This is a genomic window from Waltera sp., assembly GCF_046969025.1.
Classification (GTDB): Bacteria; Bacillota; Clostridia; order Lachnospirales; family Lachnospiraceae; genus Acetatifactor; species Acetatifactor acetigignens.
The window spans coordinates 28,501-86,171 of record NZ_JBKVQF010000016.1; the positions used below are offsets into that span (position 1 = coordinate 28,501).

General features: G+C 47.9%; 52 protein-coding genes and 2 pseudogenes (1 of these 54 running past the window's edge). 39 read left to right on the forward strand and 15 right to left on the reverse strand.

Features of this window, described 5'->3' with window-relative positions:
- Positions 1-135: 135 nt before the first annotated feature.
- The 3 genes from ACLTOH_RS09935 to ACLTOH_RS09945 form a co-directional block, all read right to left on the reverse strand.
- Positions 136-2,184, reverse strand: a complete 2,049-nt coding sequence (locus ACLTOH_RS09935; RefSeq protein WP_412201285.1) for a glycosyl hydrolase 53 family protein — start codon at positions 2,182-2,184, stop codon at positions 136-138.
- Between the two features lie 412 nt (positions 2,185-2,596).
- The gene (locus ACLTOH_RS09940; protein WP_022153690.1) at positions 2,597-2,896 is read right to left on the reverse strand and encodes an AzlD domain-containing protein; all 300 of its coding nucleotides are present in this window, start codon (positions 2,894-2,896) and stop codon (positions 2,597-2,599) included.
- Positions 2,889-3,662, reverse strand: a complete 774-nt coding sequence (locus ACLTOH_RS09945) for an AzlC family ABC transporter permease (RefSeq protein WP_337545003.1) — start codon at positions 3,660-3,662, stop codon at positions 2,889-2,891. Before ACLTOH_RS09945 ends, ACLTOH_RS09940 begins: the two co-directional genes overlap by 8 nt.
- Positions 3,663-3,836: 174 nt before the next feature.
- Between ACLTOH_RS09945 and ACLTOH_RS09950 the strand changes: the two genes are divergently transcribed.
- Positions 3,837-4,262 (forward strand): protease complex subunit PrcB family protein, encoded by a 426-nt coding sequence (locus tag ACLTOH_RS09950; RefSeq protein WP_118540018.1) that lies wholly within the window; start codon positions 3,837-3,839, stop codon positions 4,260-4,262.
- Between the two features lie 151 nt (positions 4,263-4,413).
- On the opposite strand, the gene ACLTOH_RS09955 is transcribed toward ACLTOH_RS09950, so the two are convergent.
- Positions 4,414-5,355, reverse strand: a complete 942-nt coding sequence (locus tag ACLTOH_RS09955; RefSeq protein ID WP_118540017.1) for a LysR family transcriptional regulator — start codon at positions 5,353-5,355, stop codon at positions 4,414-4,416.
- A 101-nt stretch (positions 5,356-5,456) separates the two neighbouring features.
- On the opposite strand from ACLTOH_RS09955, the gene pyrB reads away from it, so the two are divergent.
- The 3 genes from pyrB to ACLTOH_RS09970 are packed head-to-tail and all read left to right on the forward strand — an operon-like array spanning position 5,457 to position 7,668.
- A complete protein-coding gene (gene pyrB / locus ACLTOH_RS09960; RefSeq protein ID WP_117466442.1) occupies positions 5,457-6,404 on the forward strand; it encodes an aspartate carbamoyltransferase in 948 nt (315 codons plus the stop codon).
- Positions 6,398-6,823: an aspartate carbamoyltransferase regulatory subunit gene (locus tag ACLTOH_RS09965; protein ID WP_022312708.1), complete on the forward strand. Its 426-nt coding sequence runs from the start codon at positions 6,398-6,400 to the stop codon at positions 6,821-6,823. Before pyrB ends, ACLTOH_RS09965 begins: the two co-directional genes overlap by 7 nt.
- Before the next feature lie 53 nt (positions 6,824-6,876).
- The gene (locus ACLTOH_RS09970; protein WP_337545006.1) at positions 6,877-7,668 is read left to right on the forward strand and encodes a YoaK family protein; all 792 of its coding nucleotides are present in this window, start codon (positions 6,877-6,879) and stop codon (positions 7,666-7,668) included.
- A 287-nt stretch (positions 7,669-7,955) separates the two neighbouring features.
- Here ACLTOH_RS09970 and ACLTOH_RS09975 read toward each other — a convergent pair.
- Positions 7,956-8,177 (reverse strand): annotated as a pseudogene (locus ACLTOH_RS09975) (MGMT family protein); the annotation flags it as partial.
- Positions 8,178-8,185: 8 nt separating this feature from the next.
- Positions 8,186-8,734 (reverse strand): annotated as a pseudogene (locus tag ACLTOH_RS09980) (methylated-DNA--[protein]-cysteine S-methyltransferase); the annotation flags it as partial.
- Positions 8,735-8,852: 118 nt separating this feature from the next.
- Here ACLTOH_RS09980 and ACLTOH_RS09985 point away from each other — a divergent pair.
- From ACLTOH_RS09985 to ACLTOH_RS10000, 4 genes are all read left to right on the forward strand, one after another.
- Positions 8,853-10,118: a dihydroorotase gene (locus tag ACLTOH_RS09985; protein ID WP_337631503.1), complete on the forward strand. Its 1,266-nt coding sequence runs from the start codon at positions 8,853-8,855 to the stop codon at positions 10,116-10,118.
- Between the two features lie 67 nt (positions 10,119-10,185).
- Positions 10,186-10,962 carry a dihydroorotate dehydrogenase electron transfer subunit gene (locus ACLTOH_RS09990; protein ID WP_337631501.1) on the forward strand — a complete coding sequence of 259 codons (777 nt, stop codon included), beginning with the start codon at positions 10,186-10,188 and terminating at the stop codon, positions 10,960-10,962.
- A complete protein-coding gene (locus ACLTOH_RS09995; protein WP_337631500.1) occupies positions 10,962-11,867 on the forward strand; it encodes a dihydroorotate dehydrogenase in 906 nt (301 codons plus the stop codon). The genes ACLTOH_RS09990 and ACLTOH_RS09995 overlap by 1 nt, the downstream gene beginning before the upstream one ends.
- 82 nt (positions 11,868-11,949) lie before the next feature.
- The gene (locus tag ACLTOH_RS10000) at positions 11,950-13,530 is read left to right on the forward strand and encodes a DUF3794 and LysM peptidoglycan-binding domain-containing protein (protein WP_412224058.1); all 1,581 of its coding nucleotides are present in this window, start codon (positions 11,950-11,952) and stop codon (positions 13,528-13,530) included.
- Between the two features lie 98 nt (positions 13,531-13,628).
- Here the strand turns inward: ACLTOH_RS10000 and ACLTOH_RS10005 are convergent, their stop codons facing one another.
- Positions 13,629-14,246: a hypothetical protein gene (locus ACLTOH_RS10005; protein WP_337417149.1), complete on the reverse strand. Its 618-nt coding sequence runs from the start codon at positions 14,244-14,246 to the stop codon at positions 13,629-13,631.
- 281 nt (positions 14,247-14,527) lie between these two features.
- On the opposite strand from ACLTOH_RS10005, the gene ispE reads away from it, so the two are divergent.
- From ispE to ACLTOH_RS10030, 5 genes are all read left to right on the forward strand, one after another.
- Entirely contained in the window at positions 14,528-15,388 is an 861-nt protein-coding gene (gene ispE, locus ACLTOH_RS10010; RefSeq protein ID WP_117466438.1) for a 4-(cytidine 5'-diphospho)-2-C-methyl-D-erythritol kinase, read from the forward strand.
- Between the two features lie 15 nt (positions 15,389-15,403).
- The gene (locus ACLTOH_RS10015; RefSeq protein ID WP_022312700.1) at positions 15,404-16,090 is read left to right on the forward strand and encodes a GntR family transcriptional regulator; all 687 of its coding nucleotides are present in this window, start codon (positions 15,404-15,406) and stop codon (positions 16,088-16,090) included.
- 81 nt (positions 16,091-16,171) lie between these two features.
- Positions 16,172-16,501, forward strand: coding sequence for a hypothetical protein (locus ACLTOH_RS10020; protein WP_022312699.1), 330 nt, complete (start codon positions 16,172-16,174; stop codon positions 16,499-16,501).
- 13 nt (positions 16,502-16,514) lie between these two features.
- Positions 16,515-17,357: a glutamate racemase gene (gene murI, locus ACLTOH_RS10025; protein ID WP_022312698.1), complete on the forward strand. Its 843-nt coding sequence runs from the start codon at positions 16,515-16,517 to the stop codon at positions 17,355-17,357.
- Between the two features lie 14 nt (positions 17,358-17,371).
- Positions 17,372-17,797, forward strand: coding sequence for a DUF1934 domain-containing protein (locus ACLTOH_RS10030; protein WP_022312697.1), 426 nt, complete (start codon positions 17,372-17,374; stop codon positions 17,795-17,797).
- A 111-nt stretch (positions 17,798-17,908) separates the two neighbouring features.
- On the opposite strand, the gene ACLTOH_RS10035 is transcribed toward ACLTOH_RS10030, so the two are convergent.
- On the reverse strand, positions 17,909-18,385 hold the full coding sequence (locus ACLTOH_RS10035; RefSeq protein ID WP_117466435.1) for a hypothetical protein: 477 nt from the start codon (positions 18,383-18,385) through the stop codon (positions 17,909-17,911).
- Between the two features lie 237 nt (positions 18,386-18,622).
- Between ACLTOH_RS10035 and ACLTOH_RS10040 the strand changes: the two genes are divergently transcribed.
- The 15 genes from ACLTOH_RS10040 (at position 18,623) to ACLTOH_RS10110 (ending at position 36,484) form a co-directional block, all read left to right on the forward strand.
- Entirely contained in the window at positions 18,623-19,372 is a 750-nt protein-coding gene (locus tag ACLTOH_RS10040; RefSeq protein WP_022312695.1) for a metallophosphoesterase family protein, read from the forward strand.
- 43 nt (positions 19,373-19,415) lie between these two features.
- Positions 19,416-20,111 carry a tyrosine-protein phosphatase gene (locus ACLTOH_RS10045; RefSeq protein WP_262593723.1) on the forward strand — a complete coding sequence of 232 codons (696 nt, stop codon included), beginning with the start codon at positions 19,416-19,418 and terminating at the stop codon, positions 20,109-20,111.
- Positions 20,112-20,223: 112 nt separating this feature from the next.
- Positions 20,224-21,582 carry an extracellular solute-binding protein gene (locus ACLTOH_RS10050; RefSeq protein WP_117466432.1) on the forward strand — a complete coding sequence of 453 codons (1,359 nt, stop codon included), beginning with the start codon at positions 20,224-20,226 and terminating at the stop codon, positions 21,580-21,582.
- A 69-nt stretch (positions 21,583-21,651) separates the two neighbouring features.
- Entirely contained in the window at positions 21,652-22,554 is a 903-nt protein-coding gene (locus ACLTOH_RS10055; protein ID WP_022312692.1) for a carbohydrate ABC transporter permease, read from the forward strand.
- Between the two features lie 3 nt (positions 22,555-22,557).
- Positions 22,558-23,412 carry a carbohydrate ABC transporter permease gene (locus tag ACLTOH_RS10060; RefSeq protein ID WP_117466431.1) on the forward strand — a complete coding sequence of 285 codons (855 nt, stop codon included), beginning with the start codon at positions 22,558-22,560 and terminating at the stop codon, positions 23,410-23,412.
- A gap of 4 nt (positions 23,413-23,416) precedes the next feature.
- The gene (locus ACLTOH_RS10065; protein ID WP_227732678.1) at positions 23,417-24,250 is read left to right on the forward strand and encodes an MBL fold metallo-hydrolase; all 834 of its coding nucleotides are present in this window, start codon (positions 23,417-23,419) and stop codon (positions 24,248-24,250) included.
- A 30-nt stretch (positions 24,251-24,280) separates the two neighbouring features.
- Positions 24,281-25,261 (forward strand): LacI family DNA-binding transcriptional regulator, encoded by a 981-nt coding sequence (locus tag ACLTOH_RS10070; protein ID WP_118505356.1) that lies wholly within the window; start codon positions 24,281-24,283, stop codon positions 25,259-25,261.
- Between the two features lie 45 nt (positions 25,262-25,306).
- On the forward strand, positions 25,307-26,194 hold the full coding sequence (locus ACLTOH_RS10075; protein WP_337763519.1) for an ATP-binding protein: 888 nt from the start codon (positions 25,307-25,309) through the stop codon (positions 26,192-26,194).
- Between the two features lie 14 nt (positions 26,195-26,208).
- Complete coding sequence (locus ACLTOH_RS10080) at positions 26,209-27,921, forward strand: glycosidase (protein ID WP_412224060.1); 1,713 nt, start codon at positions 26,209-26,211, stop codon at positions 27,919-27,921.
- Between the two features lie 158 nt (positions 27,922-28,079).
- Complete coding sequence (cls, locus tag ACLTOH_RS10085) at positions 28,080-29,552, forward strand: cardiolipin synthase (protein WP_337770362.1); 1,473 nt, start codon at positions 28,080-28,082, stop codon at positions 29,550-29,552.
- 82 nt (positions 29,553-29,634) lie between these two features.
- Positions 29,635-30,738, forward strand: a complete 1,104-nt coding sequence (gene tig, locus ACLTOH_RS10090; protein ID WP_337631397.1) for a trigger factor — start codon at positions 29,635-29,637, stop codon at positions 30,736-30,738.
- An 83-nt stretch (positions 30,739-30,821) separates the two neighbouring features.
- Complete coding sequence (gene asnS, locus ACLTOH_RS10095; RefSeq protein ID WP_117466426.1) at positions 30,822-32,213, forward strand: asparagine--tRNA ligase; 1,392 nt, start codon at positions 30,822-30,824, stop codon at positions 32,211-32,213.
- 21 nt (positions 32,214-32,234) lie between these two features.
- Positions 32,235-33,488 (forward strand): NlpC/P60 family protein, encoded by a 1,254-nt coding sequence (locus ACLTOH_RS10100; RefSeq protein ID WP_337631637.1) that lies wholly within the window; start codon positions 32,235-32,237, stop codon positions 33,486-33,488.
- A gap of 317 nt (positions 33,489-33,805) precedes the next feature.
- A complete protein-coding gene (locus ACLTOH_RS10105; RefSeq protein ID WP_337770363.1) occupies positions 33,806-34,804 on the forward strand; it encodes a DUF5688 family protein in 999 nt (332 codons plus the stop codon).
- Between the two features lie 216 nt (positions 34,805-35,020).
- Positions 35,021-36,484 carry an IS1182 family transposase gene (locus ACLTOH_RS10110; RefSeq protein WP_412222068.1) on the forward strand — a complete coding sequence of 488 codons (1,464 nt, stop codon included), beginning with the start codon at positions 35,021-35,023 and terminating at the stop codon, positions 36,482-36,484.
- An 82-nt stretch (positions 36,485-36,566) separates the two neighbouring features.
- Here ACLTOH_RS10110 and ACLTOH_RS10115 read toward each other — a convergent pair whose 3' ends face one another.
- Together ACLTOH_RS10115 and ACLTOH_RS10120 are read right to left on the reverse strand one after the other, a co-directional pair.
- Entirely contained in the window at positions 36,567-36,809 is a 243-nt protein-coding gene (locus ACLTOH_RS10115) for a polya polymerase (protein WP_117466423.1), read from the reverse strand.
- 110 nt (positions 36,810-36,919) lie between these two features.
- Complete coding sequence (locus tag ACLTOH_RS10120; protein ID WP_412224062.1) at positions 36,920-38,563, reverse strand: sulfatase-like hydrolase/transferase; 1,644 nt, start codon at positions 38,561-38,563, stop codon at positions 36,920-36,922.
- A 156-nt stretch (positions 38,564-38,719) separates the two neighbouring features.
- Here ACLTOH_RS10120 and spoIIID point away from each other — a divergent pair, with 156 nt between their 5' ends.
- Together spoIIID and ACLTOH_RS10130 are read left to right on the forward strand one after the other, a co-directional pair.
- Positions 38,720-38,971 (forward strand): sporulation transcriptional regulator SpoIIID, encoded by a 252-nt coding sequence (spoIIID, locus tag ACLTOH_RS10125; RefSeq protein ID WP_118501909.1) that lies wholly within the window; start codon positions 38,720-38,722, stop codon positions 38,969-38,971.
- A 168-nt stretch (positions 38,972-39,139) separates the two neighbouring features.
- Entirely contained in the window at positions 39,140-40,909 is a 1,770-nt protein-coding gene (locus ACLTOH_RS10130) for a hypothetical protein (RefSeq protein WP_412224064.1), read from the forward strand.
- Between the two features lie 85 nt (positions 40,910-40,994).
- Here the strand turns inward: ACLTOH_RS10130 and ACLTOH_RS10135 are convergent, their stop codons facing one another.
- On the reverse strand, positions 40,995-41,138 hold the full coding sequence (locus tag ACLTOH_RS10135; protein ID WP_412224065.1) for a hypothetical protein: 144 nt from the start codon (positions 41,136-41,138) through the stop codon (positions 40,995-40,997).
- A gap of 309 nt (positions 41,139-41,447) precedes the next feature.
- On the opposite strand from ACLTOH_RS10135, the gene ACLTOH_RS10140 reads away from it, so the two are divergent.
- Together ACLTOH_RS10140 and galE are read left to right on the forward strand one after the other, a co-directional pair.
- Positions 41,448-42,674: a UTP--glucose-1-phosphate uridylyltransferase gene (locus ACLTOH_RS10140; protein WP_412224076.1), complete on the forward strand. Its 1,227-nt coding sequence runs from the start codon at positions 41,448-41,450 to the stop codon at positions 42,672-42,674.
- Positions 42,675-42,849: 175 nt separating this feature from the next.
- Positions 42,850-43,866, forward strand: a complete 1,017-nt coding sequence (gene galE / locus ACLTOH_RS10145; protein ID WP_022153306.1) for a UDP-glucose 4-epimerase GalE — start codon at positions 42,850-42,852, stop codon at positions 43,864-43,866.
- 60 nt (positions 43,867-43,926) lie between these two features.
- On the opposite strand, the gene ACLTOH_RS10150 is transcribed toward galE, so the two are convergent.
- On the reverse strand, positions 43,927-45,069 hold the full coding sequence (locus ACLTOH_RS10150) for a glycerate kinase (protein WP_412224067.1): 1,143 nt from the start codon (positions 45,067-45,069) through the stop codon (positions 43,927-43,929).
- A gap of 266 nt (positions 45,070-45,335) precedes the next feature.
- Between ACLTOH_RS10150 and ACLTOH_RS10155 the strand changes: the two genes are divergently transcribed.
- The 6 genes from ACLTOH_RS10155 to ACLTOH_RS10180 all read left to right on the forward strand — a co-directional run bounded on the left by ACLTOH_RS10155 (position 45,336) and on the right by ACLTOH_RS10180 (position 53,458).
- The gene (locus tag ACLTOH_RS10155) at positions 45,336-47,627 is read left to right on the forward strand and encodes a hydratase (RefSeq protein WP_337415183.1); all 2,292 of its coding nucleotides are present in this window, start codon (positions 45,336-45,338) and stop codon (positions 47,625-47,627) included.
- A gap of 86 nt (positions 47,628-47,713) precedes the next feature.
- Positions 47,714-48,238 carry an SseB family protein gene (locus ACLTOH_RS10160; RefSeq protein WP_412224069.1) on the forward strand — a complete coding sequence of 175 codons (525 nt, stop codon included), beginning with the start codon at positions 47,714-47,716 and terminating at the stop codon, positions 48,236-48,238.
- Between the two features lie 404 nt (positions 48,239-48,642).
- Positions 48,643-49,857 (forward strand): hypothetical protein, encoded by a 1,215-nt coding sequence (locus ACLTOH_RS10165; RefSeq protein WP_262593744.1) that lies wholly within the window; start codon positions 48,643-48,645, stop codon positions 49,855-49,857.
- A gap of 241 nt (positions 49,858-50,098) precedes the next feature.
- Entirely contained in the window at positions 50,099-50,998 is a 900-nt protein-coding gene (locus ACLTOH_RS10170; protein ID WP_262593745.1) for a M23 family metallopeptidase, read from the forward strand.
- Positions 50,998-52,173, forward strand: coding sequence for an amidohydrolase (locus ACLTOH_RS10175; RefSeq protein ID WP_337769885.1), 1,176 nt, complete (start codon positions 50,998-51,000; stop codon positions 52,171-52,173). The genes ACLTOH_RS10170 and ACLTOH_RS10175 overlap by 1 nt, the downstream gene beginning before the upstream one ends.
- Positions 52,174-52,186: 13 nt before the next feature.
- Positions 52,187-53,458 carry a cellulase N-terminal Ig-like domain-containing protein gene (locus ACLTOH_RS10180; RefSeq protein ID WP_022312193.1) on the forward strand — a complete coding sequence of 424 codons (1,272 nt, stop codon included), beginning with the start codon at positions 52,187-52,189 and terminating at the stop codon, positions 53,456-53,458.
- Positions 53,459-53,463: 5 nt separating this feature from the next.
- Here the strand turns inward: ACLTOH_RS10180 and ACLTOH_RS10185 are convergent, their stop codons facing one another.
- The 3 genes from ACLTOH_RS10185 to ACLTOH_RS10195 all read right to left on the reverse strand — a co-directional run bounded on the left by ACLTOH_RS10185 (position 53,464) and on the right by ACLTOH_RS10195 (position 56,568).
- Positions 53,464-54,198, reverse strand: a complete 735-nt coding sequence (locus tag ACLTOH_RS10185) for a lysophospholipid acyltransferase family protein (protein ID WP_262593747.1) — start codon at positions 54,196-54,198, stop codon at positions 53,464-53,466.
- A 114-nt stretch (positions 54,199-54,312) separates the two neighbouring features.
- The gene (locus ACLTOH_RS10190; RefSeq protein ID WP_412224071.1) at positions 54,313-55,170 is read right to left on the reverse strand and encodes a DegV family protein; all 858 of its coding nucleotides are present in this window, start codon (positions 55,168-55,170) and stop codon (positions 54,313-54,315) included.
- Positions 55,171-55,197: 27 nt separating this feature from the next.
- On the reverse strand, positions 55,198-56,568 hold the full coding sequence (locus ACLTOH_RS10195; RefSeq protein WP_227063646.1) for an NAD(P)/FAD-dependent oxidoreductase: 1,371 nt from the start codon (positions 56,566-56,568) through the stop codon (positions 55,198-55,200).
- Between the two features lie 233 nt (positions 56,569-56,801).
- On the opposite strand from ACLTOH_RS10195, the gene ACLTOH_RS10200 reads away from it, so the two are divergent.
- Positions 56,802-57,671, forward strand: the 5' portion of a protein-coding gene (locus tag ACLTOH_RS10200) for an MATE family efflux transporter (protein ID WP_022312189.1). The gene runs 510 nt beyond the window's last position; 870 of the gene's 1,380 nt are visible here — the first part of the coding sequence; the start codon lies at positions 56,802-56,804; the stop codon falls past the right edge of the window.

Sequence of the window (57,671 nt, forward strand, 5' to 3'; positions counted from 1 at the left end):
GAACGCTGTCAATCTTATTTCATAGACGGCTGTCGCCGTATAAAAATAGAGTGAACCAGCCTCGCTTGTGCGCAAGCGCCCATCGAGGTGTTCCACTCTATTTTTGCATGGCTCGTAGCTATGCTAACTTTCTATTTAATTCCCGACCCGATGCAATGTCACATCATCCAGAGTTCCCCAGCTGTTCTTATTACATTGATATCTCACGCCAATGGTCAGGGTGCCGTCGGTGACTTTGATACCGGAGACGGTGGGATTCTGCCAGTCGGCATAGGTGGTGAGCATAAAAGGCACTGTCAGTTCCTTGCCGTCTACGACAGCATACAGCTCCATGGAAGCATCCGCTGCCAGGTCACCGCCCTGTGAGAAAGCGGACAATTCATAAGTACCGGGTTCCAGATCTGTGAAGCTCTGCTCAATGGAAAAGTCCATATCGGAGGTACCGGACCAGAAGTGGAAAGCTACCTCACCGCTGTGGGCATCGGCAGCTTTGACCTGATAGTCGGTGGGATTCGTTTCACCGGAATAGGTTACGGTCCACATGGAAGTATCGTCATCCTCGAAGCTGGGATTCTGTACATAATTGACCCGTTCTACCGTGACAATGGCAGTAACTTCCGTACCTTCATCCAGAGATCCGGCAACTGTGAACTCTCCGCCGTTTTCCGTGTCGATGGCGGCAATATCTTCAGCATCCCAGGTGACAGGAACCTGTTCTTCGGAACGATCGTTATAGATGATACTTACGGTATCCGGAAGCTTGACTTCCGCACCGATATTGCAGGACACCACTATTTCGGGGATGGTGTCTATCGCCAGAGGAGCAGTGGCTCCGTACTTCAGATATTTAAATATATTTAGGGAGGCCAGAGGATGTCCGGTGAAGTCGAACATGGCCTGATTGTCCCAGGAGCTTCCGCCGTAATACTGTCCGGCATCCTTTGGATCATAACCGCCTGCATAACTGCTGGCCCAACCGCTGCCGTATTTTTCCCAGATGGCAGAATTATCAGCATCGGCGGGACCGACCGGGATCCAGGTACCTTCCCAGTAGAAGATGCCTTCGGCACCGGCCTCGCTGGCAGCCGCACAGACATCCCGCACTTCGTTGGCCTGCCCCTGTACGCTGGCTGAATATCCTTCGGCCAGATCATCGGTTCCTTTAATGCTGTTGGCAGAGCCATCGCCGTCTTCCGAAGTATAACAGTAAGCGTTTTCCGCTACATATACCTTTTTGCCATAAGTATCACGGACATGGATAATGGCATTTTTAAGATCGTCCATCGTGCTGTGCCAGTAAGGATAGAAGGAAAGTCCCACAATATCATAGTCGATCTCCTTTACCTGTAGGCCGGTCAGTAGTGTGTCCAGTTTTTTCATATCATCGATGTTGGTGTAATGTACAGCCACCAGAATATCTTTTCCGGAAGCAGTGGCAGCATCCCTGACAGCCTTACTGCCGGAGGCCAACAGTTTTCGAACGTTTGATGCATCTGTCTCTCCACACATGCCGTTGTTGATCTCGTTGCCCACCTGTACCATACCGACGTCCACACCGGCATCCAGAATCTGCGTCAGGTTTTCCAGAGTGAAGTTATAGAGAGCGTCGGATTTTTCTTCGATATCCATACCTTCCCAGGCCTTTGGAACGAACTGCTTCTTGGGATCTGCCCAGAAATCGGAATAATGGAAATCAATGCAGACCTTCATGCCATACTGCGTGGCACGTTGTCCCAGAGTGATGGCAGTCGCCACGTCATTGTTGCCGCCACCGTAACCGTTGCCGTTCTCATCATAGGGATCGTTCCAGACCCGGAGACGGATATAGTTCACACCAGCCTGTGCCAGCGTCATGAACACATCCTGCTCTTCTCCGTCAAAGTTATAATATTTCACGCCACTGTTTTCCAGAGCCAATACTGCGGATACGTCCATACCACGGTAAAAATCATCGGAAATGCCGTCCACCGGCTCCACATAAATGGTAGACTCCTCCGGCCCCTCCGGCTGGGAAAAAGTGGTGACATCCGTGGCATCTGCAGTAGCGGTAACTGCGGATTCTGCCACTGTATCTGCGATTTCCAGATCCTGACTGCCGCATCCGGGCAGCCCGCCCATGACCAGTCCCGCACTGAGATACAGAGTCAACAGCCGTGTACGTAATTGCTTGCTAAAATGTTGCATAAGTAATCCTCCCACAAAACATAATTGCACAACCGCTTGTGCATATATATTATAGCATATTATCATCCATCAAAGATAAAATGTAACAAAAAGTGCGCAATAATTTCGAAGATTATTGCGCAAAACATTTGTTTTAAATACCAGAAGCAGGGAATCGTAGATGTATTATTGGAATTGAACAAAGCATTGACCGGGCAGCGGTGCAGAGCAGGAACGCGCCAGACTGTCCACCTTGATTGCCCGCATGGATGCTGCAGGGGAGGGAGATCAGGTCGCCCGTTTGCAGGATCCGGAATTCATACAGGAAATGTTAAAAAAATATGATTTGTAAAAGCTTCTGTGAAGAAGCCGGACCATAAAAATACGCCATGGGGAAGGAATCCTTCTCAATGGCGTGTTTTATTACAAGGCATTATACAAACAATTCGATCACAAACACCAGCACACAGCAGATCACGGATACCGGAAACAGTCCGGCACCGAGCCATGCGGCGATGATACCGGCAATGAGTGCCACCAGTCCGGAAATGGGGGTCTGGGTAGCATGGATGATGGCCGGGAAGGTCATGACGGCCAGCGTCACGTAAGGTACATAGTACAAAAAGGACTGAATAAACTGATTCTTGATGGGTTTACGGATCAGTGTCAGGGGTAAGACACGGATCGTATAGGAGACAGCCGCCATAACAGCAATATAAATATAATTATTCATTTACGTGGTCTCCTTTCTGTACAGATTCTCCGTTTTCCGCAGGAACGGCTTCCTTTGCATCCTGCTTCACCGGGAACAGGATTGCTGCAGCACCGGAGATGATCACGGTCAACAGGATGGTTCTCGTACCTTCTGACAGGGAAGAAATCCCGGGCAGATAGTTGCAGGCAAAGCTCAGTGCGAAGCTGATTGCTACCAGAGCAGCCACGATCTTACTTTTTCTGGCAGGCGGAATGATAATGGCCAGAAACATTCCGTATAACGCAACACTCAGGGCGCTGACAGCACGAAGAGGCAGCGCATTTCCGGCGATGATACCGCAGGCGGTTCCTCCGGCCCAGGCGGGCGCTGCCAACAGGATCGCACCGTAGGTATAGTACGGATTCAGGATACCCGGCCGGGCAATGGTAATGCCGAACAACTCATCGGTGACATCGTAAGCAATGATCAGACGGTGGAAAAAGGGCGTGCTGGGAGAAAATTTCTGGGCCAGCGCACAACTCATGAGTAGATATCTGGCATTGGCAATCAGCGTGATGATCGCCACTTCCAGATATGTGGCCTGTGCCGCAATCAGGGTAAAGGCTGCATATTCTCCGGCGGAAGCGTTATTTAACAGGCTTGCCAGAAAACCCTGCATGGGGGTAAAGCCTGCATGTCTTGCGGCAATTCCCAAAGAAAATGATACTGCGAAATATCCCAGAGCAATGGGAAAGCCGTCGCGGATACCGTCGCAGAAGACTTTCCTGCTGAATTTATCATTCATAATTATGATTCCCTCATCTTTCTGTAAGGCGTCTTTTGACGCACTTCACCTATTATAACGCACATCTTCAAAGGAGAAAAGGATGAAAATTAATGAGATAGGTACAGAACAGGAGTATATTTCTGCTTTTTTCACATAAATATGCAATAAGGAAGTTTTAACGGTGGATGACGGATGAAAATCAAATGGAGACAGTGGAAAATCATAATGACCGCAGTACTGGGGGCATTGCTGCTCACAGGCTGCGGTCTGCTTTCGAAAGAGAATGTGAAACTCAGAGATCTGGATTTTACGGTACTCAGTGAAGAAAAAATTCCCGAGGAATTAAAGACTGTAATCGCTGAAAAAGGAACGGAGCCATTTCAGCTGACCTACAGTGATAATCAGAACCTCTATATCAGTATTGGTTACGGTGAGCAGAAGACCGGAGGGTACAGCATTGCTGTGGATGCCCTGTATCTGACGGACGATGCCATTCATGTCAGCACCAGCCTCTTAGGCCCGGATATCACCGGACAAAAGGAAGGCGCAGGGAAACCCTCCACGCCTTACATTGTGTTAAAAACAGAACTTCTGGATAAAACCGTGCTTTATGATTAAACGAATGGTTCTTACAGATCCATCAAAATCTCCCGGCGCCGCCAGCTGATAAAACCATACATATCATTGGTGGCAAAGATCAGGGAAGTGACGCACACCAGCGCAGCCAGCAAAGTTAACGGGTCAAAATTTTTTCCTCCTGAAATATGATTTAGTTGCCAGCAACAGACTCATTTTCAGGATCCAGGATTGGCAGATTACGCTGACAGCGTTCCCGCAGATAACTGCAGAAAGTAGCGGTAGCCCGGCTCTGACTGCGGCTTTTGTCCCACAGCATTTTTACTTCGCGGGACGGTAGAGGCACATTTAAGGTCAGCGGAACGAGACTGTCGTTTTCAAAAAAGGGAGCTGCCAGAGGCTCCGGCACGAAGCCCACTCCCAGATTGTTCTGGAGCAGAGGGATGACCAGATCGGCGGTAGCTACTTCCATGGCGGGTTCGTAGTCCAGATGCTGTTCAATAAATACCTTCCGGTAATATTCATAGCTGGCGGTGCCGTATCCCAGACCAATGATGGAATGGAGCCGGAATTCTTTCAGCGTCATGGGACGATCAGACAAGGCGGCATAGTCGGGGCCGCCGGCGGGAACCTCCCGGAAAGTCAGCAGATCTTCGCAGGCCAGAGCATCATGAAGTTCAAAAGGGGTTGTCACAACAGCCAGATCCAGCCGGCCGTTCTGCAGAGATTTCAGAATCTCCGGAGTGGTATTGTTCTGGATACGTATTTTGATCTCCGGATAGCCAGTCTGGAAATCATGGAGATTCTGTAACAGAAATAAATGCAGGGCGGTCTCGGTGACACCCAGTTCAATGGTGCCGCTGCACACGTTTTTGTCCCGGCACAGTTCGGCTTCCGCATCCAACAGATGTTGACAGGCGATGGCAACATGGGCATAGAGCCGTTTTCCCTCTTCGGTCAGCTTCAGTCCCCGGGGTTCCCGGAGAAATAAACGGCAGTCCAGCTGATCCTCCAGAATATGAATAATCCGGGTCACATTAGGCTGGCTGCTTTTTAAGACCATGGCAGCCTTGGTGATATTTTCGTATTTTGCGACATAATAGAAAATCTTGTAATATTCAAAACTAATATCCATATAAAAATGATATACCTCGCATATAAACTATATATTTTTAGTATCCGTGTGGATATAGTATAATACGCGGTTGAAAAAAAGTAAACAGAGGAGAAAAGGATATGCGACATTTGATTGATTCACTGGACCTGTCGGTAGCGGAGACGCAGGAAATCTTAGACCTGGCAGACCGGATTGCTGCCGATTCCGCTGCATATGCTCATTGTGCAGATGGAAAAATACTGGCAACCTTATTTTACGAGCCCAGCACACGTACCAGATTATCTTTTGAGACGGCTATGCTGAACCTTGGCGGCAGAACATTGGGATTTGCCGGTGCGGAACAGTGCAGTGCCACGAAAGGTGAGACGGTGGCAGATACCGCACGGGTGGTCAGCTGCTATGCAGATATCATTGCCATGCGGCATCCGAAAGAGGGAGCACCGCTCCGAGCTTCCATGTATTCCCGGATTCCGGTGATCAATGCCGGGGACGGAGGACATAACCACCCGACCCAGACCATGATCGATCTGCTGACCATAAGACAGCGCAAAGGACACTTGGATCATCTGAAGATTGGCTTTTGCGGTGACTTGAAATTCGGCAGAACCGTACACTCTCTGGTGAACAGTCTGGTGCGCTATCCGGGCAATGAATTTTATTTCATTTCTCCGGAGGAACTGAAGGTTCCGGAATATCTGATCGAGGATACTCTGAAACCGGCCAAAGCCCCCTACCATGAGGTATCCAGCCTGGAGGAGACACTGCCAGAGCTGGATGTGCTTTACATGACCAGAGTTCAGAAGGAACGTTTTTTCAATGAGGAAGATTATATCCGGTTAAAAGATATCTACATTTTGGATCAGGAGAAACTGAATCTGGCGAAAGCGGACATGCCGGTTCTTCATCCGCTCCCAAGAGTGGACGAGATCGCACCGGAAGTGGATGCAGATCCGAGAGCAGCGTATTTTCAGCAGGTATTGAATGGTAAATTTATCCGTATGGCATTGATCTTAAGTCTGTTAGACCTTACGGATCCTGTGACGGGAAAGAAGGTGTTTTTATGTTAAACGTAGAATCCATTCAGAATGGTGTTGTGATCGATCATATTCCCGCGGGAAAGGGAATGGACATCTACAGATTGCTGGAATTGGAATCCAAGACGCAGTCTGTAGCATTGCTGCAATCGGTGAAAAGCCAGAAATACGGCTGCAAGGATCTGATCAAGATTGAGGGCGAGACGTTGCCGGAGCGGTTGGATATTCTGGGATATCTGGACAGTCAGATCACACTGATCGTGATCCGGGACGGAAAAGTTGCAAAAAAGTATCATCCGGTTCCTCCACAAAGACTGGTTAATGTGATAAAATGTAAAAATCCCCGTTGTATTACCAGTATAGAGACGAATTGTGACCACATATTTGAACTGTCGCCTTCCGGAAGATATCGTTGCCTGTACTGTAATCAGGAGATGCCTGTAGGAAGGTAATTGTATGTATCGGAGACAGAATCTGCAGGTTACTGAAAGGAATGAGAATTACTATGCAACGTAAATTACACGGACAAATGTCAGAGTCGTTTCTGATTGCTGGAATTTTGTCAATTTCCGGCGGATTACAGGATGCTTATACTTATATGTACCGTGGCAAGGTATTCGCCAATGCCCAGACCGGTAATATCGTGTTGCTGGCCCAGAATCTGATAGACCGGAACTGGTCCGTGGCGCTTCGGTATTTTTCCCCGCTTTTGTTCTTCGCGTTGGGAGTAGCGGCAGCGGAGTGCATCCATATGCGATATCAGAAGGCTCAGAGGATCCACTGGCGGCAGCTGGTGCTTGCTATAGAGATTCTGTTGCTGTTTGCCGTGGGATTTTTCCCGAATGAGATGGATCTGCTGGCCAATGCCATGGTATCTTTCGCCTGCGCCATGCAGGTACAGGCTTTCCGCAAGGTGAACGGTTATGCTTTTGCCAGTACCATGTGTATCGGTAATCTGCGCAGCGGCATGGAATCCCTGTGTGCCTATGGGAAGACGAAGGACAAAAAAATCTTACGGAAATCCGGCAATTATTTTGGAATCATTTTCCTGTTTGCCGTTGGTGCGGCGCTGGGCGGACATATGATCGGCTACATAGGGGCGAGGACCATCTGGATCTCCTGCATCATATTACTGATCAGCTTCCTGTGTATGTTCATTAAAGAAGAAAAGAAGGAACATCCCGAGATCGTACAGGAGGAACGGGAGATTCGTGAAAATCTGCAAAACATCCGCAAAGAAGCAAAAGATGTGGAACATATTCTGGAGGATGATATCCGTTCCCAGATTGAGAAGTAAAAGTAAAAAAAACTGCAACGAAAAATATTACAGTGCTTTTACATCGTCCCGTAAAGCACCGGTCATCTCCTGGACAAAAGTAGTCTGGGAGGAGATCTCTTCCGCTACGACGGCGAATCCGCGGCTATGTTCTCAGGCACGGGTCGTCTCGATGGAAGCATTCAGGGACAGAAGATTGGTTTTTCACACCGCAGTATGGCCTTGCTGACATGGTAAAAAATCGGCCAGAACCGATGAAATTTGCCGGCTTCCGGTATCATGGACGAAAGGCTGCGATGAAAAAAGTTTCACAGCGATATACCGAATTTCTGCAGGTCTACTTTATTGCCGGTGACCTCGATGCCGTCGGCCCGGAGGCGGTTGGCCTGTTCGTTGGAACCGCCGAAGGCAAAGGCACCGGAGAGTTCCCCTTTGGAATTGACCACGCGGTAGCAGGGGATATGGTCGGGATCCGGGTTCTTGTGCAGGGCATTGCCCACGGCCCGGGCCATCTTCGGTTCTCCGGCCATGGCGGCAACTGTTCGTTGGAACCGCCGAAGGCAAAGGCACCGGAGAGTTCCCCTTTGGAATTGACCACGCGGTAGCAGGGGATATGGTCGGGATCCGGGTTCTTGTGCAGGGCATTGCCCACGGCCCGGGCCATCTTCGGTTCTCCGGCCATGGCGGCAACCTGACCGTAGGTGGCGACGCAGCCTTTCGGAATCTTTTTGACGGCTTCATAGATCCGCTTCGTAGGACTGTCGGTGACGAGATCATAGCTTTCTGCGATCATGCGCCGGATGTCCTCATCGGGGATCGAACCATCTAAAATAATGGTGTTCCAGTGATCTTTATTCTGATGATATGCGGGAATGACGGAAGAAAAGGTACTGCGCCAGAAGTCCCGCCAGGCAGGATCGGTCTTCACATTCAGATGCAGACAGCCATCCTTTTCATAAGTCCATAGAAAAGCTTTTTTACTGCCCTTCACACGTACCAGCTGCCAGTTGGGATCGTGGAAGGGCATTTCCATATAAGTATTTGGAAAAGACAATCCGTAGTTCAGCGCTTCCTCTCTTGTTTTCATGTCGTCAGACCTCCTTTTTTCTATTATAACACTCTTTTCTTTTCTATGAAAACATGATAAACTTTTCCGAGAAACAGGTCACGAAGGCGGGTGGTAAAAGCCCGGGAATGGAGACAATATGATACTGATACATGATGGCTACATGATCGATCCCAAGTCGGGCAGAGAGGGCAATTATGATATCCTGATCGACGGTGACAAGATTGTAAAGATTGCGGAAAAGATAGAACCGAGGGGCAAAGTGACCCGGATCAATGCGGAAGGTTTATTGGTGGCTCCCGGGCTGGTGGATGTGCATGTGCATTTCCGGGATCCCGGCTTTACGGCAAAGGAAGATATCAACACCGGTGCTGCGGCAGCAGCAAAAGGCGGCGTGACCACAGTGGTACTGATGGCGAACACGAAGCCTGCGGTGGACAGTGAGGAGACGCTGCATTATATCCTGGATAAGGGAGCGAAGACAGGCATTCATGTGACCACCTGCGCCAATGTGACCATGGGGATGCAGGGAAAACAGCTGACGGATATGAAGAAGCTGGCAGTGGCAGGTGCCGTAGGATTCACGGATGACGGAGTGCCCCTGCTGGATGCGGAACTGGTGCGCCGTGCCATGGAGATCTCCGCAGAGCTGGACATGCCCATCAGCTTCCATGAAGAAGATCCGAAATATATCGAGAACAACGGTGTGAACCGGGGAAAGGCCAGCGAGTATTACGGTATCGGCGGTTCTTCCAGAGAGGCGGAGATCGCGCTGGTGGAGCGGGACCTGAAGCTGGCAGAAGAGACCGGAGCCTGCATCGACATTCAGCATATCAGCAGCAAGGAAGCGGTGGAGCTGGTGCGTCAGGCCAAAAAGCGCTGCTCCAATATCCACGCGGAAGCCACTCCTCATCATTTTACCCTGACTGAGGATGCCGTGATCAAGTACGGTACACTGGCGAAGATGAATCCGCCCCTGCGGGAGGAAGCGGACCGTCAGGCGGTGATCCGGGGACTGGTGGACGGCACCATCGATATGATCGCTACGGATCATGCCCCCCATACTGCGGAGGAAAAAGCAAAGCCGATCACAGAGGCACCCAGCGGCATTACCGGGTTGGAGACGTCTCTGGCGCTGGGCATTACGGAACTGGTGGACAGAGGATATCTGACCATGAAGCAGCTGTTGCGTCTGATGAGTACCAATCCGGCGGCTATGTACCATCTGGATGCCGGATATCTGGCCGAGGACGGCCCGGCGGATGTGATTCTGATCGATACCGCAGCGGAGTTCACTCCGGAGAAATATGCGTCCAAGGCCACGAATACACCGTTTACCGGATGGAATCTGAAGGGTGAAGTGAGGAAGACCATCTGCGGAGGCAGAATCGTATACGAAGCGTAGAGCCCATGGTAGAGAGCACTTATAAGAGCGCTATAGCGTTATAAATAGAAGAGAAAAGGACAATAACATGAAAAAGAAAATCACAGCAACTGTGCTTTCCCAGAAGGAGATCGCACCCAGAATTTTTGACATGTGGATCGCTACAGATCTGGCTGAACAGGCAAAAGCCGGTCAGTTCATCGGCGTATACCCCAAGGACCGGAGCACCTTGCTGCCCCGTCCTATCAGCATCTGTCAGGTAAGCGACAAAAAGGATGCCCTGCGCATTGTGTACCGGATTGCCGGACAGGGCACCGCGGAATTTTCTTCTTATACAGAAGGAGACAGTGTGGAGATTCTGGGAACTTTAGGCAACGGCTTCCCCACAGAGGCAGCGGAAGGTAAAAAAGTATTCCTTATGGGCGGAGGTATCGGTATCCCTCCCATGCTGGAGCTGGCAAGAGAGCTTCCGGCTTCCGCAGAAAAGCAGATCATCGTGGGCTACCGTGATAACGAGCTGTTCTTAAAAGAGGATCTGGAAGAGAACGGAACCGTATATATTGCCACCGAGGATGGCAGTGTTGGCACGAAGGGCAATGTCATGAATGCCATCGAAGAAAATGCATTGCAGGCAGATGTGATCTTCGCGTGCGGACCGATGCCCATGCTCCGTGCGATCAAAAAATATGCGGAAGAAAACGAAATCAAGGCCTATATCTCTCTGGAAGAGCATATGGCCTGTGGCGTGGGTGCCTGCCTGGGCTGCGTGGTAAAGACCAAAGAAGTGGATCATCATTCTCATGTGCATAATGCGAGAATCTGCACCGATGGCCCCGTATTTGATGCTGAGGAGGTAGAGATCTGATGAATACACAGACAACGATTGCAGGAGTAACTTTCAAAAACCCCGTAATGACAGCATCCGGAACCTTTGGCTCCGGCATGGAATATGAAGAATTCGTAGATCTGAACCGCCTGGGTGCGGTGGTGACCAAGGGTGTAGCCAATGTGCCCTGGCCCGGCAACCCGACCCCTCGTGTGGCAGAAGTATATGGCGGTATGCTCAATGCCATCGGTTTGCAGAACCCCGGCATTGACGTATTCATGGAGAGAGATATTCCTTTCCTGAAAAAATATGATACGAAGATCATTGTGAACGTCTGCGGTAAGACCGTAGAGGATTACGTGGATGTGGTAGAGCGACTGGGAGACGAACCGGCAGTCAGCATGCTGGAGATCAATATATCCTGTCCCAATGTCAAGGAAGGAGCCATTGCGTTCGGACAGAAAGCAGATGCTCTGTACAATATTACTTCCGAACTGAAAAATCATGCAAAACAGCCCATTATCATGAAGCTGAGCCCTAACGTAACGGATATTACGGAGATGGCAAAGGCAGCGGAGGCAGCAGGCGCAGATGCCCTGTCCCTGATCAATACCATCACCGGTATGAAGATCGACATTCACCGCAGAAAATTCGCCATTGCCAACAAGACCGGCGGCATGAGCGGCCCTGCCATCAAACCCATCGCTGTCCGTATGGTCTATCAGGTGGCACAGGCGGTACAGATCCCCATTATCGGTATGGGAGGTATTGCCACGGCGGAGGATGCCATCGAATTTATCCTGGCAGGTGCCAGCGCTGTCAGCGTCGGAGCCATGAATTTTGTGGATCCCTATACTACCGTGAAAGTAGTGGAGGGCATCGAGGATTACATGCGTACCTACCATGTGGAGAATCTGACCGATCTGATCGGTGCAGTGCAGTAAGATACAGAGAACAGAATACGGTATAAGTACACAGAGACCTTCATATATATAGATATATCTGTATATATGGAGGTCTTTTATTGTGGAGCTGATCAAGAGAAATATACATATGGACCGGGTAAAACGATCCACTGTCATACAGTTTACCATGGAGGAGGATCTGAATCTTCCAGAGGATAAACCGGACATCAGTACCCTGAACCTGGAAAAGGGAGAAGTTGTCATCGAGGAGATCCGGCCCGGTACGGATGAGGTGACGGTACGGGGAAAACTGGGTTATGCCATTCTGTATCATACGCAGGAGACAGGGAGCAATCTGGTGCTTTTAAGCGGTGCACTGCCCTTTGAAGAAAAAATTCATATGGAGGGAACGTTGCCGTCAGATACTGTAGCGGTGAATGGAACCGTAGAAGATTTCACGGTAAATATGATCAATTCCCGGAAGCTGAATCTGCAGGCATTGCTGCTTCTCACGGCCCGGATCGAAGAGATTTACGATGAAGAACTGCCCGTGGGAATCCAGGGAGGCAGCGCCGGAGAAGGTGTGGAATACCGGATCTCGCCCATGGAGGTGACGGAGCTTTCCATCTGCAAGAACGATATTTTTCGCAAAAAAGAGGAGATTCCGCTGCCCTCCAGCTATCCGAATATTTACCAGATCCTCTGGAGTAATGTGTCACTGCGGGATGTGGAATTCAAGCCACAGGAAGAGAAACTGGCAGTGCAGGGAGATATTCAGGTCTTCGTTCTCTATGAGGCAGAGGGGGAGGAGCGGTCTATTCGTTCCTATGAGACGACAATTCCGCTGAATGGCACTCTGGAATGTCAGGGATGTCGGGAGGAACTGCTGCCGGATATCCGGTATTCACTGGTAAGACAGGAACACGGACAGCCAGAGCTGACGATCCAGCCGGATCTGGACGGGGAAGAGAGAATCCTTGGGCTGGAATGTGCTCTGGAACTGAATATCCGTCTCTATGAGGAAGAGCAGATCGATATTTTAAGAGATATTTACGGCGTGACAAAAGAAGTGATCCCGGACACCAGAGATGCCAGCCTGCGTCAGTTGCTGGCCAGAATCACAGGCAAGACAAAAGTGACGGATCACAGAAAGACCGATATCGGCTCACCGGTACTGCAGGTGTTGCACAGTGAGGGAATCGTGACGATCGATCATCAGGAGACCACAGAGGAAGGAATCCGCCTGCAGGGCAGCATTGATCTTACAGTGTTGTGCATTACGGAAAATGATGAGACTCCTTATGTGAGTACCAGAGAGCAGATTCCGTATGAATATACCCTGAATGTGCAGGGAGTGAAGGGAACGGATCAGGCAGAGGTACACAGTGAACTGGAGCAGCTGCAGGTGAATCTGCTGGAGGGAGAGGAACTGGATGTAAAGGCTGTTCTTTCCTTTTCCACGACCGTGATGAAGAATATTCCGCTGGAAGCCATCGAAGGGGTGGAAGAGCAGGAAATCGACAGTAATGTGCTGGCCGGACTGCCCAGTGCGGTGATCTATATTGCGGCACCGGGGGATGACCTGTGGAGCATCGGCAGGAAATATCATATGCCGGTGAAGACTGTAAGAGAATTAAACGCGCTGGAAAGTGATGAATTACGCCCGGGGCAGAAGGTGCTGCTGGTAAAAGGTCTGGCCTGATACAGTTCGGAAAAGAAAAACCATGTTGTACATGGATGCGTTCTGTGGCATCGGTACAACATGGTTTTTCTATAGGAAAGTCTGTCGAGAATACGACATTATTCTTCTGTGGTCAGTCCGGCATCTGCTGCCAGCTTGTCGAATTTCTCCATAACAGCATCATAAGTCTTCTGGGAGATCTCGGGAAGAGAACCGCCCCAGGTCTTCTCAGCCTGTGCGTAGCCCTTCTTGAATGCCTCGCGCATGGACTCGATCTTGTCCGGGTCACCGCCGGTCAGAGCATTGGCAAACTGAATGATACGGTCGGAAGTCTGGTTCACACCCCAGTAACCGTCCTCGGCGATATCTGCCTGCGCCTGTGCCTTGGTAGCAGGATCTACGGTGAAATTACCGGAACGTAAAAAGGACCAGATGTCATTGGCATTGCCGTAGGTGTTAGCCTGCTTGCCCATCATCTGTTCTACCAGAGAACGAAGCTGACTGGCACGGTTTTCCGCATCTGCCTTTAATTTATTGACCAGATTGGTATCCGGTGTATAGGTTTTCTTCGTGGAAGAAGTCTTGGCAGCGGTGCTGTGCTCATAGATGACACCGGTATCTTCCGCGGTAGTTGTAGTTTTTGCTTCCTCTGCGGAAGTTTTCTCTTTTGCTGCACTTGTGCTGTGATAGCTGTAGGCTGCAGCGGCCTGGGTTGATGTAACTCCGTTTACGCTCATAGTTTCCTCTTTTCCGGTACGGTTCTGCTGTCCGTACCTGTTGTCATCCTTGACTATACATGTTTTAACCTTCTGAGGGTTTTTGGTTTCACCTGTTATATCGTCCCCGGACAGTGGATACTTTAGAGGATTTAGAGAAAAACAGTGGAAAAATCTATGGAAAGAACCGCACTCCATTGACAAAATACGCAGGATTGTATAAAATTAAGTACAATTATTGTATACACGCTATTCAGAGGCATGTAGTTTTGGAATAGCGCCCTAACGTATTGGAGACAAAAATGAACGAATATCGGATAAAAGCGTATGCCAAGATCAATCTGGGGCTGGATGTGGTCAGAAGACTGGAGAATGGTTACCATGAAGTGAAGATGGTCATGCAGACTGTAGGAATCTATGATGTGCTGGACTTTGAGAGAACAGACGGTGGGATCGTGATAACCACAGATTCCGGTGAACTGCCTACGGATGAGAATAATCTGATCTACAAAGCGGCAAAACTGATGATGGAGACTTATCCTATCAGTGGAGGCGTGAAGATCCATCTGGAGAAGCATATTCCCATAGCAGCGGGCATGGCCGGCGGCAGTACGGATGCAGCAGCTACCTTAAAAGGAATGAACCGTCTGTTTGATCTTGGGTGCACACTGAAGGACCTGATGGAACTGGGGGTGAAGATCGGTGCGGATGTTCCCTATTGCGTCATGGGCGGAACGGCGCTGGCTGAGGGAATCGGCGAGAAACTGACACCGCTTGCTCCGGCACCGGACTGCTATGTACTGGTGGCAAAGCCCGATATCAATGTTTCCACCAAATACGTGTATGAACATCTGGATGCTCAGGAGATCGTGAAACATCCTGATATTGACGGTATGGTGGAAGCCATCGCTGAGGAAAGCTTACAGGGAATCCTGGACCGGATGGAAAATGTGCTGGAGACGGTAACCGTCAGTGCATATCCTATAATCCAGACGATCAAGGACCGTATGAAGGAACTGGGAGCCATCAACAGTCTGATGAGCGGAAGCGGTCCCACGGTATTCGGTATTTTTGTAGAGAAGGACATGGCCCGCAGGGCATATGATAAATTAGAGGAGGAACAGCTGGCAAAGCAGATTTTCCTGACGGAATTTTGTGAGTAATGCCAGAGTAGAGGTATGCAGGATAATTTACAGGTGACAATGGATGAATTTCTGCCACTCAGAGATGTGGTGTTCAATACTTTGCGTCAGGCCATTCTGACGGGGGAACTGAAGCCGGGAGAACGACTGATGGAAATCCATCTTGCCAACAAGCTGGGAGTCAGTCGTACGCCGATCCGGGAAGCCATCCGTAAGCTGGAACTGGAGGGACTGGTGACCATGATCCCCAGAAGAGGAGCAGAAGTGGCTCAGATCACGGAGAAGAGCATGAACGATGTCCTGGAGGTCCGCAGGGCCATGGATGCGCTCTGCGTGGAGCTGGCGTGTGACCGGATCACTCCGGAGGAATTACAGGATCTGAAAAAGGCCTGCGATACCTTTGAAGCGGCGGTGAAGACCGATGACATTAAACAGATCGCACAGGCGGATGTGGCATTGCATGACATCATTGTACAGGCCACGGGGAACCAGCGCCTGATCCAGCTGGTCAACAACCTGTCCGAGCAGATGTACCGTTATCGTTTTGAGTATATCAAGGATTTCAGCCAGCATGAGCGCCTGGTGGAGGAACACAAGGTCATCTATGAGAGCATCGTGAAAAAGGATAAGGAAACGGCATCCAATATGGCCAAGGTGCATATAGATAATCAGAAAAAGGCGATCATCCGCCAGATCCGTCTGGAACGGGAGAAAAATAAATAGATTTCAAAAGTATAATCTGTCCGGAAAGCGGTAATGATTTCCATAGAACCGAAACGGTAATTTATGGAAAGAGGAATGCTGATGGATAGATTATATGTTTCTTATGAAAAATATCGCAGGATGATTGCAGAAAAGAAAATATTACACCGGCTGGTGCAGGGAGTCCGGATACTGACTGTGGCACTGGCCTGTTACGGCTGGTGGGGCGTGATCTACCCGGAGCTTACGATGCTGCCGTCCACCTATGAGATCGTATACGAGGAGACGGAAGCCACGGAGGCAGAGACTGTACAGACCGGTCCGGAAGTGGTAGAATGGAATTCCGACAGCCAGATCTATTGGAAGATTCTGGAGGCGGATCCGGAGCAGATCCGGTTCAAGAGCAGACTGCTTACGATGTTAAAAAAATAAAAGGAGAAATCCCATGTATCAGGAGAATGTTACTGCGCTGAAAAAGGATGCCCCCATCGGGGTATTCGATTCCGGTATCGGCGGACTGACCGTTGCCCGGGAGATCATGCGGCAGATTCCCAATGAGAAGATCATATATTTCGGAGATACGGCAAGAATGCCCTACGGCAGTAAGTCCAAGGAGACGGTGACCCGCTTTTCAAAGCAGATCGTGCGGTTTCTGGAGACTTTTCAGGTGAAGACTATTGTGGTGGCCTGTAATACGGCGAGTGCCTATGCACTGGATGAACTGGAAAAAGAGATCGATGTTCCGATCATCGGTGTAATCAAGCCGGGAGCCAGAACCGCGGCGGAGGTGACACGCAACGGCCGCATCGGCGTGATTGCCACCGAAGCTACCATTGGCAGCCAGATGTACAACAAATACATACAGGAACTGAATAAAGATGTTACGATCTACGGCAAGGCCTGCCCGCTGTTCGTACCTTTAGTGGAAGAAGGCCTGTGGGAAGATCCCGTGACTGATGAGATCGCAAAGCGTTATCTGTCAGAGTTGATTGATATTGACATCGATACCCTGATTCTGGGGTGTACCCATTATCCGCTGATCCGTTCCACGGTGGGACGTGTCATGGGAGATCAGGTGACGCTGGTGAATCCGGCATACGAGACAGCCAGAGAACTGAAGGGACTGTTACAGCATTATCATATTCTCAATGATGAGGAGCCGCATCTGGGAGAGAACAAGTACCAGTTCTATGTCAGCGATGGGGCGGAGAAGTTCAAGCACTTTGCCAATTCCATTATTAAATACGGAATCCTGTCGGCCAAGACCATTAAGATCGATGAGTATTAGAGGATGAAGAGAAAATGAATCGAGAGGTAGAACTTGTACTGTCCGGTCTGCATGCTTCCGGACAGGAGCAGGAAAGCGAAGCGGTGGAGACCGTGCAGCCGGCACAATATTTTAAGAGAAACGACAGTCATTATCTGCTCTATGAGGAGAAAATGGATGAAGACCAAGCTCCCTGCAGGAGCCGGATCAAATTCCGGGATCATCTGTTGGAACTGACCAGACAGGGGACGGCTGAGATGCATATGATCTTCGAGGAAAATAAGAGACATATGATCCCCTACAACACACCCTACGGGCAACTGATGCTGGGGATCGAAACCGGCAGGGTACTGGTAGAGGAACAGGAGGATCAGATTCACGTGACGGTGGAATACACGCTGGATCATGAGGGAGAACCCCTGAGCGAAAGCTGCCTGAAGATCCATATTCGGGAAAAATAGAAGAAAGATAAACATAAAAAATAGCAGATGCTCTTATGAATGCAAGCATTCAACGAACATCTGCTATTTTTATGTGCGTCAGACGACACACAATGGGGTCTGAATCGTTATTTACTTTACAGGCTTTGCTCCGGCCTTTTCCTGTGCCGTAGCTACAAGACGCTTGAAGAAGCCTTTTTTCTTCTCGGGAGCAGCTTCGGTCTTGCCGTGCAGTCCCTTGACATCCAGTACATAGATACCGCTGACAACGGCTTTTACTTCCTTTTTCACAGGAACGCTGTCGAAGATCTTCTCGTCACAGATCAGGGATACGATCTGAGGACCAACCTTTGCCTTGATGATGGGGAGTTTGGAACCGCGCATCATCTTCGGGGTCTGGTCAATGACCATCTGTGGAAGACCGGCATCTTTTAGCTTCATGCGTTTCTTATCGATGATCAGCATGGATACGGTCTGTTTGTTGGCATCCAGCAGTTCCTGCTGTTCTGCCTGTTTCTTCTGTGCTTTCTTACCTAAGAAATATAATACTGCAATGATAATCGCAAGTACTATTACAATAACTAATAATGTGATTGCCACCGGACTCATTTTACAGTCCCTCCTTCAGTTAATCGGAACAAATTCCTAAAAAACATTGTAACATAGATGTGATGAAATACGCAACCATACATTTATGATTTCTATCTTGTTTCCGGTTCTTGTAAGGAAGACTGTCACCATGTGGCAGTCTTTTTGTATTATAAAAAATTATGAAACACGTATGTCAACCGGTTGACATACGAGCGGTAAAATTATATAATGTGAAAAAAGAAGGAGGTGCGGAAAATGAAAGTACTGGTAGTATCAGATGTACATGCGAACATAGCCGCATTGAACACCATTTTGGAAAAAGAGGCTGATTACGATATTCTGTGCTGTGCCGGGGATTATACAGACTATGGAATCTATCCGGCGGAAGTGATAGAACGGTTCCGCAATCTGAAAAACACGCATCTTGTGTATGGCAACCATGATCTTCACGTTATAAATACTTATGAAAGTAAGGAATGGAAAAATGTAGAAGATGGAAAATACAAGTGGGTTCACTATAATTGTGAACAACTAAACGACCAGGGTATTAGGTGGCTGAAGCAGTTACCGGAAACTGCGTATTTTGAGGCAGACGGATGGAAATACGGAATTGCCCATCAGTATGATAGTGGCTATGGGACGATAGAAAGCAGGTACGCGTTTGATAAATATTGGGCGGAGCATTACGGAACAGATAATACAGGGAACAGAAGACTGATTTTCGGGCATACACACAGACAATGTATTCATATTCTGGGTGATGGAATGGAATGGCTGAACCCGGGAAGTGCCTCGTATCGAAGACCCGATGACCCGGATAAGACGGCACATTATGCGACGATTACAGACGGCGAGATCCGATTGAAACAAATTCCCTACGACAGGAAACCACAGTTTGAAAAGGCAAAGGAATTTATAAGTACTGATAAAATGATGAGAACAGAAATTCAGGATTTTATGTTCTTTTTCGGGGATGCAAAGACCTCAAGAGAACCGTTGGAATAAGGAATAAAATAACAATAACAGAGATAAAAAGGGATGGAAAGAGATGAATTGTAGGAGATATCGTCTGGATCAGGTGGCAAATTTCAGAGATCTGGGAGGCTATGCGTGTGACGGTGGTGTAACCAGATATGGTGTGATTTTCCGGAGTACAGCCTTAAATAAGGCGACGGAAGAAGATATTGCGAAGATTGAGCATCTTGGCGTCAGGACGGTCATTGACTTAAGATTTCCCAGTGAAACAAAAGAACTGCCGGACAGACTGGGACAGGATATGGACTATATCAACTGTTCGCTTATGGGTACCACAAAGCTGGAACAACTGGATATTGTAAACAGTAGTGTGGTGGAGACCAAAACGCTGCATCGCATGTATCGCCTGATGCTCCGCAACGGAGGAAAAGAGATCAAGAAAGCTCTAGAGGTAGTCGCTGATTCCGAGGGAGCGGTATTGTTCCATTGCGCAGCCGGCAAAGACCGCACCGGCATTCTGGCAATGCTGATCTTATCATCCGTGGGAGTGGAGAGGGAAGATATTCTGGTGGATTACCAATGCAGCAGTACCTATATTACAAAATTTACGACCGATATTTCCGGTTCCAATATCTACAACATGAAATGGATTCTGAACTGGATTGACCAGGAATGGGGTGGAGTTCCAGAATATCTGCGTCAAATTGGAGTACAAAGTGAAACTATACAAAAAATCAAATCCAAGTTTGTTGAAAATTTATATATGTAACCGGTTGACACACGATAAAAATTAGTATATATTCTTAATTACAAAATATGTAACCGGTTGACATACAATTACATATCTACAAAATGTATAGATTCAGAGAGGAGAACAATACATGAAAAAGAAAATTTTAGCAGGATTGTTGAGTGCAATGATGGTCGTATCATTAGCAGCTTGTGGAAGCTCAGAGACAGGTGCCACAACTACAGACTCCAAGAATGAAACAACGGCAAATACTGCGGATGGAACAGCAGCCGCTGCAACAGATGCACAGGGCGGTTATGAAGGGAAAGAAGTGAAAGTCTGGATCAGCTCCGGCGCAGAAGATGATATATACCGTGAAATGTTTGACAAGATCGAAGGAGATCTGAATATTACCATTACAGATGAGTATTATTCCAAGGACGAGCTGGATAACAAGATGCAGACATCTTCTATCGCCGGAGATATGCCGGATGCCGTAGTTGCCGACTATCTGCTGATCCCCAAATATTATGAAGCGGGTTTGGTAGCAAATCTGGACGATTATGTAACCGATGAACTGATGGATGATTATCTTCCCAGCGTAGTATCTGAGTGCACTTATAATGATCACATCATTTCCGTTGCACAGTTCGATAGTGGCCTGGCTTTCTGGGCTAACAAATCCATGCTGGAGAATGCCGGTGTCAGAATTCCTGCCGATTACAAGGATGCATGGGATAAAGCAGAGTTTGAAGATGCGCTGAAGAAATTAAAAGACAGCGGTGTAGAATGGCCCATCTATGTAAGACAGAACAAACCTTCCACCGAGTATTACACCTGGATGCCGTTTGTAGCAAGCTTTGGCGGAGACTACATGAATCGTGAGACCGGACTTTGCACAGGAACTCTGGACGGCGATAATACAATTGCTTCTTTCGATTTCCTGGCAAAGCTGTTCACAGATGGATATGCAGATGCAACCTGTGATTATGAAGATTCTTTCCAGAAGGGTGAGAATGCCCTGGCTCTGTATGGACATTCCAAGTATCAGGATTATAAGGCTGCACTTGGCGATGATCTGATCCTGGTTCCCCTGCCTGATATGGGACACGGGGTTTACACCTGCTCCGGTTCTACTGTTATGATCATGACCACAGGAGCACAGGAATCCGGAAATGATGATGCTGTATGGGCAATGCTGCAGGAAGCAACCAACCCCGATTACATCAAGATGGTAGTAGATGTCAACGGTGCGGTTCCCGCAAGATCCAGTGTTATGGATGCAATCCCCGACTATTGTGAGGGAGGTACCCTGTATCTGTACAGACAGCAGCTGGAGAGCGGTATTTCCTTCCTGCGTCCGTACACTCCTGCACATATGACCATTTATGATGCAATGGCCAGCGTTATCGGTAATATCTATGCCGGCGCAGATCCTGCAACAGAGTTGCACGATGCCGCTGCAAATATCGATGAAATTATTACAGAGAACGGATGGAACTTTCAATAATCTGAAATAAGAAGGATCGGATAAGGCTGTCTGTGAGGGCAGCCTTATTCATAAGAAAAAGGAGTACCTATGGCAAACAGTTCTAAGAAAAAAAGCGGATTGCAACGTGGCGAGTCAAAAGCCGCATTCCTGTTCTGCACACCGGCAGTGGTGCTGGCACTGGTATTTATCATTTTACCGTTTGCAATGTCTGTTGTGTATTCATTTACCAATAAACAACTGATTCCCAAAGTGGGAATGGAAACAGCCTTTGTAGGGTTGAAGAATTATATTGAGATTTTCACAAGCAAAGTGACAGTACTTTCTTTTAAAAATACATTTTTGTATGCACTGATCGTAGTGCCTTCGGTATTGGTGATCGGAACCGTGCTTGCGGTTTTTGTAAACCAGAAGATCAAAGGCGTACAGGTGTTCCGACTGATCTATTTCAGTCCGCAGGTTGTAACGATGACTGTAGTGGCAGTTATCTGGGCATTCATTTTTTCCTCCAAATCCAGCGGATTATTAAATTCGTTTCTGGGTCTGCTGCACATTGCACCTCAGAAATGGCTTCAGGATCAGCATCTGGCACTTCCGTGTCTGGCAATTATGTATATCTGGCAGAATCTTGGTATGCAGATGTTGATCATTTTAAGTGGTCTGCAGTACATTTCCGAAGAACTATATGAGGCTGCCGAAATTGATGGATGTACCACCTTTGAGAAATTTATTTATATTACGGTACCCGGATTGAAGAATACACTGGTATACGTTTTGGTATCTGTGATTATCAATTCCCTGAAAGTATTCACCCAGGTGTATGTACTGACAAACGGCGGACCGTCCAATGCAACGACGACCGTAGTATTCCAGTTGTACAAAGCCGGATTCGTAAATGGACAGGTAGGATACTCTTCCGCAATCGCAGTTACATTCTTTATGCTGGTAATGGTTATTTCAATTCTGCAGAATAAGTTTGCAAAGGAGGACTAGGGAATGAGAACTGCAATGTCAAAAAGGAAAAAAATCATTATGAAATTGTGCATGTATCTTGGATATTTGCTCATAGCAGCTATTTTCATCGGACCGATCGTATTTTTGTTCGTATCTTCTTTGAAACCATATGCGCAGATCGAATCGGATATGTCAAATATCAGAGCATTCATTCCTTACGGAGACCTGTCACTGGATAACTATATCAATGTTATTGTGAAAGCGGATTTCTTCAAGTTCTTCAAGAATTCCGTTGTAGTAACGATCATCTTTGTCCTGCTGGCAACCACAATCAATGCAATGATCGGATATGCACTGGGAATGCTTAATTTCCGTGGAAAGGCAATCATTATATCCACCATTGTGGCATTGAGCATTATTCCTACAGAGTCCATTATCATTAACCGTTTTATGACAGTGAATTCACTGGGAATGTTAAATACATATATAGGACTGGCCATTCCCAGTGTCGCATATCCCATGTACATGTATCTATACTATAATCATTTTAAGGGAATGCCGAAGGAATTGCAGGAGGCTGCAATTATTGATGGAGCCAGCTACTGGAAAATATTTACCAAAATCATGATGCCTTTGTCTAAGCCGATCATTACCACTGTTGCGATCATGGCATTCATCCGTTCCTGGAGCGATCTGCTGTGGCCCACACTGGTTACCAGAGACGGTACTTACAGAACACTGCCGCTGGCTTTAAAATCATTGTTTTCCGACACCTATACTGATTGGGGACAGGTCTTTGCGTTCTCTACATTAATGGTTATTCCTACGATGATATTATTCCTGGTATTCCAGAAGCAGTTTGTGGCATCTGTGACATCCAGCGGAATTAAGGGGTGATAAAGTGGAAATCAGATATCTCGGAACAGGCGGAGCAGAAGGATTCCCCAGTATTTTCTGCCAGTGTGAAGCATGTCGTAAGGTAAGAATGTTGTTAGGAAAAAATGTAAAGACACGTAGCTGTACTCTGGTGGATGAGGTGATGATCGACCTGTCCCCGGATATCTTTTCACAATGCATTAACAGCCATGTGGATTTATCGGAGGTGAATCACCTAGTATTTACCCATTCCCATTCCGATCACCTGAATACCACAGAAATATGCTTCCGACTGCGGGAAATGGCATCCGTGATTCAAAAAAAAGATAAAAAAGTAATGGAAATTTATGGCAATGATGCGGTTCGGGATGGTATTATGGAGATAATAGCTAAGGATCCACATGTAGATCTGACAAGGATGAGATTTCACCGGATTCAAAAGTTTGAACCATTCCGTATAGGTCATTTAAAGTTTACACCTTTAAAGGCATATCACAAGCTGGACGAGGAAGCTTTGATCTTTGTGATCGAGGATGGAAGATCGACCCTGTTGTATGCAAATGATACAGGGGTCTTTCCGGAGGAAACACTGGATTTTATAGAACAACAGAACATAAAATTTGACGTCGTCAGTATGGATACCTGCAGAGGTATACTGGATGGTGACACGCATATGGGAATTCGGGAAAATGTAGAGCTGCGGGAGAAACTCCGCAGAATGCATGCAGTGACACCGAATACGGAATATTATCTGAATCATTATTCTCATATGTGCGGTATGATTCCGCAGGAATATGAAAGACTGGTAGGTCATGAGGGGTTCCTTTTGACTTACGACGGACTTTCCGTTACTGTCTGATGCAAAAAAGTAAGATAAGGGGAAGGGAATATGCCAACAATCAAAGATGTAGCTGCAGAAGCAGGAGTGACCTCCACAACAGTATCCAGAGTATTGAATAATCGTGGATACATCAGTGAAGAGACGAGAGAAAAAGTATATTCTGCCATGGAAAAGCTGAACTATATGCCAAACGAAATGGCGAGAAATTTATCCCGGCAGAAGAGTGATTATATCGGGGTGATTCTCCCATCTGTAGAGCATCCTTACTTTAGCAAGGTCCTTCACTGGCTGGAGCATTATGTGACAAAACACAACTACAAGATAATGGTCTGTATTTCCGAGAACAGCAGGGAAAAAGAATTACAGTATATTGATCTGCTCTATTCACACAGAGTTCTTGGAATTGTTGTGTGCAGCCATATCGGAGAGACGATGGAACATCTGGATTCTAACTGTCCACTGATCTCTTTTGAGAGAGAAATTGCGGAAAACATTCCGGCAGTTCTTTGCGATAACTATCAGGGTGGTATTCTGGCGGCTAACCGGCTGTTTGATGCCGGATGCAGAAATATCGCAATTTTTAACCCGCCTACCAAGGAAAATATCCCTGCATATAGCAGAGAAAAGGCATTTATGAAGTGCTGCGAGGATAAAAAAATCAGTGGACGTGTGGTTTATACAGACAGGTTGGCTCCCTTATCAGAAGAATTCGGCAACAATATTTTGGAATTATTGAAAAAAAATTCGGATCTGGATGGAATTTTTGCAACAAGTGATGTAATGGCTGCAAATATTATCCGTGCATGCAAAAAAATGGGAAAACGTGTTCCGGAGGATATCTCTATTGTGGGATTCGATGATACCTGGATTTCCACACTGACGTATCCTTCCATTACGACCATTCATCAGCCGGTGCAGGAAATGTGTGAATATGCCATAGAAGCGATTGTGAAAAAAGTAAAGAGTGAAAAGGTTCCATCCCAGGTTGTATTTCCGGTAGAACTGATCGACCGGGAGTCCACAAAGTAAAATAATGACGATAAAGGAACAGATATGATAGAAAAAGGAACCATAATGGAAAGTGAAGCAGAACCGTCATCAAAGGAGCTACTGAAAATATATGATACTACGTTGGCAGAAAAACTGATGCAAAAGCTGCTCCCCATGATTGAAAACTGTGCGAAGCAGACACGTTCCGAAAAAGTAGTCGTTGCAGTAAGCGGAGGCTCCGGATCCGGAAAAACAGTGACGGCATTGTTGCTTTCCTGCTTCCTGAAGGAAAAAGGGATTGAAAACTACATTCTGTCCGGAGATGCTTATCCGCATAGAATTCCCAAGTACAATGATGCGGAGCGGTTACAGATTTTCAGAGAAAATGCAATTGTGGGAATGCTGAAAGAGCAGACTTATACAGAAGAACGATGTACAATCATTCAGGAATTTCAAAAAGCCGGAAATGATGCGGATGAAAAACATGTCGAAAAATATCCATGGTATGAGTCCTATCTCAGAAACGGCAGAAAAGCTCTGGAAAATTATCTTGGCACGGAAAAGGAAATTAATTTTGAAGAAATAAACAGACTGGTTCATGCGTTTAAAGCCGGCGGAGAGAAGCTATGGGTCAGACATATGGGACGCGAAGAGACAGAACTGTGGTATGAAGAGAAGGATTTCACCGGAATAAAAGTGCTGTTGGTGGAGTGGACACACAGCAACAGTCAATACTACAGCGGTGTGGATATTTCCATCTACCTTGACAGTACCCCCCAGGAGACATTGCAGAGCCGTCTGGAAAGAAACCGTGATCAATGGATAGACAACCCATTTACGATGATGGTACTGGATATTGAGCAGAAAATGCTGAAAAAGCAGGCTGAGAAAGCAAAACTTATTGTTACCCGGGACGGAACAGTGTTAGACCGGAAGGAATATGCGCAATTTGTTCCGAAGCTTCAGAAATAAAAAGGAAAGATGTTATGAACATAGGACCGATGTTGAATCTCTACCCGGATAGTCTGGGCGGAACCCTGGATGATGTTGTAGATTTTTTGAAAACGGAAGAGGCAGAGGGAGCATTTTCTTCCTGCTATATTCTGCCCAGTCTGTACCATACGGATCTGGACAGAGGTTTTTCCGTGATTGATTATTCTCTGAACAAGATGTATGCTTCCGGCGAGACATTGGAAGCAATAAAAAAGCTTGGGATTGAATTGAAGCTGGATTTTATTTTGAATCATGCTTCGGTGTTGTCGAAGCAATTCCAGGATATCATTGCAAAAGGGGAAGAATCGGAGTACAAGGACTTCTTCATTAATTGGAATGAATTCTGGAAGGACTGCGGAGAAATGACGGAGCAGGGATATATCCTTCCGGAAGAAAAGTATCTGAAAAAGATGTTTTTCCGGAAGCCTGGGCTCCCCATTCTTATGGTACGTTTTCCGGATGGGAGAGAGATCCCTTACTGGAATACTTTTTATCAGGAAGTGAACTACCCTGAGGTTAATGCTCCTGAACTGATGAAAGCTGCCGATCTGCAATATATGCAGGCGGAAATTATTGCACAGGAACTATCCATGGGCTGCCCGGAAGGAAAAAAGCCGGCAGACATTTTACAGAAAATCGTTCTGGAGCGAAAAGCAGGAAGGCTGACAAAAGAACAGATTACAACGATCTGGAATTACATGGAGCAGCACCGGTATTATCTTGGTCAGATGGATCTGAATATCCAGTCGCCAAAGGTGTGGGAGTACTACCGTGAAGTATTAAAGACACTGGCAGGGTATGGTGCCAAAATTGTGAGACTGGATGCATTTGCCTATGCACCGAAGAAACCGGGAGAACGGAATTTTTTGAATCAGCCGGACACCTGGGAACTGCTTAACAAAATAAAACAGATTGCGGAACCGTACGGTATGGAACTTCTGCCGGAGATCCATGAAAGCTATAGTGAAAAAATATATGAGAAGATAGCAGAGCAGGGATATGTCACCTATGACTTCTTTCTGCCGGGACTCATTATAGATGCCCTGGAATCGGGAAACGGAGAACATCTGGCCGGATGGGCACAGGAGCTGATCGATAAAAATATCAGAACCGTGAATATGCTTGGCTGTCACGATGGGATTCCACTGTTGGATCTCAAAGGAATTCTGGCGGAGGACCGGATTCAGAAACTGATCGACATTATTGTCTCCCGTGGGGGATATGTGAAGGATCTTCACGGTCAGAAAAACATTTACTATCAGGTGAATGCAACCTACTTCAGTGCATTGGGCGAAGATGAGAGAAAGATGCTCCTTGCGAGAGCCTTGCAGATATTTATGCCGGGCAAACCGCAGATCTGGTATCTGGATCTGTTCGCCGGAAAGAACGACTACGAAGCGGTGAAAAAGGCAGGTCCCGGAGGACATAAGGAGATCAATCGGACAAATCTGACGACAGCACAGATATGCAGTGGTTTGAGTAAGCCGATTGTAAAGCAGCAACTGGAGTTGCTGCGATTCCGGAATTCCTGCCCGGCGTTCTCGGAAGAAAGCCGGATCAAAGTAAGCAGTGAAGGATCCCAGATCTGCTTTGTATGGGAACATCAGGGCTGTACTGCACAGCTGAAGGCAAATCTGCAGGATTGTTCCTATGGGATTGAATTCTGCGATCAGGATAGAAAGAGAACACTCATCACAGAGGGATAAAATATCACGGCCGGAGACCGCCGGCTTGAATACAAAAGATAAGAAGAGACTGAGAATGTTGATTTTTTCGGCATTTGTCAGTCTCTTTTGCTGGAAAGAAGGTTTGCATTATGATATATTGAGGAAAAGGGATGTTTTTCATCTGAAGGGGCAGTATTATGAGTGAAGCATTTGAGATCGTAAAGACAGGAATAGATTTTTTCTGCAGCCATCTGGTATTTTTTAATATGCTGTTTGCCATCGTGATCGTGTTTTTTCAGAGACGGGATCCAAAGAGTGTGTGGGCATGGCTGCTTTTGTTGTATTTTATACCGGTACTGGGATTCGTGTTCTATCTGTTACTGGGGCAGGATATGCACAAGCGGAAAATGTTCCGGATCAAAGAGGTGGAGGATCACATCAGCAAAGATATAAGACAGCAGGAGTACCGGCTGAGATCCCGGGATGTCCAGGAGCTGGATGAGAATATCCGGGGGTATGAGGATCTGGTCATGTATAATCTGGAGGCCGGAGAAGCCATGCTGACGAAGGACAACGATGTGGATATCTTCATCGACGGCAATGAGAAATTCCGGGCGCTGATGGAAGATCTGCGGAATGCGGAGCATTTTATCCATATCCAATACTACATTATTAAAAACGATGTATTATTTAACCAGATCAGGGATATTCTGATCGAAAAAGCGGCGCAGGGCGTGGAAGTGAGAGTGCTGTTCGATGCCATGGGCTGTCGTTCCGTGCGGCACAGCTTTTGGAGAAAGCTGAATGAAAAGGGCGTGCAGACGGCAGAGTTTTTCCCGGCGATCCTGCGAAGACTCCAGCTGCGTATCAACTACCGTAATCACCGCAAGATCGTAGTCATTGACAATAAGGTGGCCTATGTGGGCGGATTCAATGTAGGGAAGGAATATATTGATCTGGATGAAAGATTCGGGCATTGGAGAGATACACACCTGAGGATCCGTGGAAGTGCGGTACTCAGTCTCCAGGCGCGCTTTGTGCTGGACTGGAATTATGCAGCGAGGGAGAATCTGTTTTTACAACCGGAACTGTTCCGGGGAATCGAAGCAGGTACGAGAGATTTCTGTGATCTGCAGATTATCAGCAGTGGTCCGGATAAGACGACTCAGCAGATCCATGATAATTACCTGCGTCTGATCAACAAGGCACAGAAAAGCATTTATATCCAGACTCCGTATTTTATCCCGGATGAGGCGATCCTGAATGCCCTGATGATCGCGGTGAAGTCCGGGATCGAAGTGAACATTATGATCCCATGTATGCCAGATCACCCGTTTGTCTATTGGGCCACCTATTCTTATCTTGGCGATATGGTCATGGCCGGGGCCAACTGTTATACCTATAACAACGGTTTTCTACACAGCAAGGGCATGATCGTGGATGACAGAGTACTGTGTTACGGAACAGCGAACATGGACATCCGCAGCTTTGCGTTGAATTTTGAGGTAAATGCTGTGATATATGATGAAAAAAAGGCGTGGGAAATGGTGGAAATATTTCACAGGGATCTGGAAGTCTGCCGTCAGATCACCCGGGATTATTACACGGGAAGGAACCTGAAGATCCGCATAAAAGAGCAGGTCTGCCGGTTATTGTCACCCTTGTTATAGCCCGGTGGATGTGTTATAATGGGCGGTGCTATGATGCATTTCGCATGGTAGGCACAAAATGAAAGGTATAGGAAGTATTAGAATGAAGAAAAAGACATTAGGATTTCTGGCAGCGGTTTTAAGCATGTGTATGCTGGCGGGCTGCGGAGCAAAGGATACAGGAGACGGCACGGATGCAGCGACCGGCGCCGGAGCAGAAAGTACTGCATTGAAGGATATGGATGTGGACAAGTATGTGACACTGGGCGAGTACAAGGGGCTGGAAGTATCCGTAGACACCGTGGAAGTAGATGAGGATGAGTGGGACAGTCTGGTCAATAATGTATATTATGAAAATATTACCGCAGAGAACGGCGGGATTATGGATCGTGCCGTGGAGACCGGAGACACCGTAAACATCGATTACGAAGGCAAAAAGGATGACGTGGCATTTGACGGCGGTACCGCACAGGGATACGATCTGACCATCGGTTCCGGAAGCTTTATTGCCGGGTTCGAGGATGGACTGATCGGCGTGATGCCCGGAGAGACAGTGGATCTGAATCTTACATTCCCGGAGAATTACGGAAAATCCGATCTGGCAGGACAGGCTGTGGTATTTACGGTAACGGTAAATTATATTCAGCCCGCACAGGATGGGGAATTCAGTGATGAAGTCATCAGTAACTTCGGTATCGATGGTGTGACGAACGAGGAAGAACTCCGTCAGTACGCTTATGATTATCTGAATGAGAATGCACAGCAGAATTATGAAACCAATGTACAGCAGGCAGTGATGGATGCGTTTATGGCAAATAACACCTTTACTTCCGTGCCGGAGGCTCTGGTACAGAAATATTCTGATGCAGCGGAGAGCAGCATTACCTCCATGGCATCTGCTTACGGTGTGGACGGAGATACGTTCACGCAGTATTATTACGGACAGGATCTGGCATCTTTCCTGGCTACCTATTCTGAGGAGGCAGCAAAGCAGGATATTGCCTTGCAGGCAGTGGCCAACAGAGAAAACCTGAACATCAGTGATGAAGAACTGGATCAGATCCTGCTGGATCGTGCTACAGCAGCAGGCTATGACACTATCGAGGAGTATATCGGTGAGACTTCCAAGGAAGACTACAGAGAGTATTTCCTCTATGATAAAGTGACAGATTATCTGGTAGAGAACGCAAAGATCACCAACAATTAAATTTTAAAAATAGTATGTGACCGGCGAATAGGATGCGGGCCGGTTCAGATAGAGCACGTCGCAGCGTGCGGATAGGAAAAATTATGGAATTAACAGACATCAGAGAACTTCACCGGGAAAAGGACGTCTATATCGGCAAGGAGATCACCGTAGGCGGCTGGGTGAGGAACAATCGTGACTCCAAGAACTTCGGTTTCCTGGTGATCAACGACGGAACCTTTTTTGAGCCTTTACAGGTAGTATATGGCGATGGACTTGCGAACTTCCAGGAGATCTGCAAGATCAATGTAGGTGCAGCAGTTGTGATCCGCGGCACCATCGTGGCTACCCCCGAGGCAAAGCAGGCATTTGAAATGCAGGCAGCGGAAGTGATCGTGGAAGGACCTTCTACTGCGGATTATCCCTTACAGAAAAAGCGTCATTCCTTTGAGTATCTGCGTACCATCTCTCATCTGAGAGCACGTACCAATACTTTCCAGGCAGTGTTCCGTGTCAGATCCCTGATCGCTTATGCGATCCATACCTTCTTCATGGAGAGAGGATTTGTCTATGTGCATACTCCTCTGATCACCAGCAGTGACTGTGAGGGTGCCGGTGAGATGTTCCAGGTGACCACTCTGGATATGAACAATGTACCTAAGACAGAAGACGGCAAAGTGGATTACACCCAGGACTTCTTCGGTAAGCCTGTAAACCTGACCGTAAGCGGACAGCTGGATGTAGAGACTTATGCTTTTGCATTCAAGAACGTATATACTTTCGGACCGACTTTCCGTGCCGAGAATTCCAACACCACCCGTCATGCGGCAGAGTTCTGGATGATCGAGCCGGAGATCTGTTTTGCAGATCTGAAGGATGATATGATCCTGGCAGAGAGCATGTTAAAATATGTGATCCGCTATGTGCTGGAAAATGCGCCCGAAGAGATGGCATTCTTCAATCAGTTCGTGGATAAGGGACTGATCGAAAGATTGCAGCATGTGGTCAACTCGGATTTCGGTCATGTGACCTACACTGAGGCTATCAAGATCCTGGAGAAGCACAACGATGAGTTCGATTACAAGGTATTCTGGGGATGCGATCTGCAGACCGAGCATGAGAGATACCTGACCGAGAAGGAATTTAAGAGACCTGTATTCGTAACCGATTATCCGAAGGAGATTAAGGCATTCTACATGAAGTTGAACGAGGATGGCAAGACTGTGGCTGCTATGGACTGCCTGGTACCCGGTATCGGCGAGATCATTGGCGGCAGCCAGCGTGAAGACAATCTGGAGATTCTGGAGAAGCGTATGGAAGAGTTGGGACTGAATAAGGAAGATTATCAGTTCTATCTGGATCTGCGCCGCTACGGCTCCGCACGTCATGCAGGCTTCGGACTGGGCTTCGAGCGCTGTGTAATGTATATCACCGGAATGGGCAATATCCGTGACGTTATCCCCTTCCCTCGTACCGTAAATAACTGCGACCTGTAATTATATGGAGTCATTTTACCTATGAAGAAGAAAACTGCCGGCAGAAAAGTAAATAGAGCAAAAAGAAAGTTTTTATGTTATTTTCTTCTGGCAGCGGTGACACTGACAGCCACCGGCTCTGTCTGGGAATCTCCCGCGGAGACGGTGCAGGCGGCACCTTCCATGAGTGAACTGCAGAACAGCATCAACAATCATCAGAACCAGCTGAACAACATCAACAGCCAGATCAATTCCCTACAGGATGAGCAGGATCTGGTGCAGGAGAAGATCGATGACCTGAATGCAGAGATCATCAACACCATGACCAGTATCGGCATGAAGGAGGATGAGATCGCATCGAAGGAGATGGAACTTGCCGACAAGCAGATCCAGATCAATCAGACCCAGGAAGAGTACAATATTGCCAAGGCGCAGGAAGAACAGCAGCATGATGATATGGTCAGTCGGATGCGCATGATGTATGAAAATGATTCTTCGGAGAATTATGTGAACCTTCTGTTACAGGGCGGTGGCCTGAGTGGTATGCTGAACCGGATGGACTTCGTGGAGAGCGTTTACGAGTATGACCGTCAGAAACTGCAGGAATACGAGGAGACCAAGGAACAGGTACTGGCGCTGTGGAACCAGCTGGAAGAAGAGAAGACCCAGCTGCAGGTCGATAAGGATCAGCTGGAAGCCGATAAGGCGGATCTGGAGAACCAGAAATCGGAACTGGATGTGATGCTGGCCAAGAAAAAGCAGGAATCCGCCAACTATGATGCGGAGATTAAGAAGGCAAAGCAGGAGGCTTCCGTAGCGAAGGCTCTGCTGCAGCAGGAACAAAAACAGTTAAAACAGCTGCAGGCGCGGGCACAGCAGGGAAATACTGCCGCAGCCACCGGCACTTATGCAACGACCAATTATACCTCAGTCATCGAAAGTGCCTCCGGCAGTGATATGGGAAAGCGTCTTGCAAAATATGCCTGTCAGTACATAGGCAATCCGTATGTGGCGGGAGGTACCAGCCTGACGAATGGTGCGGATTGTTCCGGATTTACCTTCCGCGTCTACAGTGATTTCGGTTACAGCATTCCCCGTACGTCCTATGAGCAGAGAAGTTGTGGCACTGGTGTTGACTACAGCAATGCACAGCCGGGAGATCTGATCTGTTATGACGGTCATGTGGCTATGTATATTGGCGGCGGGCTGATCGTGCATGCCAGCACACAGCGTACCGGTATCAAGATCAGCAATGCCAATTACCGTCCGATCCTGGCAGTACGACGCGTTGTGTAATTTCATATTTGACATTTGTAAAGTCCCTGTTTTTGCGGAAAATGGGGACTTTTTTTCTTTTTGAAATTATTTTTTCGTGAAATTTGACAAAAGATATCCTTGGTGAAATCGCATATAGACAAAGCAATCTATCTATGATAGGGTGGAGTTATCCGAAATCCGGATGGTTTCGGAAACTGTAAATCTCTGAAATAAGAATTCTAAATAGGCCGTTCGGCCGGGATTTCCAACGATTTTTTTAATAGTACCTTTTATTTTTGTACGCAAATTTACGGATCAGTTCTCTGCTTTTGCAGGGAGAAAATAATGGGGGATCAATGACATACGAAGAATTTAAGAAGGAATTGCGTTGGAATGTGCAGAACATGGAAACGGCACGGGGCAAGACCATACGCCTGCTGGAACGGCACATGGTATGCGGTGATCCGATGGCGGTTCATATCATGAATATTATGAACCGATGTATGTATGGAAGAGAACAGATCATGATACGTGAAGATATGCTCTGCGCATTATGGATGCGTGGAAAAAGAGAATATATACAGCACTGGCTGGTACGGCCTTTGTATGAGCGATACGGACAGGAAGGATGGCAGAGTATTTTACCGGAGATCTCGGCGGGCCTGACGGAGGACGATGAAGAAGCGGATATCGTACTCTCCGGTGAGAATCTGAGCTATGCTGTCTGCAGAAGGCATATGATCGTGCGTCCGGTGAATTATGAACGGTGCAGGCAGGAGCTTGGCAATGCCATTTATCGTAAGATTGGAGATGTGGCGCTGGTGCTGCATCTGTTGACCAGTGAGAAGACCGGAAGCAGTCTGACCATACAGGTGTCCCGCGGTATGGTACTGCCATGGAAGCTTACGGAAGACCAGTTGATCACGGAAGCCATGATGAACTCTTGCCGCAAGATGCCGCCCAGATTGTTTCTGGGAGATGACAGGAGAAAGTTTTTTCCCTATGAGGAAGGCATTCTGCTGCCAGAAGAGGAAGGGCGTCAGACCTGGATCAGCCCCTGGAACCACAGGGAAGGACAGAGAGGATATCTTCTCACCACTACTGCCAGAATCCATGGGGCTGTGGCCTTTTTCTATCCCGGGGTAAAAGCAATCCTGGCGGAGAAACTGGGTGGGGACTACTATGTAGTCTTTCCAAGCGTACATGAAGCAATCCTGCATCCCGTAGATTGCACCGGTGTACAGGAGATCCGTTCCTCTATACAGCATATCAATGCCGTCTACGGAGAAGGAGAGATGCTGTCTGACCGGATCTTCTGCTACCACAAGAACCGGAGATTGCTGCAGCTGCTGTGAAACGACATCTTAAAGTAATAACAAAAGCACTCCCGGTTAATGGGAGTGCTCAGACTGTAGACAAAGCTCCTTCCTGTGAGGGAGCTTTTCTTGTGTCATGACTGCAAAAATTATGTACTTACAAGCATATAAGAAGTAGTGAAAATGCCGTATTTACGGGACTTTTCACTACTTTTTTGGTATAATGAAAGTATCAAAATAAAGGCGGTGTTTCCTATGATGACACAGAATGCAGATAAGAAAAGAGAGCAGATTCAGATGTTCTGCATGGATGACCTTGTTCCGCAGGATCATCTGCTGCGCCTGATTGACCAGGCAATCGACTGGAGTTTTATCTATGATCTTGTGATCGATAAATACAGTGCAGACAATGGCCGCCCCAGCATGGATCCGGTCATGCTCATTAAAATTCCATTCATCCAGTATCTGTACGGCATCCGAAGTATGCGCCAGACAGTAAAAGAAATCGAAGTCAATGTCGCATACCGATGGTTCCTCGGTCTGGAAATGATGGACAAGGTTCCCCATTTCTCTACGTTTGGAAAGAATTATACCAGACGCTTTAAGGATACTGATCTTTTTGAACAGATCTTTTCCCGTATCCTGCAGGAATGCTATAAATACAGACTGATTGATCCTTCCGAGGTCTTCGTGGATGCCACCCATGTAAAAGCACGGGCAAACAGCAAAAAGATGCGGAAACGGATTGCAGATGAGGAAGCACTGTTCTTCGAAGAGCAGTTAAAGAAGGAAATCAACGAAGACCGGGAAGCGCATGGGAAAAAGCCTCTGAAAGAAAAGAAGGAAGATCCCAAAGATCCCCCCTCCTGTGGTGGCAGCTCTGATGGAAAAGAAGAAAAAACGGTCAAGGAAAGTACAACGGATCCGGAAAGCGGATGGTTCCGAAAGGGTGAACATAAAAATGTTTTTGCGTATTCCGTGCAGACAGCCTGTGACAAAAACGGATGGATTCTGGGTTATAGTGTAAATCCCGGCAACCAGCATGACAGCCGGACATTTAAATCCCTGTATGATAAGATAAAAGACATTGGCATTCAGACACTGGTAGCCGATGCAGGATACAAAACACCAGCGATAGCAAAGTTACTTCTGGATGATGGTATCACACCGCTTCTACCGTATAAACGCCCCATGACCAAAGATGGTTTTTTCAAAAAAGCCGAGTATGTGTATGATGAATATTTTGACTGCTATGTATGCCCGAATGATCAGGTGCTGGCTTATCATACGACGAACCGTTCCGGATACCGGGAATACAAGAGCTGCGGAATCGTCTGTGAAGGATGTCCATATCTGAAGCAGTGCACAGAAAGCAGGGATCATGTGAAGGTAGTGACCCGGCATATCTGGGAGCCGTACATGGAAAAGTGTGAGGATATCCGGCATACGATTGGGATGAAGGAAGTGTATGCGCAACGGAAAGAGACCGTAGAGCGCCTCTTCGGAACAGCAAAAGAAAACCACGGATTCCGCTATACACAGATGATAGGAAAAGCCCGGATGGAAATGAAAGTCGGGCTTACGTTTGCCTGCATGAATCTGAAAAAACTGGCAAAGATGATAGCCAGGAAGGGAAAAAGGGGAGCCCAAAAGTGTTTATTATTGATCAAGTACACACTTTTTGAACCGAAAACAAGAAAAACGCTTCTGGAGTGCTGACCAAAAGCGTTTTGTCTACAGTCTGAGCACTCCCGGTTAATGGGAGTGCTTTGTTATTATAGTATATTATTTATAAGTAGATCTATTGTACACCGGGATTTTCCATCAGGAAATGCATGAATTTTCCCTCATCAGAGCTGTCTGAGCAGAATAACTCAAGTTCATCACCATGCTGACCAAGCAAAGCAGCAATGGCAATATATTGGGAAAGTTTGCTCTTCAGATTAAAAATATCACCGTCTACGGATCTTAAAGTAACCTCCCCTTTACAACTGTCAACAATAGCAAGAAACTCGTTTACCTGTTCGATTTTTGATAATTTCATAAGAACCCTCCATCTCGTATGTACGTGTAATATTTGTTAAAAACAAGGCTGTTATAAACATTATACCTTTTAGAGAAGATAATGCAAGTGATTATTTCGGAGTGAGACCATTATGGTGTGATTTCCACACCGGTGAAGTACATCGTGTCTACATCTCCGGCATATCCGGTCTGCATATACTCATAAAAATGAGTGGGCTCATCGTAATCATAGAACAGGAAACGTCGTTCTCTGGCATCTCCTTCCTTGTAATCAAAGATGGCATCCCCCTGTTTGCCATCCAGAAGTCGTGTGTAGGCTTCCAGATAATCAGATTGGGAAATGGGAGCAGAGGAAATCTGTAGCTCATCATAATGCTCACCGACACCCTTTACGAACAGAATAGGATGCTGCCGTTTCTCGGAACTGTCATCATCCTCAATGTTGTATCCGTGGTCCGACAGGATCATAATGGCCGTATTATCATAGACACCGCTGTCTTTCAGTTTTTGCAGATACGTAGCCACGATTGTCATGCTGGCTTCAATGCTTTGTTCGTAGGTGCCGTTTTCAATCTCGTTCATCTGTGCATCCTGATGCCAGGGACTGTGGGCGCCTACCAGATGGATGAATCTGAAGCATTTGTCATCGGTCAGTGTTACCGGTGTCTTTTTCAGGTAGGTATAGAAGACCTGATTGTCGGAAGAAAAGAGTTCGTAATCACTGATATCATCGGTCTTCTCCAGTGAATTGAATTCCGCCGGGATGGTGAGGCAGAAGCGTTTGAGATCAAAAGGCATGTATTTGAATCCGACCAGCTTGATTTCCAGTTTCATAAATTGTGCAATGGAAGAGATCGTGGGGGTCGTGTCGATCATATTTTCAAATCGGAACATGCTTTCTTCCAGACGGTAAGCGTCCTCCTCATACATTCCCATGCGGTATCCTCTGGCTTCCAGATCATCAAAGAAAGGAGCTTCCCGATAGACTCTCTTTGCATATTCGATAAATTCTTCCTGATCCTCATACCATTCGCCGGAGAAGAGGTAAGGAATTGAATATACGGTGAATGGATAGGCCGACATCGTATTATTATAATAAGTAAAATCAGAAAGAGTTTCCTTATATTCGGGATGGTGTTCGATCACCTGTGACATGATGTCTCCGTCTACTGTGTCCAGAACCAGAAGTACAAGGTTTTGATCGGTAGACATTTCCAGTTCCCCATAGGTGGTGTTGATCATAGAAAATTTGTGTTCCAGGCCCTGTTTTGTAAACCCTAGCGTTACAAGAGTCACCAACAGAACCAGACTGATCAGCCCGCTGACAGCACCTGCTGCATCTGCCACCTTTGTAAGCGACAGCTTTTTCACCGTCAGTATCACCAGAACCGCGACTGCCACCCAGAGAGCAACGGAGCCGATACGCAATCCGGAATACTGTGCCCAATCCACCGTACTTCCATCCAGATGAGGCAGATTGCCTATCATGAAATTGCCCTGAATATAAGTGCAGAGGAACGCAATCAGATAAACTGTGAGAAATCCATGATATAGCCTGGTATTTATCTTCGAAACGATGAAAGCCAGCAGGAAGCTGACACCCGTAAATACCGCAAACATCAACAGACAGAGCGGGATCAGATCATAAAAATCAAACCAGAATTCATATTTGTTATTAAAATAAATTTCCAATGGAGCATAAAGAAACAACATAAATCCTGCCGCAACAGAAAGTAAACCGGCGGAACGCAGCCGGAGCTTTGACTCTTTCACAAAAAAACCCTCCCGTATGTTCAAAATGGATACTTGCAAAGTACAACTATTATATTTTGAAACAAAATAATTGTCAAATAGCGGCTTAATTGTCAGGATGCATAACCCCTCAGATACTTTCATACACTGTAAAAAAGTATCCTGAGGGGTTTTCCTTTGAAAGACTATATTGAAGAACGAGCTATAGGGATAGCGGGCTATATCATCGACCACAACGCCACGGTGCGGCAGACTGCCAAGGCCTTCGGCATCAGCAAAAGCACGGTACATAAGGACGTGACGGAGCGGCTGGCCCAGGTGAATCCGGCGTTGGCAAAGCAGGCGCGGAAGGTATTGGATGTGAATAAATCCGAGCGTCATATCCGCGGCGGACTGGCTACCAGAGAGAAGTATCTGCACCAGCACTAGATATTCGATGAGGCAAATCATTCTATACGGGAAAGTGTCTTGAAATACCGGGTACCAACTTATATAATGGATACATAGCTATATGGGACAAAGTAGTTGGGACATAAGATACAAAAGATATCAGGACCTTTGCGCAGCAGGATCACTTATGAGGAGAGAAAAAACGAAATGGCAACAGAGTTTCTGAATGATGCACGGAAAGAGATCGAGGGACGGACAGAAGACTTCTGTGGGGAATTAAAAGCATTCTATCAGGGCAACGGGGAAGCGGAACAGAACCTGATGGAGCAGACAACCCAGCCTTTCTGGCAAAGTCTGCGCCTGAGCAGAAAAAGACTGCGGCAGCGGGAACTGACGGTGGATATGGAGATGCAGGAGCCGGCACGACTGGCGGACTATGATGGTCCCTGGAAGGATGGCTATGATTATAGCTGCCGCCGTACCCAGCCGGTAAAAATGAGACGGACTTATTACCGCAAGGGAAAAAAGATTGCGTTCCTAAAGACACCGGAGATTGCAGCGGCAAGCTTTTTGAAAGCGGATGTGCAGGGAGATATGGTTATCTGCCCTAACTGTGGACATGAGGGAAAACTGACCAGCTATATCGATGGCTGTGATGCCTGCGGGGCAAAGTTTCTCGTCAGTGATTTTGAGACAAAGGTATCCGGATTTTCTCTGGAGGAGGACGCAAGACAGAAAAGTATTTCCAACTTTATGAAAGCCGGTGCGGTGGTGGGAATTACAGCGATTTCTCTTGCGGTACTGGCCATCTGTGCGGGCGGCATTATGTTTTTGCTGTTGGCGTTGGGCAGGAACGGATACAATGCGGTAAAGGCAGCCGCAGCCATGATGCTGGGAATTGGTCTGGCTCCGGTATTTTTCCGGTCGTTGTTTTACATGCTCATTATATTTATTGTAATGTTGATCGTGATGGAGACTCGCAGAAAGCCGAGAATTCAAGACGAATCGAAAGTAAAGGCCGCAATCCCGGAATTCTCCACGGGTAATTTTCTTCAGAATCTGGAATACCAGCTGCGAATGATCCATCTGGCGGATACGGCAGAGCAGGTACGCTTTTTCGCATCCTGTGATCTGGATACGGTGGTGGCACGGTATCAGAATGTGGTGGACTGTTGCATTTGCGGTGTGCGTTTTCTGGAGGCGGAGACACGGGGAGAGTCTTACAGAATCAGCGTGGAAGTGAGGACCCGATTGACACTGGATACAGGAAAGAAGATCCGGAACCGTTATGAGGAGATCCGGCTGGAACTGGAAGGCAGACAGGATGTGGTAACGCAGCACAGCAGGGCACTCCGGGAATACAAATGCCCCAACTGCGGAGGCAGTGTGGACATTTTGGGCGGCGGAGTCTGCGAATACTGTAATACCGCGGTGGACTACCGAAATTTTGGCTGGATCATCACTTCTTATACAAATCTGGGGCAGCCAGAGAATCCTTTTGCGAAAATACTGGCGGGAGCACTGGGAAGTTATCTGCTCATTTTGTTTTTGAGTCTGGTACTCATGGCGCATTCCGAGGATGGAAAAGATACTTTTGAGATCTTACAGAGTGTCCGGATGTCAACGGAATATCTGAAAGCGGTGCAGCAGGATATTATCTATCCCGATGCTGTGATTTCAGATTGTACGGAGACAGACAGCGAAGATGGAACTTTTACTTCAATAAAGGTGTACTCCTGTGGGGACCGGGATGCAGTAAAAGAAGCCTACAAAACTGCACTGCTGGAAAAGGGATTTCTGGAGATGCAGCAGTACCCGGAGGGATTTTCTGTCTTTTTGCCGGAGGATCCGTCAGAATATGCCGTGGATTCGGAAGAAGGAATGTTCTATCTTGTGATCTGCGCAGAAAATGCACCGGAGGGAATTACAGTAACTGCGACCTTGATGGACGAAAATTGGAACCCGGTGCAGGAATAAAATAGAATACATACATACGACAAGGGACCCGGGCAAAAGCTTCCGGGTCCTTTTTAGAGGGAAAGTGTTGGTAGCTGACTGATTACTATTGGGTGAGAGGAATTCTGTGAACTACTCTGCGATAGAGCTTCCACAGGAGCACAGCAGGGAAACTGACTGCCAGATATGCTGTGGATAAAAGTCCGGTAACACCGCCTACGATTGCAATGATTAAAATTCCAATATTCATAATGAATTCCTCAACTTTCTGTCATTCTGTACAACATTCGATGAAGTCCTTAAAAACTTCACATACCGTATTATAGTAAACAGATACCCCCGGGTGAATAGTTTTGAGCGACCCTTAACACCATTTTGTCGGGATATTTACAAAATCTTTGCAACACGTTTACAGAATCTTAACGGCAGGACTTACGGGCGGGAACGATCCCGGGAGTAAGGTTTGCAATCACAGGAAATATCAAGTATAATAGAGAAAATTGACTGTTACCCGGGGTGGAATAGTCGGAGAAAATAAAACGGAGGTAGGAATATGAGTATGACACTGGAACAGGCTAAGGAGAAGCTTGCAAAGTATGGTCAGGAACATGTTCTGAAGTATTACGGGGAGCTCAACGAGGAAGAGAAGCAGGGGATTCTGAATCAGATCGAAACTACGGATATGAGCATTCTGGAAGCTTGCAAGCATAAAGAAGATCTGGCAAAAAAAGGAGTGATCACACCGTTGGCTGCCATGCAGTTAGACGAAATCGAAGCAAACAGGGAGGAATTTACCGCAACCGGTATCGAAGCGATCCGACAGGGCAAGGTAGCAGCTGTTCTTCTTGCCGGAGGCATGGGTACCAGACTGGGTTCCGATAATCCCAAGGGCATGTACAATGTGGGTCTGACCCGTGAACTGTACATCTTTGAATGCCTGATCAATAACCTGATGGAAGTCGTGCATCAGGCAGACAGCTGGATCCACCTGTTTGTGATGACCAGCGATAAGAACAATGACGCAACGATCGCATTTTTAAAAGAGCATGATTTCTTCGGATACAACGCGGATTATGTCCACTTCTTCAAACAGGAGATGGCTGCGGCAACCGATTATGAAGGCAAGATTTATCTGGAGGAGAAGGGCAAGCTGTCCACCTCTCCCAACGGTAACGGCGGCTGGTTCATTTCCATGAAAAATAACGGCATGCTGGATATCGTACATAACGAAGGCATTGAGTGGCTGAATGTGTTTGCGGTAGACAATGTACTGCAGCGGATCGCTGATCCCTGCTTTATTGGTGCTACGATCCAGAGAGGCTGTGTCGTAGGCTCCAAGGTGGTCCGTAAGAATGCACCGGATGAAAAAGTAGGAGTTATGTGCTTGGAGGACGGCAGACCTTCCATCGTGGAGTACTACGAGCTGACCGATGAACTGATGAATGCTAAGGATGAGAAGGGAGAACCCGCGTATAATTATGGTGTGATCCTGAATTATCTGTTCAAGGTACAGGATCTGGAAAAGATCATGGCAGAGAAGATGCCGCTGCATATCGTAGAGAAGAAGATCCCTTATCTGGATGCTGCAGGAGAGTTGGTAAAGCCGGATACTCCCAATGGTTATAAATTCGAGAGTCTGGTGCTGGATATGATCCATCAGATGGACAGCTGCCTGCCTTTTGAGGTAGTCAGAAGAAAAGAATTTGCGCCGATCAAGAACAAGATCGGTGTGGACTCTGTGGAAAGTGCCAGAGAACTGCTCACCGAGAATGGTGTGGCGCTGTAAACATTTCGACAGATTTTCACAACATAAGGTTATTGAGGAATCGATAGAATTACAGTAATCTGATACTGTAAGAAACGAAGAAAAAATTTCATCCGGCTCTGACAGATGAGAGATTGTGCAGCCGCCATAGTGAACAAATAGTATTGTCCTATGCACGGCGGATAGGAGAGAGTGTATGAGAATTTTGGTAACAGGTGGTGCCGGATTCATCGGCAGTCATACCGTAGTGGAATTACAGCAGGCAGGCTATGATGTAGTCGTATTGGATAATCTCTGCAATGCAAGTGAGAAAGTGATCCCCAGAGTAGAAGCCATCACAGGCAAGAAGGTTCCTTTCTATAAGGCAGACATTCTGGACCGTGAAGCTCTGGAAGAGATCTTCAGCAAGGAACAGATCGACGCAGTCATTCATTTTGCAGGACTGAAGGCAGTCGGTGAGTCCGTACAGAAGCCCTGGGAATATTATGAGAACAATATTGCCGGTACCCTGACCCTGGTAGATGTCATGAGAAAACATGGTGTGAAGAGCATTATCTTCTCTTCCAGCGCTACCGTATACGGCAACCCCGCATTTGTTCCCATTACGGAGGAATGCCCCAAGGGACAGTGCACCAACCCTTACGGCTGGACGAAATCTATGCTGGAGCAGATCCTGACGGATATCCAGAAGGCAGATCCCGAATGGAATGTGATCCTGCTTCGTTACTTCAACCCGATCGGAGCTCACAAGAGCGGTACCATTGGCGAGAATCCCAACGGTATCCCCAACAACCTGATGCCTTATATCACACAGGTAGCAGTCGGCAAGCTGAAAGAGCTGGGTGTCTTCGGTGATGATTACGATACCCCCGACGGAACCGGTGTACGTGACTACATCCATGTCGTTGATCTGGCAAAGGGCCACGTAAAGGCTCTGAAGAAGATTGAGGAGAATGCAGGACTGAAGATCTACAATCTGGGAACTGGTGTGGGCTACAGTGTTCTGGACATCGTGAAGAACTTCGAAGCAGCTACCGGCGTGAAGATTCCTTACGTGATCAAACCCCGCCGTGCAGGCGATATCGCCACCTGCTATTCCGATGCTTCTCTGGCAGAGAAGGAACTTGGCTGGAAGGCTGAGAACGGCATCAAAGAGATGTGCGAAGACTCCTGGAGATGGCAGAAGAACAATCCAAACGGATACGAAGAATAATAAAACAATATTGAAACATACAAAGGGACATGGCCGGTGGGTCATGTCCTTTTGTGATTCTTAACGGTGAAAAATCTGAAGCGCCCGGAATACCTGCTCTACTGTATCCGTCATATTGGTCATGGCATTGTCGGTATGCATAGCCTCATCCAGGGATACCACGTTCCGCAGAATCGGGAAAAAGGCATCAATGCCCTCTGCGTTGCAGGCAACGGCCTCTTTGGCCACGCAGCCGGAAAAAGCAAGTACCGGTTTTTCATATTTTTTGGCAATCTTGGCAACACCGATGGGAGCTTTTCCCATAACCGTCTGACCGTCAAGGCGGCCTTCCCCGGTGATCACGACATCTGCATCCCGGATATATTTTTCCAGATGGGTTTCTTCCAGAATGATCTTAATACCGGATTCCAGTGTGGCATTGCAGAAGGTAAGAAAAGCAAATCCCATACCGCCGGCAGCACCGGCACCGGGATATTTGGCATCGGCATGAGGAAACTGTTCTCTGGCCAGAGCGGCATAATAAGCCAGCCATTTGTCCATCTGCAGGATCATAGTGGAAGTAGCGCCCTTTTGCGGTCCGTAGATGGCGGAACATCCCTGCTTTCCGCAGAGCGGGTTGGAGACATCGCAGGCTATGCGGAAAGTACATTCCTTGAGTTCGGGAAGCACATGATCCGTAGCGATGGATTCCAGATCCTCCAGTCCTTTGGCTCCGAAGCGGATCTGATTTCTGTTTTTATCCAGAAAGCCAAAGCCAAGTGCCTGCAGCATTCCGACACCGCCGTCATTGGTGGCACTGCCACCGATACCGACAATAAAATGCCGGCAGCCGTTCTGGATTGCATCTTTGATGACTTCGCCTACACCGTAAGTGGTGGTGTTCAGAGGATTCTTTTCCTCTCCGCTGACCTGGGTAATCCCGGCGGCACCGGACATTTCAATGATTGCGGTATGGGTCTCGTCGACGATGCCGTAAGGACAGACAACGGGGTGACCGGAAGGACCTGTGACCTGCACCTGTGTCATACGGCCGTCACAGCCGTTTACCAGAGCATCGACGGTGCCCTCCCCGCCGTCCGCCAGAGGACGGACGGTAATATGTGCATCTTTATAAACACGTTTGATCCCCGTGGCGGCGCTCAAACCTGCCTGCATGGAGGTCATACTTCCCTTGAAGGAATCGATAGCTATTACTACATTCATAAGGTTCCTTTCCGCTGCCGCCGGAATTCGGCCGACAACTGTCGTTTTCGTATAGATTTTCGGAAAATGGCATAATTTCTGAGGATATTATAGCAACACCGGAACAAAAGAGGAATGGTTCCCGGAGAAAAATAAAATTTAGCGTGGTACAGTGGCAAAAACATCCTATAAGATCATTGCATCTGAGAAAACAATCCAGTATAATGAAAGGAGTGCACATTTAGATGCACATTACGCATAAGAAGTGGAATAACAGGAGGACGAGCATGATTCAGTTAACACAGGGCGGCGCTTACCTGGTAAACGGTACGGACATCGTAGCGGATACCCCGGAAGCAGCCAGTCAGATACAGGCGAAGACCGGCATTACGATCTCCAAAGAAGAAGCAGCGAAAAACACCATGGCATATGGTATTCTGCAGGAGCATAATACCTCCGGCAATATGGACAAGCTGAAGATCCGTTTCGACAAGCTTACCAGCCATGATATTACCTTTGTAGGTATTATCCAGACCGCGAGAGCATCCGGACTGCAGAAGTTCCCCATGCCCTATGTACTGACCAACTGTCATAACTCCCTGTGTGCCGTAGGCGGCACCATCAACGAGGATGACCACATGTTTGGTCTGACCTGTGCGAAAAAATACGGCGGAGTCTATGTACCCCCTCATCAGGCAGTTATCCATCAGTTTGCCAGAGAGATGTTAGCCGGCGGTGGCAAGATGATCCTGGGTTCCGATTCCCATACCCGTTACGGTGCACTGGGTACCATGGCTATGGGCGAGGGTGGTCCCGAGCTGGTAAAACAGCTGTTGAACCAGACCTATGATATCAATATGCCCGGCGTGGTAGCTGTATACTTAAAGGGTGCTCCCGTGAAGGGTGTAGGTCCTCAGGACGTGGCACTGGCTATCATTGGCGCAGTATTCAAGAATGGCTATGTAAAAAATAAAGTAATGGAATTCGTAGGTCCCGGCGTGGCTTCCCTGAGTGCTGATTTCCGTATCGGCATTGACGTAATGACCACAGAGACCACCTGTCTGTCCTCCATCTGGAAGACCGATGACCAGATCCGTGAGTTCTATGAGATCCACGGACGTACCGAAGACTATAAGGAACTGAATCCCGGCCAGGTGGCATACTATGATGGATTGATCGAGGTGGATCTGGACAAGATCCGTCCTATGATTGCCATGCCGTTCCATCCCAGCAATACTTACACCATCGAAGAGCTGAATGCGAACCTGATGGATATTCTGGATGAGACGGAAAAGCGTGCGAAAGTAAGTCTGGACGGTGCGGTAGACTTCACTCTGAAAAATAAAGTAAAGAACGGCAAGTTCATTGTAGATCAGGGTATCATCGCAGGCTGTGCCGGCGGCGGATTCGAGAATATCTGTGCGGCTGCCGACATTCTGAAGGGCAGATACATCGGTGCGGATGAGTTTACTTTAAGCGTATATCCCGCATCCATGCCCATATACATGGAGCTGATCCGCAACGGCTGTGCGGCTACCATCTTAGAGACCGGTGCAGTGATGAAGACTGCGTTCTGTGGTCCCTGCTTCGGTGCCGGTGACACACCTGCCAATAACGCATTCAGTATCCGTCACTCTACCAGAAATTTCCCGAACCGAGAAGGCTCCAAACTGCAGAACGGCCAGATCGCTTCCGTAGCTCTGATGGATGCCCGTTCCATCGCAGCCACCGCAGCCAACAAGGGTGTGCTGACTTCCGCAACGGACTTCGATGGAGATTTCGGAAAATACAAATATCATTTCGATAGCAATATTTACAAGAACCGTGTCTTCGATTCCCACGGTGTGGCAGATGAGAGCGTAGAGATCCAGTTCGGCCCCAATATCAAGGACTGGCCCGCTATGGGTGCCCTACCTGAGAATCTGGTACTGCAGGTAGTATCCGAGATCCACGATCCCGTAACTACTACCGATGAGCTGATTCCATCCGGTGAGACCTCTTCCTACCGCTCCAATCCTCTGGGACTGGCAGAGTTCACTTTAAGCCGTAAGGATCCGCAGTATGTAGGACGTGCCAAGGAGATCCAGAAGGCAGAGAAAGAGCGTATGAACGGCGGACATCCCTGTCAGGCAGTTCCGGTACTGAAGGATGTTATGGGTGAAGTAAAGAAACAGTATCCCGATGCAAGTCGTGAGAACACCGGATTCGGTTCCACTATTTTCGCAGTGAAGCCCGGAGACGGCTCTGCCCGTGAGCAGGCTGCTTCCTGCCAGAAGGTATTAGGCGGCTGGGCAAATATTGCCAACGAGTATGCCACCAAGCGTTATCGTTCCAACCTGATCAACTGGGGCATGCTTCCTTTCCTGATCCAGCCCGGAGACCTGCCTTTCAAGAATCTGGATTACCTGTTCATTCCTGGTATTAAGAAAGCCGTGGAAGACAAGGCCGAGGAAATTAAGGCATATGTGGTAACAACAGGAGAAGGCATGAAGGAATTCACCCTGAAGCTGGGAGAGCTGACCGACGAAGAACGTCAGATCATACTGAAGGGATGCCTGATCAACTATAACCGAGTGTAACTATTCAGAGACATGTGACGAACCATCGCAGATGCGTTTCGCGAAGAGAGGCTGAATAGTTACAATGAGAAGTAAGGAGAAAAAATATGGAATTTAACAAACCGGTATCCAACCCCATGATGGTGGGATCCATTGAATTATTAAAAGCAGAGGACACCCCGGAACACAGACAGATGTTCCTGGATGAACTGCAGAAAGCAAAGTTACTGTCTCCGGTCGTGATCGATCCGGTGCCTGTGCCCGATGAAAACGGCCGGGTGACCATCGCAAGAGATGCCAAAGTACAGTTCCCGATGCTGTCCACCGAGGACGGTCGGAAGTTCTTCATGGCGTTCACTGACTGGACAGAGCTAAAAAGGTGGAGAGATGAGGAGAATCAGCAGACTTTCGCCATGAACTTTGACGATTATGCGGGAATGCTGCTGCGCAAAGATGCACAGGGCAATATCAGCCCGGCGCTGGGATTCGTGATCAATCCCTTCGGTGGCAACATCGTGGTGACCAGAGAAATGGTAGCCAGCATGATCGCAGCAAAGCTGAAAGCAGCCGGCAGACCGGTGCCTCCCGCACCCGGAACCCCTGGCGCTCCCACTCAGCCCAAACAGCAGTAAATTAACACTAAATAAAATGTCCATAGCGGACGATATAAGTAGTAGAGAGGTGACAAGGCCAGTCACTTCCTGCTACTTATTTTTTACAGTTTGATAATGACACCACGGATGGTAATCAGACAGAGGCATATTATATGTATTCTGTTTCTTTACCATCTTTTTTTAGTTTAACAGTTCAGCCATGCAATATCATATGTTCTGCGTGGATGCTGGCACACAAAGCAGAACATATGATATTGCATGAGCGGAGCGCCGCATGTATGAAATAAAAGATGAGCCGCTTAGCGGCGTCGACTGCGGAGCAGGCGCTTTTATGAATACATGCGGCGGTGAACTGTTAAACGTTACAGGAAGCGCGCCCTGTTGGTTCGTGGTGAGGTCGGGGAAAGGAGAAAATTACAGATTTGAGAATTGATTCCGCAAGCATAGGAATGGATTCCGCCAGAAGCTATCACGCTTCTAAGACAAGCGTCAGACGATTTGAGATAACGGATTATCAGGCAGGTCTGACAGATGTATCCACTAAGGGACAGAAGACACCGAATGGTGAGGATACCACACAGAACACGGAGGAACAGGAGAACACTGCAGAGAACACCACGATGACAGCCAAAGACTGGCAGAGTCGTTTGCTGGTATCTTCTGCCAGATGGGATATGCGAAGCAGTGCCAGTGAACAGACATTGTCTACCATCCGGGAATATACGGTGCGTTATATTTTTGATTTATTATTCCCGTCCAGGAACAGCACTTTGCGGGACTGGATGCAGGAAAACGGATGGAGCAGCGGTAATCAGACCGGAAACAGCTGGAATACAGGGAATAGCGTAAATAATACCCAGACGAATTCCGGCAGCACACAGGGAACCGCAACACCTGCGTCAGACGTGTTCAATCTGGTCACGTCCCGTGTGAAAATATTGAACTATGTGAGCGAGACCTGGAACATAGAACAGGAGGATACCAGTTTTTCCACCGTGGGAAGCGTACGGACCAAGGATGGCAGAGAGATCAATTTTAATGTAAATGTAAATATGAGCCGCAGATGCGAGGAATACTACAAAGAGCAACTCAATGTAGCAGAATTCACGCTCCATGATCCGCTGGTGATCAACCTGGATACTGATGTGGCAGAAGTGTCGGATCAGACCTTTTATTTTGATCTGGATGCCGATGGCAAGGAAGAAGAGATCTCCGTGCTGAATGGCAGCGGCTATCTGGCACTGGACAAGAACGGTGACGGCACTATCAACGACGGCAGTGAGCTGTTCGGCACCCGGAATGGGGATGGCTTTACAGATCTGGCGCAGTATGATGAGGATGGCAACGGCTGGATCGATGAGAACGATTCCATCTGGTCAAAATTAAAAATCTGGTGCAAGGATGAAAACGGCAACGACGTACTGTACAAACTTTCTGACAAGGGTGTCGGTGCTATCTGTCTGCAAAACGTTTCTACGGATTTTACCCTGCAGGGAGACCGTAAGGCTCAGGACGGCACTACCAATGCCAATGCGACCAATGCTGTGGTCCGCAAGACCGGTATTTTCTTATACGAAAACGGAAATGTGGGTACGGTACAGCACGTGGATATGGCTGCCTATGCCGCACAGGCATAGAATAAATATAACTATTCAGTTACTTCGCCCTATAAATAGCATCAAATGTTCTTACGAATGCAAACATTCGACGCTATTTACATGGCTCTGAATAGTTCCAAATAAATGCAAATTTCATATCGAAGACATTCTGAATAAAACCCATGAATCGGGCAAGACTATAGGATAAACCAGGGAAAGTGGTTGAAACGATTGTATAGCAGGCAGTTGACTCAGGGAACAGGAAGGATGCGGATAGGATATGAGAAGAAATAAAAAGAGCGGTATTAACAAAGAACGTATTATAATGTTAGCCTCTTCAGCCTTTGTACTGGCAGCATTGACCATGACAGGGGTCTATATGAAGGGGCAGAATGTGGAGTCCAGGGATGATGGTTATACCTTGGACTTCACTGCGCTTCCCAACAATGCGGATGACAAATTACAGGAGATCACGGAGAATAACGACGAACATCTTCTGAAGGAGGACGAGAACATCCCCGGACTGACGGCAAATAATACAGCGGGAAATGAGATCGCGGGAACTCCTGTCACCGAGGATGATCTGGACTATATGCCCCAGGAGGTAGGCTCCGGCAACGTAGAGATTCCGGGGCTGACGGATCAGGAGACCCTGCTGGAGGCCGCACAGAAAGAGCAGCAGAATTCCGATGCCGACCGACAAAAGGAAGAGACCGGGGGAAAGCAGACAGCAGGCGGGGATGTGGTCGTTGAGAAGACACTGCACTTTGCAGAAAGCGACGGATTACAGCAACCGGTGCAGAGTGATATTCTGATGCATTACTCTATGGACAAGAGCACTTATTTTGCTACACTGGATCAGTATAAATACAATCCCGCCACCATTTTTTCCGCGGAAGAAGGTACGGCAGTGACCGCCTGTGCGCAGGGAAAAGTGACTTCGATCTTCGAAAATGAGGAGATCGGCAAGGCGGTGACCCTGGATCTGGGTGACGGCTATGAGGCCACTTATGGACAGCTGACGGAGATCACAGTGAAAGAGAACTCCTATGTGAATCCCGGCGACACCATCGGCAGTGTGGCAGCGCCCACGAAATACTACAGCGCCGAAGGAAGCAACGTATACTTTGCTCTGACCCACAACGGGGAACCGGTGAACGGGGAGGCATTGTTCCGCTGATGTATATTGTAGGAGGCAGGATCCTGACCATGGCGGGCAGAGAGATCCCCGAAGGGATCCTGCAGATAAGAAACGGGAAAATTGCACAGGTAGGTGCCAGAGGTGAGGTGAAGTTACAGCCGGAAGAAGGAGAGCAGGTAGTGATCGCGAAAAATGCGCTGATCATGCCGGGCATCATTGAGGCACACTGCCATATGGGTATCATGGAAGAAAAAAAGAGCACGGAAGGGGATGACTGTAATGAGACAGTGGATCCCCTGACACCGACTCTGCGGGCTATCGATGGTATTAATCCCATGGATGCAGCCTTTGATGATGCGGTGCGGGCCGGAATTACTGCAGCCATGATCGGACCCGGAAGCTCTAATGTGGTGGGCGGCCAGTTTGCCATGGTAAAGACTAAGGGGCGCCGGATCGACGACCTGATCCTGAAATCACCGGCGGCCATGAAGGTGGCCTTTGGAGAGAACCCCAAGGTCAATTATTCCGGGCAGAACAAAAGTCCTGTCACTCGTATGGCCATCGCCGCCATGCTGCGCAGGGAACTCTGGGAGAGCAGAGAATATCTGCGGCAAAAGCAGGAAGCGGCGGAGAAGGGAGAGTATTTTGCACCGGATTTTGAAAAAGAGTGCTATCTTCCGGTACTGCGGGGAGACATCCCGTTAAAAGCCCATGTCCACCGGGTGGACGATATTTTCACAGCAATCCGCATTGCAAAAGAATTCGGTATAAAAATGACGATGGATCATTGCTCGGAAGGTCATCTGGTGGCGGAAGAACTGGCGAAGGAAGGATTTCCGGCCATTGTGGGACCGGATCTTACCAGCCGGAACAAGATCGAGGTGCAGAACATGTCTTTTAAGACCGCCGGAGTGCTGAACCGGGCCGGTGTGATGGTCGCCATCACCACGGATCATCCGGTGTCACAGATCCAGACACTGCCGTTGTGTGCCGGACTTGCGGTAAAAGCGGGACTTCCAATGGAGGAAGGTTTCCGGGCCATCACCATTTATCCTGCGAAAATCTGTGGCGTGGCAGACCGCATTGGCAGCCTGGAAGTGGGGAAAGATGCAGACATTGCCATTTTCGACGGAAATCCTATGGAAATTTTCACACGAACCCTTTATACTATTATCAACGGGGAGATCGTGTACTGTAATGTCCCCAGGGAATGACCGGAGGAATATTTTGAGATACAGCAGGAAAAGTGCAGGGATCCTGTCCCTGCTATTACTATTTAACAGTATAGGTATGAACGCCTGCGGGCAGGCAACGGCAGAGACAGGGCATGTAAGCATAAGTATGACCGGCATGGAAAACACACCGGTCATCAACTATACAGTGCCTACGCTGACACCCAATGTGCTGGTGGATCAGCAGGGGTATGCCGCGGTCGGTGAAAAACAGGCAGTGGTGAAGGGCAGACAGCCGGTAGAGACTTTCCGGCTGGTGGACCGGGAGACCGGAGAGACGGTCTATGAAGGCACGGTAAAGCAGACAGATTACAACGGGGAGCTGTCTCTGTACATCGGAACAGCGGATTTCACGGACTATACCGGGGAAGGTGAGTTCTATCTGGAGTGTGACAATGTGGGAAGATCCCTGACATTTTCTCTGAAAGAAGACCACTATCAGGAACTGTTGGAAGCGTTGTGCACGGATGTTCATGACAGATGTCAGGATCGCAGTATTACCGAGGATGAGATCATCACTTTGTTGGAGGCCTGTGAGTGGTATCCGCAGGTGCTTGCGGATGATAATGGCAATGATATCCCGGATCTGCTGGAATCTATTGCCGACTGGCTGGAAAAAACGGCCAACGACACAGAAAAGCCGGAACCGGAGAACATGTGTTACGTGGCGGTGATGGCAAAATTCAGTTATCTGTACCAGAAATATGATGTGCAATATGCCACACAATGTCTGCAGCATGCGTCGTCGGTGTACACCAAGCTGATGTCGACATCCGGCAGAGATGCGGAGAAATTCATGGCGCTGACGGAGCTTTACCGGGCGGCGGGACTCTACACTTACCGCAATCAGATCCTGGAGTATAAGGACTTTTTCGAGGACAATACCAGTTATCTGGAAGAAACGGCCTATCTGTATGGCTCCATGACGTATCTGGCCACCAGACAGCCGGTGGATGTGGACCTGTGCACTGTATTCATGGAAAGCATCCGGAATCGGGGCGAGGAGCTGGCCAAACGTTCCCATAACATGATCGATGCCGTAATGAATGTCAACAATGGAACCGAGGATCTTCTGAAGCGGGCAGAAGAATTGTCCTGTGCTAATTATGTGTTATACAGTTATCAGTACACGGAGATTTTAGAGGATTTTCTGCATTACCTGATGGGACGGAACCGGGATTCGGTGAGTTATTATCCCGAAGAGGGAGACGCTGCGGATTATCTGTTACTGATAGCCCAGCAGGTCTCCCTCGCGGATAGACATTAGAAAGATCAGATCAGTTCTTTGTTTTTGAAATAAGTTTCGGAGATAATATTCTGTACATAGGTGCCCATGCTCTTGCGAGTCTCCTTGTCCAGTTCCTTCGGATAAATAGGCTTACCGTATTCAATGACTACGGTGGCCTTTTTTATTTTCGGAAAATGATCTTCAAATACCGCAGCGGAATTCACAATAGTCATGGGGATAATGGGAACATTTGCTTTCTCTGCGATCTTGAAACTGCCCTCGTGGAAGGGAAGAAAAGTATCCTGGGTCTTGTTGCGGGTGCCCTCCGGGAAGATGCAGATGGAAATCCCGTTTTTGGCTTTCTCAATGGCCTGCAGAATGGTTTTCAGTCCTGCCTTGATGTCCTGGCGATCCAGAAAGAGACAGTGAAGATCTTTCATCCAGATGTTAAGCAGGGGCCATTTTAACATTTCTTTTTTCGCAATATAACCGGTAGGTCTGGGAACACGGACGTAGGTCAGCACCACATCGAAAAAGCTGCGATGATTGCCGACGTACAGCACAGCAGTGTCGGTGGGAATGTTCTCTTCCCCGATGGCAATGACTTTCGTGCCGGAAAGACGGATGACCCAGCGGAAGGCCCAGTTTACAATGGCCAGGGAACTGCGGTCCTTAAGACAGGGGTTAAATTTACCGATGATCCATTCCACCAGCATTAACGGCGTGGACAGGATCAGGAATAATACTACAAATAATACGACGAATATAAAACGGATCATAATAATACCAATGCCTTTCAGTAACCTGCAAACTTTCAGGTGCCTTGGCACCTTGTGCAGGCACAAATTTGCGTGTGAAAAATTAATTTTTCACACGAAACTCCTTCGGATTTTTTATTTAGCAATGAAAAGTACGCCTAACGTGCCGGGACCACAATGGCTGGAGACTACACCACCTGCTCTGGTTTCCAGAATCTCGTCAAAGATTCCCAGACTTTCCAGATAGGAACGAACCGCTTCCACAATCTCCCGGTCGCAGCCGGAGTGGGTGATGAAGACTCTGTCGGGAACGGCATTCTTCAGATCCTCTTCCATGTCTCTGGTGTAGGAGAGGATGACAGAACTTAATTTTCCACGGTATTTTTTGGAGGCATCCATGGCACCATCCACCACGACGATCCGGGGATGAAGCTTTAACATACCACCGGCCAGAGCCGCTACCGCGCTGCATCTGCCACCGCGGTGAAGGTAGGTCAGGGTATCTACGACGAAGCTGGCCCGGACTTTGGGACGGATGGCTTCGATGGCAGTAGTGATCTCTGTGGCTGTTTTCCCTTCAGAAGCCAGAATGGCAGCCTGTATTACCTGCAGACCGATGCCGGTGGACAGGTTTGCGGAGTTGATGATGGTGACTTTGTCGGAAGCTTCCAGTTCTTCTGCAGCAAGCCGCATAACGTTGCCGGAGGTGGACATGCTGTCGGAGATGGAGAAACAGATGATCTCCCGGCCTTCTTCCACAAAAGGCTGCATGACTTCCATGGCCTCGGTCAGAGAAGGAGCAGAGGTCTTGGGCGTGGTCTTGTTTTCATCGGACCACCGGAAAATTTCTTCCGGCGTAATATCCACGCCATCGCGGTATTCATCCTCGCCCAGCAGAATGTGCAGAGGCAGGATGGTAATGTCATACTTTTCCACTAATTCTTTTGACAGATCACAGGTACTGTCAGAGATGATCTTAACTGTCTGTGCCATAGAATCTACCTTCCTTTTTATTAGTAATTATTCCCCTTTGGCGATCTGCCTTGCGACATAGACACCGCTGGCGGATGCATGGGACAGGGAATGAGTCACACCGCTGCCGTCACCGATGATGTACAGGCCCTTGTGACAGCTTTCCAGATGTTCGTCCAGTTCCACTTCCATATTATAGAATTTGACTTCCACACCGTAGAGCAGGGTATCGTCATTGGCGGTACCGGGTGCGATCTTGTCCAGTGCGTAGATCATTTCGATGATACCGTCTAAGATACGCTTGGGCAGTACCAGGCTTAAATCACCGGGAGTTGCGGACAGGGTAGGCTCTACCATGCCCTCGGCAATACGCTTCGCATTACTGCGGCGTCCTCTCACCAGATCGCCGAAACGCTGTACGATAACACCGCCGCCCAGCATGTTGGAGAGACGGGCGATACTTTCACCGTAGCCGTTGCTGTCCTTGAAGGGCTCGGAGAAATGCTTCGCTACCAGCAGGGCAAAGTTGGTGTTCTCTGTCTGCTTGTCGGCTCCTTCGTAGCTGTGGCCGTTTACGGTGACGATGCCGTTGGTGTTCTCATTTACGACGATACCGTGGGGATTCATACAGAAGGTACGCACGGAATCCTCGAATTTTTCAGTGCGGTATACGATCTTGCTCTCATAGAGTTCATCGGTCAGATGAGAGAAGATGACTGCGGGCAGTTCCACCCGGACGCCGATATCCACGCGGTTGGACTTGGTGTTGATGTCCAGATCTTTACAGATCTGCTCCATCCATTTGCTGCCGCTGCGGCCTACGGAAATAATGCACTTGTCGCAGTCGTAAGAAGCGTTTTCGCAGCAGATACGGTAACCGTCACCAACGGTCTCCACCGTTTTCACCGGGGTATCGAAATAGAAAGTCACTTTATCCTTCAGTTCTGCGTACAGATTTTCCAGCACGATGAAGTTGATATCTGTACCCAGGTGACGTACGGAAGCGTCTAACAGGTTCAGCTTGTTCTGCATGCAGATCTTTTTGAAAGAGGTACCAGCAGTGGAATACAGCTTCGTGCCTTCACCGCCGAACTTCATGTTGATGTCATCCACATATTTCATCAGGTCGATGGCCTGACTCCTGCCGATATACTCGTAGAGAGTGCCACCGAAAGCGTTGGTGATATTGTATTTTCCATCGGAAAAAGCACCGGCACCACCGAAACCGCTCATGATGGAACAGCTCTTACAGTTGATGCAACTCTTGATCTTGTCACCGTCGATAGGACAGTGGCGCTTCTCCAGAGGGTGACCGGATTCGAAAACGGCAATTTTCAGGTCGGGATTCTGTTGCACCAGTTCATAAGCGGAGAAGATACCGCCGGGGCCGGCACCGATAATGATTACGTCATATTTCATAGGGATAAGTTTCCTTTCTCTTTGCTCTCTTGTAAGGATTTGCGGGATGTATCATCACTTTGAAAAACCAAAAACATTCAAAATATAGTATACCATATTTTTAGATAAAAAGGGGAATAGAAATATAGCAAAATATGTGATAAAATCATAAGTTATAGCGGTTCTTCTGCAGATGCGGATGAACGGTGCGGGAAGATAACGGGATTAGGAAGAGAATTACAGGAAATGAAATTATGGAAGCAACACAGAAGAAAAACAAATATGAAATAGATATGTGCAATGGCACGATTATGGACAAGCTGATCTCCTTTGCACTGCCCCTGATGGTGTCCAGCATTTTGCAGCTGCTGTTCAATGCAGTGGATATCATTGTGGTGGGACGGTTCACCGGAAGTCAGGCGCTGGCGGCTGTAGGTTCCACCACGGCATTGATCAATATGTTCGTCAATCTGTTTATCGGCGTTTCTCTGGGAGCCAATGTATTGTCCGCCAGATTCTATGCTGCCGGGAAAGAGCGGGAGATGAGCGAGACAGTACATACAGCTATGACCTTTGCATTGATCAGCGGTATTGTCATGGTATTCGTAGGGCTGTTCTGCACCCGGGGAGCGTTGGAACTGATGGATACCCCGGCGGATGTTATTGATCAGGCGGCATTATATATGAAAATTTATTTCTGCAGCATGCCCTTTTTCATGCTGTACAATTACGGAGCTGCAGTTCTGCGGGCGGTGGGAGACACGAAGCGTCCGCTGTTGTTCCTGATCATATCCGGAGCCATCAATGCGGTATTGAACCTGTTTCTGGTCATTGCTTTTTCCATGGGTGTGGCGGGGGTAGCCATTGCTACAGTGATCTCTCAGGTGATCTCCTGTGTGCTGGTATTATGGTGCCTGTTTACTACGGACAGCTGTTACCGGCTGCAGATTTCAAAGCTGGGAATAAAAGGGGAGTATCTGCTGCAGATCTTTCAGGTGGGGGTTCCGGCGGGGATCCAGAGCGTTGTCATCAATTTCTCCAATGTTCTGCTGCAGTCCTCGGTGAATTCCTTCGGCTCCATCGCCATGGCAGGCTATACGGCGGCCAATAATATCTTTGGATTC

Excerpts from the sequence above, each read along its gene's own strand:
- ACLTOH_RS09935 (WP_412201285.1), bottom strand. The coding sequence starts at position 2,184 with ATGCAACATTTTAGCAAGCAATTACGTACACGGCTGTTGACTCTGTAT.
- ACLTOH_RS09940 (WP_022153690.1), bottom strand. The coding sequence starts at position 2,896 with ATGAATAATTATATTTATATTGCTGTTATGGCGGCTGTCTCCTATACG.
- ACLTOH_RS09945 (WP_337545003.1), bottom strand. The coding sequence starts at position 3,662 with ATGAATGATAAATTCAGCAGGAAAGTCTTCTGCGACGGTATCCGCGAC.
- ACLTOH_RS09950 (WP_118540018.1), top strand. The coding sequence starts at position 3,837 with ATGAAAATCAAATGGAGACAGTGGAAAATCATAATGACCGCAGTACTG.
- ACLTOH_RS09955 (WP_118540017.1), bottom strand. The coding sequence starts at position 5,355 with ATGGATATTAGTTTTGAATATTACAAGATTTTCTATTATGTCGCAAAA.
- pyrB (WP_117466442.1), top strand. The coding sequence starts at position 5,457 with ATGCGACATTTGATTGATTCACTGGACCTGTCGGTAGCGGAGACGCAG.
- ACLTOH_RS09965 (WP_022312708.1), top strand. The coding sequence starts at position 6,398 with ATGTTAAACGTAGAATCCATTCAGAATGGTGTTGTGATCGATCATATT.
- ACLTOH_RS09970 (WP_337545006.1), top strand. The coding sequence starts at position 6,877 with ATGCAACGTAAATTACACGGACAAATGTCAGAGTCGTTTCTGATTGCT.
- ACLTOH_RS09985 (WP_337631503.1), top strand. The coding sequence starts at position 8,853 with ATGATACTGATACATGATGGCTACATGATCGATCCCAAGTCGGGCAGA.
- ACLTOH_RS09990 (WP_337631501.1), top strand. The coding sequence starts at position 10,186 with ATGAAAAAGAAAATCACAGCAACTGTGCTTTCCCAGAAGGAGATCGCA.
- ACLTOH_RS09995 (WP_337631500.1), top strand. The coding sequence starts at position 10,962 with ATGAATACACAGACAACGATTGCAGGAGTAACTTTCAAAAACCCCGTA.
- ACLTOH_RS10005 (WP_337417149.1), bottom strand. The coding sequence starts at position 14,246 with ATGAGCGTAAACGGAGTTACATCAACCCAGGCCGCTGCAGCCTACAGC.
- ispE (WP_117466438.1), top strand. The coding sequence starts at position 14,528 with ATGAACGAATATCGGATAAAAGCGTATGCCAAGATCAATCTGGGGCTG.
- ACLTOH_RS10015 (WP_022312700.1), top strand. The coding sequence starts at position 15,404 with ATGCAGGATAATTTACAGGTGACAATGGATGAATTTCTGCCACTCAGA.
- ACLTOH_RS10020 (WP_022312699.1), top strand. The coding sequence starts at position 16,172 with ATGGATAGATTATATGTTTCTTATGAAAAATATCGCAGGATGATTGCA.
- murI (WP_022312698.1), top strand. The coding sequence starts at position 16,515 with ATGTATCAGGAGAATGTTACTGCGCTGAAAAAGGATGCCCCCATCGGG.
- ACLTOH_RS10030 (WP_022312697.1), top strand. The coding sequence starts at position 17,372 with ATGAATCGAGAGGTAGAACTTGTACTGTCCGGTCTGCATGCTTCCGGA.
- ACLTOH_RS10035 (WP_117466435.1), bottom strand. The coding sequence starts at position 18,385 with ATGAGTCCGGTGGCAATCACATTATTAGTTATTGTAATAGTACTTGCG.
- ACLTOH_RS10040 (WP_022312695.1), top strand. The coding sequence starts at position 18,623 with ATGAAAGTACTGGTAGTATCAGATGTACATGCGAACATAGCCGCATTG.
- ACLTOH_RS10045 (WP_262593723.1), top strand. The coding sequence starts at position 19,416 with ATGAATTGTAGGAGATATCGTCTGGATCAGGTGGCAAATTTCAGAGAT.
- ACLTOH_RS10050 (WP_117466432.1), top strand. The coding sequence starts at position 20,224 with ATGAAAAAGAAAATTTTAGCAGGATTGTTGAGTGCAATGATGGTCGTA.
- ACLTOH_RS10055 (WP_022312692.1), top strand. The coding sequence starts at position 21,652 with ATGGCAAACAGTTCTAAGAAAAAAAGCGGATTGCAACGTGGCGAGTCA.
- ACLTOH_RS10060 (WP_117466431.1), top strand. The coding sequence starts at position 22,558 with ATGAGAACTGCAATGTCAAAAAGGAAAAAAATCATTATGAAATTGTGC.
- ACLTOH_RS10070 (WP_118505356.1), top strand. The coding sequence starts at position 24,281 with ATGCCAACAATCAAAGATGTAGCTGCAGAAGCAGGAGTGACCTCCACA.
- ACLTOH_RS10075 (WP_337763519.1), top strand. The coding sequence starts at position 25,307 with ATGGAAAGTGAAGCAGAACCGTCATCAAAGGAGCTACTGAAAATATAT.
- ACLTOH_RS10080 (WP_412224060.1), top strand. The coding sequence starts at position 26,209 with ATGAACATAGGACCGATGTTGAATCTCTACCCGGATAGTCTGGGCGGA.
- cls (WP_337770362.1), top strand. The coding sequence starts at position 28,080 with ATGAGTGAAGCATTTGAGATCGTAAAGACAGGAATAGATTTTTTCTGC.
- tig (WP_337631397.1), top strand. The coding sequence starts at position 29,635 with ATGAAGAAAAAGACATTAGGATTTCTGGCAGCGGTTTTAAGCATGTGT.
- asnS (WP_117466426.1), top strand. The coding sequence starts at position 30,822 with ATGGAATTAACAGACATCAGAGAACTTCACCGGGAAAAGGACGTCTAT.
- ACLTOH_RS10100 (WP_337631637.1), top strand. The coding sequence starts at position 32,235 with ATGAAGAAGAAAACTGCCGGCAGAAAAGTAAATAGAGCAAAAAGAAAG.
- ACLTOH_RS10105 (WP_337770363.1), top strand. The coding sequence starts at position 33,806 with ATGACATACGAAGAATTTAAGAAGGAATTGCGTTGGAATGTGCAGAAC.
- ACLTOH_RS10110 (WP_412222068.1), top strand. The coding sequence starts at position 35,021 with ATGATGACACAGAATGCAGATAAGAAAAGAGAGCAGATTCAGATGTTC.
- ACLTOH_RS10115 (WP_117466423.1), bottom strand. The coding sequence starts at position 36,809 with ATGAAATTATCAAAAATCGAACAGGTAAACGAGTTTCTTGCTATTGTT.
- ACLTOH_RS10130 (WP_412224064.1), top strand. The coding sequence starts at position 39,140 with ATGGCAACAGAGTTTCTGAATGATGCACGGAAAGAGATCGAGGGACGG.
- ACLTOH_RS10135 (WP_412224065.1), bottom strand. The coding sequence starts at position 41,138 with ATGAATATTGGAATTTTAATCATTGCAATCGTAGGCGGTGTTACCGGA.
- ACLTOH_RS10140 (WP_412224076.1), top strand. The coding sequence starts at position 41,448 with ATGACACTGGAACAGGCTAAGGAGAAGCTTGCAAAGTATGGTCAGGAA.
- galE (WP_022153306.1), top strand. The coding sequence starts at position 42,850 with ATGAGAATTTTGGTAACAGGTGGTGCCGGATTCATCGGCAGTCATACC.
- ACLTOH_RS10150 (WP_412224067.1), bottom strand. The coding sequence starts at position 45,069 with ATGAATGTAGTAATAGCTATCGATTCCTTCAAGGGAAGTATGACCTCC.
- ACLTOH_RS10155 (WP_337415183.1), top strand. The coding sequence starts at position 45,336 with ATGATTCAGTTAACACAGGGCGGCGCTTACCTGGTAAACGGTACGGAC.
- ACLTOH_RS10160 (WP_412224069.1), top strand. The coding sequence starts at position 47,714 with ATGGAATTTAACAAACCGGTATCCAACCCCATGATGGTGGGATCCATT.
- ACLTOH_RS10170 (WP_262593745.1), top strand. The coding sequence starts at position 50,099 with ATGAGAAGAAATAAAAAGAGCGGTATTAACAAAGAACGTATTATAATG.
- ACLTOH_RS10175 (WP_337769885.1), top strand. The coding sequence starts at position 50,998 with ATGTATATTGTAGGAGGCAGGATCCTGACCATGGCGGGCAGAGAGATC.
- ACLTOH_RS10185 (WP_262593747.1), bottom strand. The coding sequence starts at position 54,198 with ATGATCCGTTTTATATTCGTCGTATTATTTGTAGTATTATTCCTGATC.
- ACLTOH_RS10190 (WP_412224071.1), bottom strand. The coding sequence starts at position 55,170 with ATGGCACAGACAGTTAAGATCATCTCTGACAGTACCTGTGATCTGTCA.
- ACLTOH_RS10195 (WP_227063646.1), bottom strand. The coding sequence starts at position 56,568 with ATGAAATATGACGTAATCATTATCGGTGCCGGCCCCGGCGGTATCTTC.